This is a genomic window from Iodobacter fluviatilis (assembly GCF_900451195.1).
GTDB lineage: Bacteria > Pseudomonadota > Gammaproteobacteria > Burkholderiales > Chitinibacteraceae > Iodobacter > Iodobacter fluviatilis.
The window spans coordinates 1,381,444-1,439,114 of the sequence record NZ_UGHR01000001.1 but is presented as its reverse complement, the minus strand read 5'-3'; the positions used below and the strand labels follow the sequence as shown (position 1 = coordinate 1,439,114).

Annotated in this window: 49 protein-coding genes, 1 tRNA gene and 5 pseudogenes (1 of these 55 running past the window's edge); 7 read left to right on the top strand and 48 right to left on the bottom strand. The window is 44.7% G+C overall.

The window, feature by feature from the left end; genetic code table 11:
- On the bottom strand, positions 1-580 hold the 5' portion of the coding sequence (locus DYD62_RS06595) for an HAD-IA family hydrolase (protein ID WP_115228224.1). 74 nt of this gene lie to the left of the window's left edge; 580 of the gene's 654 nt are visible here — the first part of the coding sequence; it begins with the start codon at positions 578-580; its stop codon lies off the left edge, out of view.
- A gap of 107 nt (positions 581-687) precedes the next feature.
- Here DYD62_RS06595 and DYD62_RS06590 point away from each other — a divergent pair, with 107 nt between their 5' ends.
- The 3 genes from DYD62_RS06590 (at position 688) to DYD62_RS06580 (ending at position 3,447) form a co-directional block, all read left to right on the top strand.
- Positions 688-1,539 (top strand): helix-turn-helix transcriptional regulator, encoded by an 852-nt coding sequence (locus tag DYD62_RS06590; protein ID WP_165928677.1) that lies wholly within the window; start codon positions 688-690, stop codon positions 1,537-1,539.
- 68 nt (positions 1,540-1,607) lie between these two features.
- Complete coding sequence (locus tag DYD62_RS06585; RefSeq protein WP_115226608.1) at positions 1,608-2,519, top strand: 5'-nucleotidase; 912 nt, start codon at positions 1,608-1,610, stop codon at positions 2,517-2,519.
- A 130-nt stretch (positions 2,520-2,649) separates the two neighbouring features.
- Positions 2,650-3,447 carry a head GIN domain-containing protein gene (locus DYD62_RS06580; protein WP_165928676.1) on the top strand — a complete coding sequence of 266 codons (798 nt, stop codon included), beginning with the start codon at positions 2,650-2,652 and terminating at the stop codon, positions 3,445-3,447.
- Positions 3,448-3,494: 47 nt separating this feature from the next.
- Here DYD62_RS06580 and DYD62_RS06575 read toward each other — a convergent pair whose 3' ends face one another.
- Entirely contained in the window at positions 3,495-5,378 is a 1,884-nt protein-coding gene (locus tag DYD62_RS06575; protein WP_115226606.1) for a methyl-accepting chemotaxis protein, read from the bottom strand.
- A gap of 295 nt (positions 5,379-5,673) precedes the next feature.
- Between DYD62_RS06575 and DYD62_RS06570 the strand changes: the two genes are divergently transcribed.
- Positions 5,674-6,531, top strand: a complete 858-nt coding sequence (locus DYD62_RS06570; RefSeq protein ID WP_115226605.1) for an EamA family transporter — start codon at positions 5,674-5,676, stop codon at positions 6,529-6,531.
- 184 nt (positions 6,532-6,715) lie between these two features.
- Here the strand turns inward: DYD62_RS06570 and DYD62_RS06565 are convergent, their stop codons facing one another.
- The 3 genes from DYD62_RS06565 to def are packed head-to-tail and all read right to left on the bottom strand — an operon-like array spanning position 6,716 to position 8,826.
- Complete coding sequence (locus DYD62_RS06565; RefSeq protein ID WP_115226604.1) at positions 6,716-7,087, bottom strand: VOC family protein; 372 nt, start codon at positions 7,085-7,087, stop codon at positions 6,716-6,718.
- 54 nt (positions 7,088-7,141) lie between these two features.
- On the bottom strand, positions 7,142-8,272 hold the full coding sequence (locus tag DYD62_RS06560) for a hypothetical protein (protein WP_132038671.1): 1,131 nt from the start codon (positions 8,270-8,272) through the stop codon (positions 7,142-7,144).
- 29 nt (positions 8,273-8,301) lie between these two features.
- Positions 8,302-8,826 (bottom strand): peptide deformylase, encoded by a 525-nt coding sequence (def, locus tag DYD62_RS06555; RefSeq protein ID WP_115226602.1) that lies wholly within the window; start codon positions 8,824-8,826, stop codon positions 8,302-8,304.
- A 197-nt stretch (positions 8,827-9,023) separates the two neighbouring features.
- Here def and DYD62_RS23985 point away from each other — a divergent pair.
- Positions 9,024-9,352, top strand: a pseudogene (locus DYD62_RS23985) (transposase); the annotation flags it as partial.
- A gap of 61 nt (positions 9,353-9,413) precedes the next feature.
- On the top strand, positions 9,414-9,521 hold the full coding sequence (locus DYD62_RS24530; protein ID WP_233702880.1) for an integrase core domain-containing protein: 108 nt from the start codon (positions 9,414-9,416) through the stop codon (positions 9,519-9,521).
- Between the two features lie 306 nt (positions 9,522-9,827).
- Here DYD62_RS24530 and DYD62_RS06545 read toward each other — a convergent pair whose 3' ends face one another.
- From DYD62_RS06545 to DYD62_RS06495, 12 genes and pseudogenes are all read right to left on the bottom strand, one after another.
- Positions 9,828-10,997 (bottom strand): anthrax toxin-like adenylyl cyclase domain-containing protein, encoded by a 1,170-nt coding sequence (locus DYD62_RS06545; RefSeq protein ID WP_115226601.1) that lies wholly within the window; start codon positions 10,995-10,997, stop codon positions 9,828-9,830.
- 69 nt (positions 10,998-11,066) lie between these two features.
- A pseudogene (locus DYD62_RS06540) lies at positions 11,067-11,207 on the bottom strand (IS3 family transposase); the annotation flags it as partial.
- A gap of 100 nt (positions 11,208-11,307) precedes the next feature.
- Entirely contained in the window at positions 11,308-11,769 is a 462-nt protein-coding gene (locus DYD62_RS06535) for a hypothetical protein (protein ID WP_115226600.1), read from the bottom strand.
- 2 nt (positions 11,770-11,771) lie between these two features.
- Entirely contained in the window at positions 11,772-12,473 is a 702-nt protein-coding gene (locus tag DYD62_RS06530; protein ID WP_132038670.1) for a hypothetical protein, read from the bottom strand.
- Positions 12,430-12,927: an OrgA/MxiK family T3SS sorting platform protein gene (locus tag DYD62_RS24405; protein WP_373280368.1), complete on the bottom strand. Its 498-nt coding sequence runs from the start codon at positions 12,925-12,927 to the stop codon at positions 12,430-12,432. The genes DYD62_RS06530 and DYD62_RS24405 overlap by 44 nt, the downstream gene beginning before the upstream one ends.
- A 76-nt stretch (positions 12,928-13,003) precedes the next feature.
- Positions 13,004-13,726, bottom strand: a complete 723-nt coding sequence (locus tag DYD62_RS06520; RefSeq protein WP_207916563.1) for an EscJ/YscJ/HrcJ family type III secretion inner membrane ring protein — start codon at positions 13,724-13,726, stop codon at positions 13,004-13,006.
- Complete coding sequence (gene sctI / locus DYD62_RS06515; protein WP_115226596.1) at positions 13,723-14,031, bottom strand: type III secretion system inner rod subunit SctI; 309 nt, start codon at positions 14,029-14,031, stop codon at positions 13,723-13,725. Before sctI ends, DYD62_RS06520 begins: the two co-directional genes overlap by 4 nt.
- Positions 14,032-14,079: 48 nt before the next feature.
- Positions 14,080-14,361 carry a type III secretion system needle complex protein gene (locus DYD62_RS06510; protein WP_276527786.1) on the bottom strand — a complete coding sequence of 94 codons (282 nt, stop codon included), beginning with the start codon at positions 14,359-14,361 and terminating at the stop codon, positions 14,080-14,082.
- Positions 14,362-14,371: 10 nt separating this feature from the next.
- The gene (locus DYD62_RS06505; RefSeq protein ID WP_165928675.1) at positions 14,372-15,553 is read right to left on the bottom strand and encodes a PrgH/EprH family type III secretion apparatus protein; all 1,182 of its coding nucleotides are present in this window, start codon (positions 15,551-15,553) and stop codon (positions 14,372-14,374) included.
- A 102-nt stretch (positions 15,554-15,655) separates the two neighbouring features.
- Positions 15,656-16,159, bottom strand: coding sequence for a type III secretion system invasion protein IagB (gene iagB, locus DYD62_RS06500; RefSeq protein WP_115226594.1), 504 nt, complete (start codon positions 16,157-16,159; stop codon positions 15,656-15,658).
- Between the two features lies 1 nt (position 16,160).
- A complete protein-coding gene (locus DYD62_RS23420; protein WP_147288265.1) occupies positions 16,161-16,394 on the bottom strand; it encodes a hypothetical protein in 234 nt (77 codons plus the stop codon).
- Positions 16,364-17,833 carry a winged helix-turn-helix domain-containing protein gene (locus DYD62_RS06495; RefSeq protein ID WP_172476482.1) on the bottom strand — a complete coding sequence of 490 codons (1,470 nt, stop codon included), beginning with the start codon at positions 17,831-17,833 and terminating at the stop codon, positions 16,364-16,366. The genes DYD62_RS23420 and DYD62_RS06495 overlap by 31 nt, the downstream gene beginning before the upstream one ends.
- A 1,934-nt stretch (positions 17,834-19,767) precedes the next feature.
- Between DYD62_RS06495 and DYD62_RS06490 the strand changes: the two genes are divergently transcribed.
- Positions 19,768-20,154, top strand: a complete 387-nt coding sequence (locus DYD62_RS06490) for a hypothetical protein (RefSeq protein WP_115226592.1) — start codon at positions 19,768-19,770, stop codon at positions 20,152-20,154.
- Positions 20,155-20,300: 146 nt separating this feature from the next.
- On the opposite strand, the gene DYD62_RS06485 is transcribed toward DYD62_RS06490, so the two are convergent.
- From DYD62_RS06485 to DYD62_RS06335, 31 genes and pseudogenes are all read right to left on the bottom strand, one after another.
- Positions 20,301-23,711 carry an ATP-binding protein gene (locus DYD62_RS06485; protein ID WP_165928673.1) on the bottom strand — a complete coding sequence of 1,137 codons (3,411 nt, stop codon included), beginning with the start codon at positions 23,709-23,711 and terminating at the stop codon, positions 20,301-20,303.
- A 26-nt stretch (positions 23,712-23,737) separates the two neighbouring features.
- Positions 23,738-24,373: a response regulator gene (locus DYD62_RS06480; protein ID WP_165928672.1), complete on the bottom strand. Its 636-nt coding sequence runs from the start codon at positions 24,371-24,373 to the stop codon at positions 23,738-23,740.
- Positions 24,374-24,502: 129 nt separating this feature from the next.
- Positions 24,503-25,478 (bottom strand): annotated as a pseudogene (locus DYD62_RS06475) (integrase core domain-containing protein).
- A 211-nt stretch (positions 25,479-25,689) separates the two neighbouring features.
- Positions 25,690-25,965, bottom strand: coding sequence for a phosphopantetheine-binding protein (locus tag DYD62_RS06470; protein ID WP_115226589.1), 276 nt, complete (start codon positions 25,963-25,965; stop codon positions 25,690-25,692).
- Complete coding sequence (locus DYD62_RS06465) at positions 25,962-28,640, bottom strand: hypothetical protein (RefSeq protein ID WP_115226588.1); 2,679 nt, start codon at positions 28,638-28,640, stop codon at positions 25,962-25,964. The genes DYD62_RS06470 and DYD62_RS06465 overlap by 4 nt, the downstream gene beginning before the upstream one ends.
- A gap of 226 nt (positions 28,641-28,866) precedes the next feature.
- Positions 28,867-29,934, bottom strand: a complete 1,068-nt coding sequence (gene sctA, locus DYD62_RS06460) for a type III secretion system needle tip protein SctA (protein WP_165928671.1) — start codon at positions 29,932-29,934, stop codon at positions 28,867-28,869.
- Positions 29,935-29,993: 59 nt separating this feature from the next.
- Positions 29,994-31,220, bottom strand: coding sequence for an IpaC/SipC family type III secretion system effector (locus DYD62_RS06455; RefSeq protein WP_115226586.1), 1,227 nt, complete (start codon positions 31,218-31,220; stop codon positions 29,994-29,996).
- 11 nt (positions 31,221-31,231) lie between these two features.
- A complete protein-coding gene (gene sctE / locus DYD62_RS06450) occupies positions 31,232-32,977 on the bottom strand; it encodes a type III secretion system translocon subunit SseC family protein (protein ID WP_115226585.1) in 1,746 nt (581 codons plus the stop codon).
- Between the two features lie 2 nt (positions 32,978-32,979).
- Positions 32,980-33,477, bottom strand: a complete 498-nt coding sequence (sicA, locus tag DYD62_RS06445) for a type III secretion system translocator chaperone SicA (protein ID WP_115226584.1) — start codon at positions 33,475-33,477, stop codon at positions 32,980-32,982.
- Positions 33,478-33,632: 155 nt separating this feature from the next.
- Positions 33,633-34,706, bottom strand: a complete 1,074-nt coding sequence (locus DYD62_RS06440) for an EscU/YscU/HrcU family type III secretion system export apparatus switch protein (RefSeq protein ID WP_115226583.1) — start codon at positions 34,704-34,706, stop codon at positions 33,633-33,635.
- Entirely contained in the window at positions 34,707-35,471 is a 765-nt protein-coding gene (gene sctT / locus DYD62_RS06435) for a type III secretion system export apparatus subunit SctT (protein WP_115226582.1), read from the bottom strand.
- Positions 35,471-35,731 carry an EscS/YscS/HrcS family type III secretion system export apparatus protein gene (locus DYD62_RS06430; protein WP_115226581.1) on the bottom strand — a complete coding sequence of 87 codons (261 nt, stop codon included), beginning with the start codon at positions 35,729-35,731 and terminating at the stop codon, positions 35,471-35,473. The genes sctT and DYD62_RS06430 overlap by 1 nt, the downstream gene beginning before the upstream one ends.
- Before the next feature lie 27 nt (positions 35,732-35,758).
- Positions 35,759-36,418: an EscR/YscR/HrcR family type III secretion system export apparatus protein gene (locus DYD62_RS06425; protein ID WP_115226580.1), complete on the bottom strand. Its 660-nt coding sequence runs from the start codon at positions 36,416-36,418 to the stop codon at positions 35,759-35,761.
- Positions 36,408-37,304 carry a FliM/FliN family flagellar motor switch protein gene (locus tag DYD62_RS06420; protein ID WP_115226579.1) on the bottom strand — a complete coding sequence of 299 codons (897 nt, stop codon included), beginning with the start codon at positions 37,302-37,304 and terminating at the stop codon, positions 36,408-36,410. Before DYD62_RS06420 ends, DYD62_RS06425 begins: the two co-directional genes overlap by 11 nt.
- The gene (locus DYD62_RS06415; RefSeq protein ID WP_115226578.1) at positions 37,301-38,728 is read right to left on the bottom strand and encodes a SpaN/EivJ family type III secretion system needle length determinant; all 1,428 of its coding nucleotides are present in this window, start codon (positions 38,726-38,728) and stop codon (positions 37,301-37,303) included. The genes DYD62_RS06420 and DYD62_RS06415 overlap by 4 nt, the downstream gene beginning before the upstream one ends.
- A complete protein-coding gene (locus DYD62_RS06410; RefSeq protein ID WP_115226577.1) occupies positions 38,716-39,171 on the bottom strand; it encodes a SpaM family type III secretion system protein in 456 nt (151 codons plus the stop codon). The genes DYD62_RS06415 and DYD62_RS06410 overlap by 13 nt, the downstream gene beginning before the upstream one ends.
- On the bottom strand, positions 39,155-40,444 hold the full coding sequence (gene sctN / locus DYD62_RS06405) for a type III secretion system ATPase SctN (protein WP_115226576.1): 1,290 nt from the start codon (positions 40,442-40,444) through the stop codon (positions 39,155-39,157). The genes DYD62_RS06410 and sctN overlap by 17 nt, the downstream gene beginning before the upstream one ends.
- Positions 40,444-40,848 (bottom strand): InvB/SpaK family type III secretion system chaperone, encoded by a 405-nt coding sequence (locus DYD62_RS06400; RefSeq protein WP_115226575.1) that lies wholly within the window; start codon positions 40,846-40,848, stop codon positions 40,444-40,446. Before DYD62_RS06400 ends, sctN begins: the two co-directional genes overlap by 1 nt.
- A 16-nt stretch (positions 40,849-40,864) precedes the next feature.
- Positions 40,865-42,925, bottom strand: coding sequence for an EscV/YscV/HrcV family type III secretion system export apparatus protein (locus DYD62_RS06395; RefSeq protein WP_115226574.1), 2,061 nt, complete (start codon positions 42,923-42,925; stop codon positions 40,865-40,867).
- 39 nt (positions 42,926-42,964) lie between these two features.
- The gene (sctW, locus tag DYD62_RS06390) at positions 42,965-44,077 is read right to left on the bottom strand and encodes a type III secretion system gatekeeper subunit SctW (protein ID WP_115226573.1); all 1,113 of its coding nucleotides are present in this window, start codon (positions 44,075-44,077) and stop codon (positions 42,965-42,967) included.
- Positions 44,064-45,761, bottom strand: a complete 1,698-nt coding sequence (gene sctC, locus DYD62_RS06385; protein WP_115226572.1) for a type III secretion system outer membrane ring subunit SctC — start codon at positions 45,759-45,761, stop codon at positions 44,064-44,066. Before sctC ends, sctW begins: the two co-directional genes overlap by 14 nt.
- Complete coding sequence (locus DYD62_RS06380; RefSeq protein ID WP_233702879.1) at positions 45,758-46,531, bottom strand: helix-turn-helix domain-containing protein; 774 nt, start codon at positions 46,529-46,531, stop codon at positions 45,758-45,760. The genes sctC and DYD62_RS06380 overlap by 4 nt, the downstream gene beginning before the upstream one ends.
- 463 nt (positions 46,532-46,994) lie before the next feature.
- The gene (locus DYD62_RS06375; protein ID WP_115226571.1) at positions 46,995-48,344 is read right to left on the bottom strand and encodes a TcdA/TcdB catalytic glycosyltransferase domain-containing protein; all 1,350 of its coding nucleotides are present in this window, start codon (positions 48,342-48,344) and stop codon (positions 46,995-46,997) included.
- Between the two features lie 178 nt (positions 48,345-48,522).
- Positions 48,523-48,684, bottom strand: a pseudogene (locus tag DYD62_RS06370) (IS3 family transposase); the annotation flags it as partial.
- A 67-nt stretch (positions 48,685-48,751) separates the two neighbouring features.
- A complete protein-coding gene (locus DYD62_RS06365; protein ID WP_165928670.1) occupies positions 48,752-49,729 on the bottom strand; it encodes a type I pantothenate kinase in 978 nt (325 codons plus the stop codon).
- Positions 49,730-50,086: 357 nt separating this feature from the next.
- Positions 50,087-51,274 (bottom strand): hypothetical protein, encoded by a 1,188-nt coding sequence (locus DYD62_RS06360; RefSeq protein ID WP_115226569.1) that lies wholly within the window; start codon positions 51,272-51,274, stop codon positions 50,087-50,089.
- 478 nt (positions 51,275-51,752) lie between these two features.
- Positions 51,753-52,403, bottom strand: a complete 651-nt coding sequence (locus DYD62_RS06355) for a hypothetical protein (protein WP_132038668.1) — start codon at positions 52,401-52,403, stop codon at positions 51,753-51,755.
- 398 nt (positions 52,404-52,801) lie between these two features.
- On the bottom strand, positions 52,802-55,423 hold the full coding sequence (locus tag DYD62_RS06350) for a hypothetical protein (RefSeq protein ID WP_132038667.1): 2,622 nt from the start codon (positions 55,421-55,423) through the stop codon (positions 52,802-52,804).
- A 268-nt stretch (positions 55,424-55,691) separates the two neighbouring features.
- Positions 55,692-56,472, bottom strand: a pseudogene (locus tag DYD62_RS06345) (IS5 family transposase).
- A 408-nt stretch (positions 56,473-56,880) separates the two neighbouring features.
- Positions 56,881-56,956 (bottom strand) — tRNA-Thr (locus DYD62_RS06340).
- A gap of 196 nt (positions 56,957-57,152) precedes the next feature.
- Positions 57,153-57,431, bottom strand: a complete 279-nt coding sequence (locus DYD62_RS06335; protein ID WP_147288264.1) for a tyrosine-type recombinase/integrase — start codon at positions 57,429-57,431, stop codon at positions 57,153-57,155.
- Positions 57,432-57,671 lie beyond the last annotated feature (240 nt).

The window sequence follows — 57,671 nt, the reverse complement described above, 5'->3', positions numbered from 1 at the left end:
CCAGTACATCCGGATGCAATTTTTGCGCCCCGCCGATTTGCACCACAGCGCAGCCTGCTGCCAGGGCGCTGGCAACGCCTGCAGGCGCATCTTCAAAAGCAATGCAATCGCTAGGTGCAAAATTTAATCGGCTAGCCGCCAGTCGATAAGCTTGAGGATCTGGCTTACCTGCGCTCACGTCTTCCGCACACACAATATGCGGCGGCACGGACAGCTGGCAGTAACCTAGGCGATTACTGGCCAGCTCCAGACCCGCCGAAGTAGCCACCGTCCAGCAAGCCTGCGGCAAAGCAGCAAGCAACCTCGCTGCACCGGGGATTTCTGTAATGCCTTCGCAATCTCCTGACTCATACCGATCAACCCAGCGCCCTTCCTGCACCGCATCCAGATAAGGGGCCACTTTGCGGATAGTATCTTCTGAGCGCACCCCTTGCTGTATCGCCATGACCTCGCTTAAATCTACGCCATGCTTCTGGCACCATGCCGACCAGACGGCTTCTACTTTGCTGGATGAATCAACCAGCGTGCCGTCCATATCAAATAAAAATGCGCGTGCCAATAAGACCATGGTATTGCTCATGCCAATCTCCTTTGAATGCGCAAATTCTGCCCGATATTTTTTGCTTAAAGTTCCAGCGCCAGATCTATTTCTTCTACAATCAGCTCATTTCTTATCAGAGCAACAAGATGTTAATCAGAGAATGGGTGGGAAACACTCAGGGGCAAGGCTGGCAGTATCTTTACTCTAAAGCTCAGCTCTGCCCGTTTCAGTGGCACTATCATCCTGAATTCGAGCTGACCTTTACCCGGCATGCCCGTGGCACACGCTATATCGGCAGCGATGCCAGCCCGTTTACTGAGCTTGATTTAGCCCTCGTTGCCCCAAACCAGCCGCATACTTGGCATTCGGCACCAGAAGGCGATTTAAAAGAAGTACAAGTGGCTTACTTTACGCTGGATTGGTTACAAACCTTAGCCAGCCAGGGCGCACCCGAGCTGGTACCGCTTTGCCATTGGCTGGGGCAAATTCGTATGGGGGTGATTTTTGGTCAGACCATCAGCGCCACGCTGGCACCACGCTTTGTGCAACTCCATGAGCTGCGCGGCTTAGCACGGCTGGCCTGCCTGCTGGAAATTTTATCCTGCTTACAACAAGACCCAGAGCAGCGGCTATTACAAGGCGAGCCTCACAGCGGGGTGCAAGACCGGCGCTTAAATGCCGCATTGGGCTATTTGCAAACGCATTTTACCCGGCAAGTCACGCTCAAAGATTTAGCCCTTGCTGCCAACACCAGCACAGCCACCATCAAGCGCCTTTTTGCGGAGCAAATGAAAACCAGCTTTAGCGCCCTGCTGGCCCAAATACGCATCAGCCACGCCTGCCAGATTTTACTCAGCAGCGGGCAATCGATTCCTGCTTTAGCAGAAGACTGTGGCTTTCCCAGCCTTAGCCAGTTTTACCGAAAATTTACCGAGCTGAAAGGCCAGACACCCGCCCGTTACCGTAAACAATATCGCCTGCCCAAGGCTCATGCCTAACTTGCAAATAACGATCTCTGCACTTACATTGCTTCCTGACCTCATCAGCTCACCCAAAAAGAAACCCCATGCCTGCATCTCTGGACGGCCAATTAGTTATTGCTATTTCATCCCGCGCGCTCTTTGATTTTGAAGCCGAAAATCTCATTTTTGATCAGGCCGACGATCAACCATATATGGCCCTGCAACTGGATAAAATCGACGAGCCTGCAGCACCCGGCATGGCCTATTCTCTGGTCAAAAAGCTACTGGCCTTTAACAGCCCTGAACAACAGCGGGTAGAAGTAGTGATTCTTTCGCGTAATGATCCGGTCAGCGGGCTGCGGGTATTTAAATCCTGCTATACCCATGGCCTGCCCTTACTGCGTGGTGTGTTTACCCGCGGGCGGCCAGCGTGGTCTTTCTTAGAGCCTTTGCAGGCCAATCTGTTTTTATCTGCTGACGAAACCGATGTGCGCGATGCGCTGGCTGCCGATTTTGCTGCGGCACGGGTTTATCCAAAATCGGCCAGTACCGAGCAGCACCCTGATGAGATCCGCATTGCTTTTGACGGCGATGCCGTACTGTTTTCAGATGAAGCTGAGCGCGTGTACCAGCAGGATGGCTTGCACGCTTTTCAGGCGCACGAAAGCGCTAAAGTGCAGCAGCCTTTGCCACCCGGCCCGTTTAAATCCTTCCTTCAGGCCTTGCACCGCCTGCAACAGGACGCAGGCGACGCGCCAATGAAAATCCGCACAGCACTGGTTACAGCACGCAGCGCACCGGCGCATGAACGGGCGATTCGTACCCTGATGAGCTGGAATATTCAGATTGATGAAGCTTACTTTTTAGGTGGCTTAGAAAAAGGCCCATTCTTAAAAGTATTCGCGCCTGATTTATTTTTTGATGATCAAACTGGTCATTGTGATTCTGCCGCCAGCGTTGCGCCGACGGCCCATGTGGCAGCGGGTATTTCTAATGCGAGGCAAATTGCAGACTAAGCCGCTGAAACTGCAATCCATACCATGTTTTAAGCAATATATCGCATGATTGCAGCATAATATTTACGCTGAGCGCATAATTTATAACATCTAATCCACACCATTCATTCAACAAACGTAAGGAATGAAGATGAAACGCCTCAGCAGCCTGCTTTTGATCACCCTGAGCATTTTTCAATTTAATAGTGCCCATGCGTTTTCTCTGTTTAGCAAAACCCTACAGGGCTCGGGCAAGATAGAAAAACAAACCCGGGCCATTGCCACGTTTAATGCGCTGAGCAGTGAAACCACCGGCCGGGTAGAAATCATCCAGGGCAATATTGAAAGCGTGACCATTGAAAGTGACGACAATATCATTCCAGCAATTGAAACCGTGGTAGAAAATGGCACGCTTAAAATCCGCCATAAAAACATTGAATTAAACACCAAAACACTCAATATCGTTGTCCGCACCAAAAACATAAACCGGCTTAATTTAAGCGGCTCAGGCACGGTCTGGTCAAACGCTTTAATTGCTAAAAAATTAAGTATAAATGTGGGCGGCTCGGGAAAAATTCAGCTAGAAAAACTTGAAGCGCCAGATTTAAGCGTTAATATCGGCGGCTCTGGAGCAGTTGCCATTCAAGCTTTGCAAAACGATGAATCAGATGTGTCTTTAGGCGGGAGTGGTTCATTTAAAGCTGCAGGTAACAGCAATAAATTATCTGTCTCTATAGGTGGATCGGGCCATATTGATACCGCACAGCTAAAAGCCAAAGAAGTCAGCTTAAGCTTGGCAGGCTCCGGGCAAATAACTGTAGCTGCGCAAAACAGACTCAGCGCCAGCGTAGCCGGCTCAGGCAATATTCAATATTACGGCGATCCGCAAACACATCTATCCATGATGGGATCGGGTACATTAAAACGGATAGGCGCTTTTCCAATCTAAAAGAACACAAAGCGCCGCGACTTAAATCAAAGCCGCGGCGACCTGCCCTAAACTTTAAACCGATCCAATAATTGATCCTGATTGCTGACCTGATCAACCATGACCGTACATTGCCTGACCTGGCTATCTGCACCATCCGCCACCTGATGGCTGATATCACGAATATTAGTGGTGTTGCGGTTAATGACTTCTGTGGTTGAACTTTGCTCACCAGCCGCAATAGAGATTTGTAAATTCATTTTATTAATTCTGGTAATTCCCTCGCTGATTCTGCCCAGCATTTCATTTGCCGCTCCCGCCTCGGTTGCCGTCACACTGGCCGTACTGCTGCTTTGCTGCATTCTTTCTTCAGCCTGTTTCACCCCGGTACGCAGCTGATCAATCATTTCTCTGATCTCACGGGTTGATTGCTGAGTAAGCGAGGCTAATTTTCGCACCTCATCCGCAACAACCGCAAAACCACGCCCCGCTTCACCTGCGCGGGCAGCCTCAATCGCCGCGTTGAGTGCCAATAAATTAGTCTGATCAGCAATACTGGTAATCACAGATAAAATCGATTCAATATTCTGGCTTAATTTGGCTAATTCATTAATCGCCTGGCTGGTGTCATTCATTTCATCCGCAAGGCGCTGAATCGCTTCAGTTGAACGCGAAACCAGTGCCACGCCGCTCTGGGTTTCTTCATTAGCCGTCACAGCCGCCCGTGCCGCAGCCTCAGCATTACCTGCCACTTCTTCTGCCTTGGCCGACATATCCTGCATGGAAACAGCCAGCTGATCTAATTCCTGAAGCTGCACTTGCAGGCGACCGGAGGCCTGATTGGCTGCATCAGATGTAAATACCGTGCTTTCTCTGACTAAAACCGAGCTGCTTTTCACTTCACTGATCAGCGTTTGCAGTGTTTGTAAAAAGTAATTAAATTCTTTAGAAACATGGGCAATCTCATCATTGCCCACAATAGGCAGCCGATTGGTTAAATCGCCTTCACCACGATTAATTTCATGCAGCGACTGATTTAAATGATCGAGCGGTTTAAGCAATTTGCTCATTAAAATACCCAGCACCAACATACTGATCAGCACGCCTGCAATCGTGCCCAGTGCAGAGCGCCAGCTTAAGGCATTAGTTTCTGCCATTAATACATCTTCATCCAGCACCACCCCGATATACCAATCCATTCCTTTTAAATTAGTCAGTGGCGTAAATGAAACCAGTAGTTTTTTCCCTCCTCCTTTTACATTCTGAAGCGTTCTTTCTAATGCTGGGTTTGCGCCATCAAATAATTCGCTGTAGCTTTTACCATTTAAATCAGCCTTGGGGTGTGAAATAATTTTCCCCGATTTACTCAGCAAAAAAGCATAGCCCGCATGATTAAAATCCAGCGTATTTACGGCTTCAGAAACTGTTTTAAGGCTTAAATCACCGCCAAAAGCACCTTTAAACTGCCCCTTATCTGAGAGCCTTGCCACTACAGAAATCAAAATTTCCCCGGTACCTGCATCGGCATAAGGCTCGGTCAGCACCGCTCTTGAAGCAGCCTTGGCAACGGGATACCAAGGGCGTTTTCGGGCATCCCAATTGGGTGGGTTCCAAGTTAAATCATTGGTTATCCGCTTACCTTCATTGTCTTCCAGCCCACCAAAAATTAATAAGAACTGCTCTTTTAACATGGGCATGGAAAAAGTGTGATCAATTTGCTCATTGCTGAATTTACGGTCAATATCCTGAGCCATTAAATCAATCAGCTGTAATTTGCCATTTAACCAATTCTCAATTTGCCTCGCCAGTACATTGCTCGACTCACTGATCGTAGATTCAGCTTGGCTGCGCAAAGTACTTCTGATTTGATTAATTTGGGTAACTGAAAGCAAGCTTGCAGTAAGCAACAACACGATTGCTGCCGCTAATCCCACTTTATGACTGATCTTCATCGTGATGCCTCTCCTGAAAGGGTGAGTACAAATCATCAGACTCACTAGGCAATGCCTGATGTTTACTTAATGAGTGCCGTCATTAAGCAGCATTTCATTAGCGTATGTTAATTTATAAAAACTGCCAGCTATTTTTAGCTTACACACCGCAGTACGGTATATTTTGTAAGTAAAGATTGATTGGCTTAATTAACAATTACACGAATAAACGAGTGTGAAAAAGAATGTAGGGGAATAGCGCCTGCGAGATCTTAAACAGTTAAAATCAGTCGTTTTATTAAAGAGGATAAGATTCTTGCCCTATCTCGCCTTTATTACCGTTGTCTGGGCCTTATCGTTTAATCTGATTGGTGTGTTTTTAGCGGGCCATGTAGACAGCGACTTTGCCGTACTCAGCCGCGTTGCGATTGCAGGGCTGGTTTTTCTGCCCTTTACCCGCTGGGCAGGGATCAGCACAGTACGCAAATTAGGCACCATGGCTGCAGGTGCGTTGCAATTTGGCATTACCTATTTATGCCTTTATCGCTCATTCCAATTTATCAGCGTGGCAGAAGTATTGCTATTTACTATTTTTACGCCGATTTATATCACCCTGCTCGATGATTTATTGCAAAGGCATTTTAATCCACGTGCTCTGGCTGCTGCTTTAATAGCCGTATTGGGCTCTTTAGTGATTCGCTACAATCACATTGACAGCAATGCCTTAAATGGTTTTTTATTACTGCAACTGGCCAATATCACTTTTGCCGCTGGCCAAGTGGGCTATCGCTATTTAAATAAATATTATCCAGATCAGCAGCCCCAATCAGCCAGCTTTGGCTATTTCTTTTTAGGCGCACTGCTGGTTGCCCTGCCCTCATTTTTAATCTTTGGCAACGCCAGCAAGCTTCCCCAGAATATGGAGCAATTCGCCGTATTAGCCTTTCTTGGCTTAGCGGCATCCGCGCTGGGCTTTTACTGGTGGAATAAAGGGGCATGTTTAGTGGATGCAGGTACTTTAGGCGCGATGAATAATATGCATATTCCGGTGGGATTGATGATTAATTTAATATTCTGGCATCAGGCACAGGATATTCCACGCTTAATCATTGGCGGGGCAATTATGCTCATTGCACTATTGATTAATAAATCGGCATGGCGGAAGAAACATTAATACTTCAGGGGCCGCAATCTCTTTTATCCAATCCTATTAACTTAATAATCTGTAATGCAGGGGCAGCTCTCGCAGCAAATTTTTTATACGCTGCACCTTCGTGGCTAAGGCCGCTCCTGCGGAAAAAAATACATCTTCTGACTTTGTTTAAGTTGATAGGATTAATCTTTTCCCGCCTGTAAAACTACCCACCAATATTCTGGCCAATTCTCCACAGCACGCCACTGGGGTCTGTTATTGTAAAATCAAGCATTTTCCATGGCTGCGTTTCTATATCAGACAAATGAATTTGATATTTACTCACCAGATCTTGTGCAGTTAAATGCGCATGCCATGCAGCCACGTCTTTAACCAATAAATGCATCATAAAATTCTCTGCATGATCTTTTTCATAAAAATCTTGCAGTAAAAAACTGCTGGTGCCGTACTTAAAATACGCAACGCCCTCCGCATCAAAGGCCAGAGTAAAGCCCATATCCTGATAAAACTGCTTAGATATTGCATGGTCTTTAGCAGGAATAAACGCTTTAATTTCAACTACTTCCAAAGCACTCATTGATTTAGCTTCCTTTATCTAGGATAGATGAGCAGCCTCATCTGCCAACACGTTTTACCAGCCTAATATTGCGGGTATTTGCTTGTTATTGCCCAGCCATTGCCCGACAAGCTGATTCCCTTTGATATTTAAACTCAATTTTGCCTGATCTTTCTCTGCGACCTGCTCGATCAGCTCCAGCGTTGTGCCTTTTTTCATCCCACGCAAGGCAATCACTTTACGGTATTTATCGTAAAAATAGACTCCTGAAAAAGAGCCATCACCATTAGGCATTTCAAGCCGCATCGTAATCGCCGCATTGCCTATTTTTCCATGCAAAACCTGAGCAAACAGCGAATCTGCAGGTGCTGCGGCAGCCTGTCCCAGCAAAAGAAACTTGCCATAGGGAGTAAGCAAGGCCGCTAAATCCTTGTGCAAAATCGCTAGGCTAATGTCACCCACATCGTCTAAGGCACGGTTTACATGTGCGCTACAGCGCCCTGTCGTAAATACGGCTTTATTCTGCGGCAAAGACAAACGTGCGTAAGAAAGCACATCTTGCTGAGGGCGGCTTTGTTGATTTTCTTTTTCACTCTCAAGGCAGCGCTCATTAAAATCAATTCGCTCATCGATATCAGCTAAATCATCGGCCTTCGCTTTTTTACGCTTTAACTCCGCCTGCTGCCGCTTTAAGGATTTAATTTCCTCTGAGTAGCTGCGCTTGCGCTCTGCCTGCACCTCTTTGGCCACCACGGATAAACCACTTGGAGTAAACAAATCGATGGCACTCAGTGCTCTGCCCGTTGCGGCATCAAAGCTATAGCTGCGCACATAGGCTTCGCAATAAGCGCCACAGCCTTCCGCCTCGATATCCAGCGAGAGAATACGTCCATCGTTGCGCTGCACGCTAAAATCCAAAGACGCAGTACCATCCAGCTCGCCACTGCCTTCGGTAAGAGGAAAGGTTTTTCCAGCTTTAAGCGGCGCAGCAATACCCACTAGCGATAAATACAAGGCTTCGTTAATCCGGCTTGCCACATCGCCCCCACCGAGCGCATAGGGCATCCTGATCTCACCTCCCGCCCAGCCAGAAGTATAGGCAGGAGCATCTTTTGGCATTTTCCACGTCATGGTGCGAGATTCAAGCTGCAAAGGGCCAGCAAGGGCATGGGTGCAAAATAAGAAAAAAAACAGAAGACGCATCATCCAATCCTTTTAAGCATTCAGAAAATCTGTTACTTGGCCAGCTCAGGGAACATCGTGTCGGTATAGCCAAAGCGCCGCAAATCCTTAATCCGCTGAGGATACAAAATGCCGTTTAAATGATCGCATTCATGCTGCACCACCCGCGCATGAAAACCACTGACACTGCGATCAATGACCTGCCCTTCCTCATCAAAGCCTTGATAGCGTAGCCGGGTATAACGCGGCACTTCGCCGCGTAAGCCGGGCACAGATAAGCAGCCTTCCCAGCCATCCACCATTTCATCGCTCAGCGGCGTGAGCACAGGGTTGATCAGCACCGTCATGGGTACCGCTTCGGCCTCCGGATAACGATCGCTGACATCAAAACCAAAAATAACCACCTGCAAACTCACACCAATCTGCGGCGCGGCAATCCCCACGCCGCCTGTGACCTGCATGGTGTCAAACAGATCGCTAATCAGGCTGTGTAATCCCGGCGTGCCAAACGCCTCTACTGGCGCAGCTTGCTCCAGCAAAAGCGGGTCGCCCATTTTGACAACGGTACGTATAGTCATTTTTTCTTCGCTTATTTCATTTACTCAAGATGGTTTGATTCTATCCTGAGCGGGGCGGCGATCCAAAATTTTGCAAGGCGTAAATGCAAAAAGGCCCGGAAATACCCCCACAAAACCAGCTCATTTTTAAGTAGAATTTTCTCGGAGTATTTGAGGTGTTCTACATGAAAGCCGTAGATAATTGATAACGCCAGATTATGGCGATTTTAAAGCAGGCCGAAGCTGGCTCGACCGTCCCCGATCTATGCCGCGAGCACGGTATAAGTTCTGCCTCTTTTTATAAATGGCGCGCTAAGCTTGGCGGTATGAACGTCTCGATGTTGAGGCGCATAAAAGAGCTGGAGGACGAAAAAAAGCACCTTAAAAAGATGTATATCGAGCACAAGGCAGGCATCATCAAGGAAGCCATGTCAGAAATCCTCTGAAACATCTCAGCGCCTCCAAATGGCTCATCTGTGCCGTTGAAACCAAGGCAGTTTCTGTTCGTGCGGCTTGCGCCAACTTTACAATTAGCACGATTTGCTATCACTCTATTGAGCAATAATCGATTGAATTAGCTTACATTCAGCTAGGTAATCCGAAGCAAAATGCATTCAATTGAGCGCTACATTCGCAACGTGCGTGATGAATGGCTGGCCTGCGATTATTTTGAAAGCATTGCCAAAGTGCAAGAAATGACAACGCAATGGCTTTAAACTTACAATAACGAGCGCCCACATATGTGATTGGGCGGCATCGCCCCAAAACAAAAACTGGCATTACATACCTGATCTCTACTTTTAAGTGAGCTTAAAAATAAGGGGTTTACCGGAGACGTCAATCCGGGAGTACATTGACATTTTTTATAATCGGCAGCGACGGCACTCCCGTCTTGGCAATCTGGCGACCGTGGTATTCGTGCCAGAATTCAGCAAAAGAGCCGCCAATATTTGAAGTAGGTGTGTCTACTATTATCCGGACAGGCCAAAATGAGCTGGTTTTGCAGGGGATGATCGTACTTCCTATTTTAATTTATGGTTAGCGAAACATAGCCGAGCTTCCACAAAGTTAGGTCGCAGAATGCTGTTTATCTCTGGCTCCCATAATGGATTAAGTGGCACATGAAAACCTTCAGATTTAGCCAAAACAATTATTTCTGCCAATTCTTCCTTGTTTCTGGCCAGTATCATGGCTTCTGATATTCCATTCAATTTACGTGGTAAAAATAAAGTAACAGGGTAATTAGAACTAGGATCGGCAGCTGGACTAGTTGCATCCATATTATGATGAACAACCTCTCTACCCAGTAGGCAACCCATAGCCTTATTAAGCTGCGGGATAAGTTCGCGTACCCGTTGATTGATATTTCCTAAATCTTTGTCTTCCTTTTCATAAAATAAGGCAGGAGAATTTTTTTGCGCCTGCAACTCAAGGGAAAGTGGCTTTTTATAGAAATTTGCTCTTTTAACAAAAACGCGATGACTGACATCACTAATTGGCGGAATATCCTTGGATCCATATTGTTCTAATGGTGTTGCAATTAGCATCAGGTCATAGTCAGCAGTTAATGGCAATTTGCTTTTGGGATCGCAAAGTACCATTACTGGTTCATCACGGTGCGTAATAGCCAACATGCCATTATCTTTATTGGCGCATACGCTAAATTCATATTTTTTACCACTCGGGCCAGTGGCATAAAGAGTATCACCCTGCCTTTGCAACACACCTTCATTTATCAGATATGTCAGACGTTCAGCACTAATTTCCAGGGGGCCAGATACCGCATATCCATCGTTCAGACACTCTTGCACTTTTTGATTAGAAGGTCCAATTTTATCACTCCCTTCCTGTTTACTTAATAATTGATCTACCGTGATAAAACCAGCCATAGGCCCCCATGTTGAACTTTTTCCTTTAATATGAAAATTCTTGGTAGGGTAATTTTCGTCGATCAACTGCGTTGAAATTGGCTCTACAGGCCTGAAAGCAATAATACAACCACTCTCAATAGCAACTTTTTGTATAGCAATGCAATGACGAGGAACCAAACCAGAAAGGCTTATCACCTCCTCTTTATTGGTTAACAAACTGCTGAGATTTGAAGTGACGCAAGATTCGTTATTTTGGACCTGAGTAGGCTTACTTTGTGGCGGGATGACAACTTGTTGAGGACTAATTTTGTATAAAGGCATAAATTAAAAAACCAAAAAATGGATTGTAAATATACTTTTTTTAAGTCGCTTGTTTTCGTCCACCAGCTATTTCATCCGCATCATCATCGAGACGTTCATGCCGCAAAATTTAGCGCGTCACTTATAAAATGATGCGGCGCTCATCCAGCACTCGCGGCACAGATCGGGGACGGTTGATCCGGCTGCGGCTTGCTTTAAAATCGCCAAAATCTGGCGTTATCAATTGTTCACGACCTTCATGTAGATCACCTCAAAGACTGCGAGACAATTCTGCTTAAAATGAGCGGATTTTGTAGGAGCATTCCCATGCTTACCAATCAACGTCTTCGGGTGATTTTCCTTCAGAAAATATTATTTCTTTCATCCATTCGGCCATCGTCATTTGTAAATTCCATTTGCTTATTTGAACAACTTGTAAATTGTCTCCAAGAGGTTTGAGTTCTGGGTCGCCTTTTATTCTTGACATAACTTCGCCAAGTATCTTCATCTCTTGCTCTAGCGTGTTATATGGAGATGTGTGGCTAGTGTTAAATTTATCCAGATAAGCGCAAATAGCCTTGGGATCATTAGGATTAAGAAGAAGGAGCCCTTGGTAAAAAGCTTCATCAGTCTCACTCCAAACGGGGGCTGATAGTGGCGTTGGTTTTTCTTTAGTATTTACCTGCGATATATTCTGTGCGGCCTGTAACACTCTTTCCGATAAGCTATGCACATTGGGCGAGCTGAATATATTGTTATGCGAAAATAAAATATTGCTATTAGCTGGAATCATTTTTACTCCTTTGAATTCAGCATTTGTGGTTGTGTGCTGAATTGGCTGGTAAAAATATTTTGTAAGGATTGCATGCTCGCTTGTGATAGTGAGCGGCATTCTGCTGGCATTTCATGCATGCCGTGCAATAGGCTTTGTGCAGCTTCAGCAATAAATTCGTCAGGACTAAATTGAGCAATCTGATCCGCATAGCGCATCACAAAATGGGTATCAGCGTGATATTCAATTTGGATCTTGCCTCCCCATAACTCTTGTAATGAGTTTAGTAGCTGACTATGTGCCGCTCGACGGTGGAGCGGAAGCTGCAATTGCAAGGTGCCTTGTGGCAGTGGGGTGTCTATGCCTCGTAACCATTCATCCAACAAAATAAGCAATAAATCTGGATGATCTAATGAGGCACTCAGCATAGCTCTTGCTTGCTCACCTAATTTATTATGGAAGCGAAGGAGCAAGTTTTCACTTTCATCAATATGATTTGCTACAGAGCTTGCGGCAGCAATGACGCCATCTTGATAGCCATTCATCCATGCCTGCGTGCGGATTTGTTGGGTTTCAACTTCTGCTTGCTTAAGTAGTTGTTTTGCCCGCTGGCGCGCTTCTGCAAGCAGGCTCAAAGCCTTATGCTGCCTAGTTAGCTTGTCATGGGTGAGTAATACGTCTTCATAGGCAGTGATAGGCCGGAGCGTGGGGATATCTTTGGGCATATTGAAGGGCCAAGGTAAATAAAAGGGGGTCAGCAGGGCTTGGGGGCAATTCTGTTTGAATGTTATCTACTAAGGGTGGAAAAAGCAGAGCTAGCCTCTGCTGCAAAGCAAGCGGCAGCATGCCATGCCAAGCGCATAGCTCGATGTAGCTCTGCTTGAGTAAATCGTTAAGATTGATTGCTTCCCTAGCAACACTTGCTTGTGCGGGGGTTAGATCAAGCACTGCAAATTGACGAGCCCATGCTGGCAAACGCTGTAAGCCACCTTGCCGTGCGAGTCTGGCACGTTGCCGTTGGCAACTCATTAAAAATGCTGTTTGCGGCAAATGCAGCCAATTTAGAGCGATGTGTGCAACCATACTTCCGGGTATGAGTACGGCGCATTCGGTGTTGAGCTGGAGGCGATTTATTAATATTTTATTAATAATGTTGGCCTGAGCCTCACCCCCTAGCATAGCGGGCAGATGTAAACGTGCCTCGTGCATATAAGAGAGTGGCTCATGCAAAATTAGATTTAACACCCGCTGCAAATCAGGCATTGCTTGGCCTCAGTTTACGTCGTTTCCATAGCATAAATGCTGCAGAACTAACGAAAGCAAGTAGCAGAAGTAAGCTCAAAGCGAGTGTTGTTCCTGACATGCCCTGTTGCTGTGTGGCTAAGCCTGGAGATTGGTATTGTGCCGGTGCACGTCGTGAAAGCACGACCGAAATATTGTCGTATTCCACTTCACTAAAGCTGTTTTTTAAGAACCGTTTGATGTCACTAATCATGAGCGTGGCTTCAATATCTTTGCCGTAGACGGCCAGTGCAGACAGGTGAACTGGTTTTGCGGCCCTACTTTCGCTGGTGTCCAGATCATAACTAACATGCACTCGTGCAGACAGCACACCATCCATGCTGCGTAATGATTGCTCTAGCCTTTGTTCAATGGCGGAATACAGCCGTGCTTTTTCCGCGCGTGGGGACGACACCAACGAATCAGCAGGAAACATTTTTGCAATTTCCATACGCGGGCGTGAAGGCAGATCATATATTTTTAGTATGTCTACAGCGGCAGCAAAATCACTAGGGGCTACGGTGATGCTGTAGCCCGTTTTTCCTTGATCCGCTTTATTGGCTTTGATATTGGCGCGTTGTAATACAGCAATCGCTTCATTCACTTGCTCTTGATCAAGCCCTTTCAGTAAGTCTTGTTGCTGGCAACCGGCAAGCCCGAATATCAATAGGGGGATAACGATAAGCGATTTCATCATGAGCGTAGTAAAGATTCCACGGCACTCACGGCTTTCCGGGTGAGCGTACTAATCATAGACACTTCCAAATTGTAGTTGGAGGTGCGCACTTGTAAATCGAATAGCGCTGCTGGATCGCTGAGTGCTTCGGGCTGAGACAAGCGTTGCATCACTTCATTCTTATCGATTTCTGTTGCTACAGTTCTTTGGGCATAAGCTTGTAATAAACGTTCATCCAGCGAAATGACGCCGCTTTCACTGCCGCTAATGTCATTAATTAGCGTACTCAGTGCTTGGCTGTGGTTGACGGGGCTCACAATACTCATAAATAGATCCTGTTAAAGCCAGCAGGACAGGCCTGCCAGCCGTGGTAACTAGCGGAAGTTCTGGATAATGGCCGCGTCAATATCTTTGTATACTTTGACGACGTTGGACTGTGCATTTCGGTATAGATTGTATTCAGAGAGTGCTGCTTGATACGCTGCCAGATTTTCAGGTTTACCAGGGTTTTTTTGTAGTTCCTCCAGAGCCTCCTTTAGCTTGAGGTTAAGATCTGCTACACCCTGATCAAATTGCCCTGATAAGTCAGTTAATTCGCCATTCCAATTGCCAGCGGCTCTTGGCATGATTCCGTTTGAGGGGCTTATACTCATCATGATTTCCTTGTTAAATAGGTTTAGGGAAGTACCAGTGTTGGGTTGTCATCTTGACGTAGCCCTGATTGCCATACTTGAAGGATTTACCTTTTAACCAGTCATCCTTCAGCTCAATAGCAAATTGCACATAGCGCCCATCCCATTGCTGATAGTAATCAGCAACAAAAGTACGAATGCTTTGCAATTCGCTGTCTGCAAGTGCCCCTTGAATGACAAAAGTCACACTGTCGGAGTTGTTTATGCGGGTAAATGGCGCGGCTAGCCGCTCCAAGCCATCTTGTGCTTGCTGCGCAATGGATTGATCGCTTGCACTGACAATGTCCACACTGCTGGCATAGGGAAATTCTATTTTTAACTTGCTGCTAAGCGCTCGTCGAGCTTCAGGGCTAAGTGCGCTACGCTCTTGGCTTAAGACCAGTCGTGGTTTAATTGGCTTGTCTAATATTAAGCGGTGATAGTTTAGGCTGGGTTCATTGGCAGCCAGCCAAGTCCGGATGCGTCGAGCTTCATCTTGCTGGCTAACCGCTTGAGCTTGTTTAGAAAAATCACTGCGTACAATCGCTTGTCTAGCCCAAGATGTATCGCGTTCATTGTTCGAAATGACATAGAGCTGATGGTCTCTCCCACTCAGTATTCGATAGGCACTTTTCTTATCACCAAGTACATCAGACAGACTAACAATTTGCCGCTGAGTGACATCCCAGGGGTAGAAAAATAATCCTGTACCACCAAGTAGAACAACAGCCAGAACAATGAGTAGCGGACGAAATCCTCCTTGCTTCACCAAGAGTGATTTGTCTTTGGGCGACTGTGGATTAGCTTGAAGGTAGCCTGTTACGTCTTTTGACCAGCTATCTTCTACCCGGCGAATTGCAATGGCGAGCGCACCAACGTGACTGACTGTGTTGAATAGATAAGCGATTTCTTTTACTGGCTCACCCACCGCAAGCTCATGAAGGATCAGCGTATCGTTCGGTACTTCTTTCGCCTGCACTTCAAAATTAACACCCCCATTTGTCATGGGGACAAATATTGTATTTTCAGGTAATGAAGGCAGGTGTTGCTGAGTTAGCAGCTCGTCCTCGTTGCCGACAATAAACAACGTTTTCCCTACGGGCAATTCAAACTCACAGCCACGTAAGATGCCGTTCAATAGGCGGATGACGATAATTGGGGGCATTTCTTTTTCCAAGGACTCAGTAGCCATGATAAATATTTTTAAGAAAAAATTTAGCGTCTAGCGTGCAGATTGAGGATGATATAGAGGGGACAGGGATAACATCCTGATGGAAAACTAATCAATTCTCGGTTTGCTGGTTACAGGCAAAAAGCGGGGCTGGTTTAGAGCGTTTCTATTGATCGCTTTGTTGCCAGATTGCAAGCGTTGATATCGTTGCCAGACTTGTTCGGCATAACGCATTCTCAGCACTTGGCGATTTGCCCCCATGCCTGCGTTATAAGCTCCAACGGCTTCCCATGAATAGCCATAGCGTTTCATCATGTCAGACAAAATTGAGGCCCCAATGATGATGGAGAGGCAGCTATCTTGGCGTAACTGCTTTTCATCTATGCCCATTTCTTTTAGGCGAGGTAAATGCACACTGTTAATTTGCATTAAACCAATATCATTACTGCCATTGTTATTTCGATTGCTTGCCTGTGGATTTAAGCCCGATTCTTGCTGGGCTATTGCATAGAGTAACTCTGGGGAGATACCAAAACTTTGCCCTGCACGTTCCCAGCAATCAGCCCATACCGAAGGCATACAGAGCATTAATAACAGTAAAAAGGAGCGCACTTTAGGCCACCTGCAGCGTATCGCTACATGAGTAAAGCGCACTTAGTCTAGGGTCATGTCGCCATGTAGAGAGCCATGGGCAGTTTTGCGTTGCTATTACTTGCTCTAAAGCGGTTGCTGCGTTCAGCCCATGGTGTTGTAAAACAATGGGAAGAACGGCAGATTGAATTTGGCGGCTGTCTACGTTTTCTAAAATTGTAGCGACTAACTGGCCTGCACCATACGTTTGAGCCATGAGATGAACATAACCATAATTAAGACACATCCCCCCGATTCTTCACCTGATTCACGGGCGGCTTGAGCTAGTTCCAGAGCCTGTTTGTGGTCCCCTTGCCATGACAAAATAACAGCAAGTAGGTTTTGTAGAACAGGGTGCTCTTGTGCATATTGGCAGAGCTGCGTTTTGCCTAGTGCAATGGCCGAATGAGTGTCTTTCGCCAAAAAACGTAGCCATATATTGAGAATGATTGTTGCGGCGAGTGTAGGCGCGTGGCGCATGCTTAATTCACTTGCCGTAATCGCCTCATTTAAGCGCCCACTTAACAACAAATGCCAAGCGTAATAATAGTGAACTTCAGCAGCTTCAGGAGCGAGCAAAAGGGCCTGTATAAATAAGCTATCTGCAATGGAGTAGCTCGCATTTAGGCTGCTAAGTAGTGCCAATAATGCGATCGTCAGTGGATTGTAATGATCTAGTGCAAGCGCTTTATCTACTGCGATTTGGGCTTGTTGTAGCGCGTGTTTCTGATCGAACAGCCCGAGTTGTGCTTGCGCTAAATAACATTCAGCAAGGCCACACCAAGTCATTGCGTTATCAGGATAATTACTTAAGCACTGCTTAAATAAAATTAAGGCACGTTTAAGACTCGATGGAGTGTGAAGATGCAGTTCATAACGCGCATTTAAGTAGGAGATGGTGACATCTCGTGAAACCAAGGGAGCAGCCTTATAGCCGCCCCAGTTTAGATCAGGAATATGACAAGGCAGTATGGAAGCCAATCGCCGCTGTAGCTTGCCGATGTCAAGATCAGCGCCAATGTCTATCATCTCGCGGTGAACTAATTGATGGTTATTGGCTTTTACTAGCTCAATACGCAATTGGCGTTTGTCATCGCTGATGACTGAATGCCCAGCAAGATAATAATCCGGACGAAACATTTCTATAAGCGTCATGATTTCAGCGGGGCTTTGACAATCTTGAGTTATGGCGGCGGGGAAAACAGTCAACCCGTATGGTGAATAATGTGATAGCCCTTGCACTAAAGCGTCGTGTAGTTCCTGAGTATCTACATTTGTATTGATATGAAATGGGAGCAATGCAATTGTGCATTTTCTAGATAAAGATTCAGCAAGGGTAACGCTGGCAACTGGGCGACAAAAGCGATAGCCCTTGCCATAAATAGTATCAATATAGCGATTGTTTTTATCTTCAAGAAGTGCTTTGCGCAAGGTGTGGATACACCTTGTAAGTGATTCCTCGCTGACTTCTATATTGGACCAAACGTGATCTAATAATTTGTCCTTGGGTACTAATTCACCAGCAAATTCCAATAGCATTAACAGAACTGAAAGTTCTTTGGGAGGGAGGTTAATTTGCTTTTCTTTATGTTGAAGCACGCCATTCGCTTGCAAAATGAAATCGCTAAAAATATATTGTGTATTTTTACTCGTCATCGTTTTATTTCCTTCATGCATAGGCTTTGCAAACGGACTTCCTAGGTTCGGAAGGGGTTATGCAACATGTTTTTGGGCGTTGTCGCAAAGGCGTAAAGTTGAAGCGAGTATAAGAAGTGAAAGTGAGAGTAACTATAAGAAAAATCTTATATAACCACGTGAATAGGAATCCAGTTTCTCTTTAGTGGGGGTATCTATGCGGGGGATTGCATATAAATTATAGCGATCAGCAACATTTATCTATTTGGGATAAATATGACCATCTAAAACCCATAGACAGCCCTGTTGAGTACACTTGACTCAACAGAAATCTAAGATACGTCCCCCTACCCCACAGAAGTAGCCTGTTAAATATGGCCACCTTCAATTGAGATAAAATCGTCTCTGAAGGCAAGCTTGGCCAGACATGACACCACTGCATTTTTTCGTGCGGATGCCGTTAAATGAGTGCTCAAACAGCACTTGAATGTGCCGCAAGCCGTTAAGCAATCAGCGATGCCAAACAGGCTTTAGAAAAGAGGGGCAAATTGGCACAAAAAGGCAAGCTAGCGGGGCTAGATCAACATCGTGTTCAGTCAGAGGAAGCGTAGAGCCGAGGCCAGACTCATACGAAAACAGGCGGAGATAAAATAGAGTGCGCGTTTTTAAAAAAGACCGCCGCTAACTTAGCCAAAAAATCCACGCCAAGTATGCCTTTGAATGACGAAGCACTGGTGGTATTTGCCAAGCAGTTTGAGCTGGAAAATCAAGGATAAACCCAAAACGTGGTGTCCGTTATTGACGCAGCCCTCTGTTGAGCCGCGTTATCAAATGTGCTTCGCGGTGAAAGTTATGTGCGCCGTAAAGCGCTAATTGCTTGCTAAAAAAGCAAAGCTTGGAAAATCAGGCTTTGCTTCAACCCCTAAAAAAAACACTGGAAATCCGATTCGAGCAGCGTCGAAACAATTAAACGCGACGATTCGTGCAGAGACCCCCTCTATGGGTTCGTCATGAATTGGTCCTTCTGATTATGCTTTTTGTTCACTGAATCTTTTCGTAGAAAAATGCGTTATTAGTATTGTTCAGAATAGGCTCTCTTTGAATACGATATGGCATCAAAGCCAAGTTTTCTTACCAAATCTTTTTTAGATCTCTATTGTTCACAAAACTAAAATAAATATCGCCGCCCTCACGCTGTGGCGGTAATGAGGAAACAATTGGGGCGTGGCATTGTTGCTTAGGCATACGTATGAAAGCGAGAAACAGCATTTATATGGGATTGTGCGCGTAGCAGCGAATGAATTTATGTCTGATTATTTTGGATCCTTAAGGCGATTTTCTTGGAAAAACCTTGCCAAGATGTGAGGAAATACGCTGAAATTGAATAAAAGAGATAGCTAGGTAAATATACGTAAGTAAATCAACCTACAAATCATTTGCAAATAAAAAAATATTATTTTTATTAATAAAATCTTGATGATAATCAATATATCGTGTTAGATTTGTTGTCGTTCATATCTTTAAAAACAAACAAGGGAATGTAATGTAATGAAATAAATTTTTGATGACTTGCCCATTTATTATACCTGCCAGCTCATTCTGATTTCAGAGAGAATGCACAAATGTTTTTTACTCTACAACCGATGGCAACAATTGATATTGGACTGCGATGTACGCAACAATACTAATATGCAGTTTTCTGGAATGTGGGAGCTTGTCATTCACTACTAAGAGATCTACTCCTACTATTTCAGCACTTCCGAAGTAAGCTTTTAACAACGCACAAATACTATGTCTTTTGAGTTAAATAGCACAACCTGCGGAAAATAAATTCTAAAAATGGCATAAGTTTCAAATAAAAAATATGATCACTCCCATTTTTTTACTCTGGGTTGTTGAGTATATTATTTTAATTTTAACTTAATATTTTAGCTAAAAACAGTTAGGATCACCAAATGAAAAAGATTGTTTTTTTCCTGATTTTTTCTATCTATTCAATCTGCGTTCAAGCAGAAAATACCAATGTTTTTTGCGCTGCAGCGGATGGCGATTATTGGTATTGGGCTAAAGACAAAAATGAGAATGTAGTACAGGTTTCCGGAACATGGGAACGAGCGTTACCTAGTAACGGCACCTACTTCTATTATTTCAGTATTTCTGAAGAAAGCTTTAACAACATTAGAAAGCTATGCCGACAGGGTGAACATACTCAGCCTGCAGATAATAAATACTCAAAATGGCATATTTTCCAAATCACGAAACCTGACCAATCCAATTATTTTGCCCCAGGACGTTATACGGATCTGATTGATCTAAATTCAAGCTTCCAGTTGCGTGTATAAAAAATATAGCCGCTTATTTGTAAATGAGCGGCTATATTTTAGAAAGCAAACAATGTGGCAACATTGAATCGATATCTGTATACCGGATTGTGCTTCTTGCTCAATTTCAGCGCGCTTTCTTGTGGGCAGCTGGTAATTCCGGTACCTTAAATACCTTGCTTATAGTGGCTAACAATATTAGACATGATGGATAAGAATTCGGATAAAAGCGAATTCATCTGAGTAGACTCACTAAATCTAAGCTGCTGCAGCAAGGCCTCACAAGCTTTCAAAGCAGGTTTTTCATCTAGAACAAGTAAGCCACCCTTTACTTTATGCAAACACCTCTCAAAACGCTGCAAATCTTTAGTATCAGCCGCATTTTTTAAGCTAAGCTGATCAAGCTCCCAAGAAGCAAGAAAAACCTTTTCTAACTCTACATCTCTAAGTGTTTCTAGTCGCCCTCTTACCCTATCTAACATTTCGGGTGAGGATAAATGCAAAATACGTCCAAGAGTCTGACCCAATTGCGTAATTGATAATGGTTTTTGCAAAATAGCAGCAAAATCCTCACCTTCTGCTCGCCAATCATCGTAAGCATTTGCAGTATGAACAAGCAGTGGCGTTGTAATTCCAGATTGCCTCATTGCCTTTAATAAAGCTTGCCCCCCCATTATCGGCATATAAAGATCGGTAATCACTAGATCATAATTTCTCTGAAGACAATAATTGAATGCTTGCTGTCCATCACTAACACTATCAACATTCATATAGCCAAGAGCATTTAATTGATGCTCCAGTAGCAGAAGATTTGTCTCGTCATCCTCCGCAATCAAAATTCGCACCTCTTGCCTACTATTTAGGACTCGACCCTCCTGTTGAAATACAGGTAAGGCTATATCCTGCTTATATGCACATGATATAAGCGCATGCTCAAGTGCAGCGCGGCTCAGCGAGGTCACATAGATAATTCCTTCACGTATTTCTGGATGTAAAGGCCCATCAAAAGATACAACAATAATTTGCTTAAATAGTTGCAACTGCTCAGGCAAACAATCAGAAGGCAAACAAGATTCATTATGGGCAAGAAGCAATATTTTATTACTCGCTCCAAGCGGATCAAGATCAGATATATCACCCAAATTTATCACTGCGTGAATATCAATACCTGGCAATTGAAATATCACTTGTTTAAGTAACGCACTTTGCCATGTTGGCGACTTACAAACCACCAGCACTTCAGTTATAAACAATGTAGAATTTGAACGTATTACTTCTGCTATATCAGCTATTTTTTTGGAAGGTAATTGGATAGTAAAAATACTCCCTTCCCCTTCTTCACTATCCAAAGAAATAGAACCACCAGCCAAGGCAAGCAATCGCCTACAAAGTGACAACCCCAGCCCCGACCCACCAAAACGCTTTGTGATACTCTCATTAGCTTGTGCATATAAATCAAAAACAGCAGCTTGCCGATCAAGCGGAATGCCCATACCTGAGTCAGCGATACTTAATTTAAGCCAAGAGCCCTCCAATCCCCGTTCTTCAACAGTGCCGTAGAGCGTAATCGCCCCCTTTTGAGTGAATTTCACAGCATTACTTAATAAATTCATAATAATCTGCGAAATTCGGTGTCCATCTACCTCCCAAACGGCAAATAGTGACGGGTCAATCAAGCAGTGAAAATTCAGACCTTTTTTAGCAATCAAAGGAGAAAAGGTTTGTGCACAACGCTCCATCAACTCACCGAGCCTCACATGTGCCAATTCCAACTTAAGCTCCTGAGCTTCTATTTTGGATAAATCAAGAATATTATTAGTCAGTACTAATAGAGCATCAAATGCACGACGGGTAGTGGTAAGGCGGGCGCGCTGAGCTATAGATAAAACCTCACCCTCAAGCAGTTCAATATTGCCAAGGGCTCCGTGCAGTGGCGTACGAATTTCATGACTCATCGTAGCCAGAAACACTGATTTAGCTTTGTTCGCCTCATCAGCCAACAGGCTCGCTTCTTCTAACAGCTTCTCAGCCCTTTTACGCTCTGTGATGTCAGTCAATGCACAAAGGACAACATCCTGATTCTGGTAACGCACCCAAGACAAATCCGCCACAAGCTCTATAAGCCCACCATCAGAGGATCTTGCTGTTATATCTTTGCGCAGTACAATTTGCTGATTACCCCCACTCTCCTTCGCAGAAAAAAGCGCCTCATCCAGCAATACACGATAAAAATGTTCCCCCTTACCTAACTGCTGCCCCGTCAGCCCAGATGCAATCTCGTTTTGCATCAAAATGATATGTTTAAGAGGATCCAACACAGCCAAGCCCACAGGGGCCATGCCTAAGACTTTCCGATTAAATGCCTCACTTTCATACACCGCTCGCGCTTTTTTTTGCATAGAGGCCAAAACGATACTATCTAATACAATCACAAACCCCCATAAAATGCATAATAGAGCAGAGAGCACAGCCATCGAAATCCATAGCTCTTTACGCAAATACTGAACCACCATAGGCCAATCAAACACATATACAGCAACCCAATTAGGGCCAGCTATCTGTTGTGTGATCAGAAATGTCCTTTTACGGTAGGAGAGTTGTGCATGCTCATTTGCATCCTCCAATATATCTGGGGCAGCGCGTAATATTCTCGCCCAATTTGCCTCACGCTCTTTCGTTACATCAAGTCCAAACAAGGAGTAATGATCTTGGGCAACCACAAGAAAATCTGACAAATGCTTTGATTGCTGAAAGTACCGTTCGAATAGCATAAACGGCATGGTAAAAACCACCACCGCCATTCGTTTACCATTATTAAAAACCGGCTTCGCAATATGCAAGATAAGCTCACCAGTAAGTGGGTCCCGTGAGAGAGGTACCCAGATCACACTGCGTTTATGTCGCAACTCATTTTCAGAGTACTTAGACATTTCTTTCTCAACACGAGCGATTTGCCTAGCAATCTCTATCTCTACCCTCACTTTTTTTGCATTTTGAAAAACAGATTTAGGAAGAGGAGGGGTTACAGCAAAGAAACGCTTATCCACACTATATACAAAACCACTAATATGACTATTCGACTCCCCAATACTTACCCATGGGAACCTCGACATTTCTTGTGTAAGCCTCAACAACATAGAAATTGACGCTCTGTCCTGCGATTGCGTCAATGTAGACAATACAGAGAAAGGTGTTACCGTTATTTCACGGTCAGTGATCATTACATTATTTTGTTGCAGCAAAAGCTGCTGATAACGCCTTGCTGGTATAGCTACCCGCTCTTGTCGAAGATCAATCGTCTCATATGACTGAACCAGCTGCCTAAGCAGAGCCTGATAACGATCCACGTCACTTTTTAACAAATCACGTTGTATTAAAAAGAGCTGTTGCCGCTCATCCAAAAAATGCTCAAAGCTCATTCGAATACCAAAACACATCATGCCAATGCTGGCAACACTCAAAATACATGCTCCGGCATATAATAAGCGCCTTGCATAACAAACAGAGCGATCTGGTGCAGAACCATCAAGTAACGGAGTATCGAGAAATAAACGCCTAATTTTGCCAAAATTGGCCATTAGCAAATGATTAAGCCTACCCATTTTCAATACAAGCCTTTTATGGCCTTAAGTAATTCAACAACATTACTAACGCCCAATTTATCCATAGCATTTTTCTTCTGGGTACTAATCGTCTTCACGCTACGCTGTGTATGCAGCGCAATTTCAGAAACGGTCATACCCAAAGCAAATAGGCGTAACACTTCCTGTTCTCTCTCTGACAAAACCACCTCGACAAAATTCTCACAGCCCTTGCCGTTATTTAACTGATGCAATGTCAATGCATTTAAAGTAACAGGATCAATGTACGATCTGCCTATTTGGACTTGCCCAATTACAAAAGGTAAATCAGAAAACTCACCGCTCGACTTACTAATGAAACCAGCAACTTTCAAAGAAAGTATCCGTAAGGCAATAACTATATCGTCATGAGCAGTCAGCACAATAATTTTAATATGTGGATATAACTCCTGCACTTGCTTAATTAATTGCAGGCCATCTGAGTCACCTTCCTCATCAAATGAATAATCACAAAGTAAAACATCACAGGAAATTTCCTGTAACAATTGCAGTAAGCTAGAACTGGATGATGCGGAGCCAGCCAGTTGTAATTCTTTTACATTTTCTAGTATTTTAGTGATGGCAAAAACAATGAGCGGATGATCATCTGCAATAATCACCTGGCATTTTCCCTGAGATAGATCCTTTAACCGCATGAATTCCAACCCCTTTAACATGTGTATAAATTAAGTATGGCGAAGACTTCAAACGGTAATCCCCCCATTTTTAAGCTCACTTAGAAGTAAAGGTCAGGTATGTAATGCTAGTTTTTGTTTCGGGCTGATGCCGCCCAATCCCATATGCGGACGTTCGTTATTTGTAAGCCCAAAACCATTGCGTTGCAGTTTCTTGCACTTCAGCAAGGCACCAGCCATTCATCATGCACGGTGCAATTATAGCGCTCAATATATGCATTATGCTGTGGATTACTGAGCTGAATATTGGCCCATTCAATCGAATATTGCTTCATCCAATTCTTTAATAGCTGACGAATATATTCAGGGCCATTATCGAGCGCCATTCGATGATTTGGCTCAGGCTGTGTATTACGCGCTCGGCAGGTAAAGAGAAATCAACTTCAGAGCCTAATCCTTTCAGATTAAAATCATCAATCACATTAAATAAACCAATGCTGCGGCCGTCAGCTTATTGATCGAGCATAAAATCCATCGGCCATATTTCATTTTTTGCCGCTGGCACCGCTAATGGCGCTGACGTTTTGCGTTCTAAGCACTTTTTAGGCTTAATCCGCAGATTTAATTTTAAATCGCAATATATCCTGTAGACACATTTATAATTCCAGCGCCTTTTCTTTACATTTCGCAGAAGCAAAAAGCAGAAACCCAAGCTCCAGCTTCAATTGGTTTCAATGAGCGGAATCAGCTATTCCGTAATTTTTGCGTTTTCTGCATGCAGCTTATGCATAAAGTGATAGCAAGCCGCACGAATAGAAATGAATTGATTGCAACGGCCCGGTGAAGCGCTGAAATGTTTCAGAGGATTTCTGACATCGCCTCCTTAAGGAGGTTCGCCTATATTTAGGCTTCGATGTACATCTTTTAAAACGTTTATTCGCATCTTTCAGCTTTTTCATCCGCGTCATCATGGAAACGTCCATGCTGCCAAACTTAGCGCGCCAATTATAGAAAGAGACAAAACGCATGTCATGCTGCGGCACAGATCGGAGCCAATTGAGCCGGCTTCGACTTGCTTTAAAATCGCCATAATCTGGCGTCATTAATTGTTCACGGCATTCATGTAAAAGCACCACAAAGACAGCTAGGAAATTCTACTTAAAAATGAGCTGGTTTTGTGAGGGGGGTTTCCCTAGCATATTAGCCACAAAGCGTAAAACGGCCCAGTTATTGAGCACCAAAATAGTGACAAAATAACTGAGCCGTTACACAAATACATAGAATTAATTATATAAAAAGAATCAAATCGCCCCCTGTTCAGAGAGTGTCTCAGCCCCTATTTTATCCTGCACCACCTGATACAAATCACCTACTTTTTTTATCTTTAACATATCGTCAATTGTCAGTTCAATATTAAATTCGTCGTGCAAAGCCATCGCCAAATCTAATAAATCAAGGGAGTCTGCATAAAGCTGATTCACCAAATCTGCTTCAGGCGAAATATTTTGCTCATCACAGCCTAAGCAATAGGCCAATAAAGCGCGAATACTCGACTCCTGCCTGCTATTTGTACTCATTGACGGCCCCCATTTGTAGCTACAAATCGACCATCATGCAGCCCATCCTGAGTGAGAATGACGCTACTGGGTTTCCAAGAGGGTAATGCTGGTTTTTTCGCCCCCAACGCATTGATCAATTCGTTAATCAAAGCATTCGATGAATGTTCAGTTAATGCTGTATCGCGCAGCATGATTTCAGCAAAATGCTTTGCATGGCCCTTTACATTACGATGAGCTATCGCCTCTTTTAATACCGCAAGATATTCATCTTTTTTGCCTTGGGTCAGGCCTGCATCGTCAAAGTGTTTTACTTGAGAAACAGGTAATAATGTATTCCGAGCCAGAACAAATGTTTTTTCTACATCGCTCATAGGCATGGTGTTCATCGGAGTCAGTAAGCCTCTGATCGCTGCCAAAAAGAAAGCTTCAGATACTTTCGTATCTGATTTAAGGCGCAAATCTGTAATCCTAGGTTGAACCCAAGGCTTAAAGCCGAACAACACATCATCTTTTGCAGATAACTCACCTACACTTTCCGTCACGTTCTGCGCGTAACTCATCGTATCCTGAGCTTGGAAACTCACTTCATCACTGTTTGGCGATGGAAGCCATTCTTCAGTGCGCTGCCCCATACTCGCTACTGGCTTTAAATCATTGGCTCCCTTTACCGAAGTTAAAGAAACAACATCACGGCCTGCCCATTGCAACATCCTTGGCACAATAGAATCTTTTAACCACTGCCGAGGTGCCGCGATGGAGGTCAGACGTGCCATAGACAGAACCCGTGCTTTAATATCCGCCACCTGTGGGTGTTGATTTAAACCATCAAGCAAAATACCCCACTGCTGATCTGTCATCGGAGCCAAGTAATCTTCATGGGTATCCCTCACATTCACTGGCAAAAATGTATTGCGTACAGCCAAGAATGATTTAAGGAACGACTCACCCTTACGCCCAACCTCTTGGCCCGTAGTGAGTTGCAATGCTCCTCTTATATCAGTGACTAGAACATGAGCTGCCGAGGCCGAAGTCGCCTTGCTATTTTCTCCATTAAATTTTGGCTGAAAAAAAGCCGACTTGAGGTAAGACTCAGTCACCCTCTTACCCAAGGGGGTAAATGTTAAACGGTCCTCAAGCAGTGTATTGCTTTGGGCTACAAGCGGCTGCGGTTTAGCTGACAAGGCGAGCTTGCTCTGCAACAACTCGCTTCGTTGCTCATTATTTGACACCCGCGCATAAGTACGCCCCCACGTCTCATCCGACCTTATATTTCTAACACCTTGAAGAGTGCCAATACTCAAGGAAGAGCGAAACACCGGCCTATTTTCCTCGTTTCCCTCGGCGTTCGAAACACGATGAGGCTCTTCCAGCCCACCTTGCCGCTCAATCGATGGGTTCTCCGATTGGGTGGCTCGCGTATGAGCGTCTCCCCGCTTGCTATGCTCTTCTAATTGGATCTTCAACGAGCTGATAAACTTTTTAGAAACAGCTTGCCCTGCGCCAAGGGGAGCCGCCACCTCTGAATTGGGATCTGTTTGCACCGCACCACGACTACGCTGGGCATCCCAAGCATTATTAAAAACGGGATTATTTCTTATATTTACCGGAGTTGGGTTTGCAGTGCCCTCGGCTTCTTTTTTTCCGTAATAATGATGATTAGTAATGTTATAAACATCATGCGAGTCCCTTACATTCCCTTGCTTGCCTCCCTGGAAACGATGAGTTTCTGCTACTGGAGCTTGCACTGCCTCAGGCTCTACTCGCTCAGGATCATTCGCTAGAGGGGTATCTGCGGCAGGAAATTCACTTGGCATCTCAGGATTTCGCCCTGCCGGCTTTGCTGCCCCAATAATATCCCGCAATAGCAGGGGCAGCACCGCAACTAAATCCAAATCACGCCCCAACTGGCCGACAGTATTGCTACTGCCTGCCTTTGTAAGCAATTCACTCCTTGTTGCACGCAATGACTCAAATACCTGCATTGCACTCCGGTCAACCACATGCTGCACCGCTTCGCGAGTAGCTGGATCCAACTCACCTTGCAACTGCTGCTCTAAATACTGACAAATAAAAGGCATCGCCTCATCCATCATCAGTTTAGAACCCAGCTCATTGGGCGATCCACCCTGCGGCTTGATCACCTCCGCCACCAGCTTAGATAATTTCTGTTCTAAACCAGTACGGCCAGCATACGTTTTATTGACTTGTGGATACCAAGCCGAAAAACCTGACTTTTCTAGCTTCAAACCATCTTTCTGGATCAACTTGCAAAAGCTTGTTGCCAGCTTATTAAGCTCCGCTTGCTGCTGAGCCGTAACACCATCCGTCTTCTTAAGCTGGCTGTAAACCTTAGCAAAATTCATGACATCTTGCTGGGCAAGGACGTTACTCGAATTTTTATAGATAGACGTCAACTCAGCCGAATTGCCACAGGCAAACAAACACGCCAAGCTGCTATTTTCCTGCGCTTTAGCAAAATCAGTGGGGCGCAGAAATGTTTTAGCGGCGGGATCTGAAGCGGCTCCCACCGTTTGCGAGTGAGGCCTACCTACACCAGGTACAGCAGGCTGGGCTGGGCCGCTGCTTACGCTACGCAGATGTTTCGCAATATCGCTCTTAGCATTGCTCCGCAAGTTTGGCATGCTACAAGAGCGCTGCAAAATGGGACGTTGAACAGAAGTGCCTACAGGCATAAACAACTCCAAACAAAAAAGACACGCTTCGCAGCTAAGAAAGGGCAGATTAAATCGTTATATTCAAATCAATTGATAAAATCCCAGCATATTCTTGATTCTGAGCGAAGCAAGAATATGGAAACAAATAGATCAGAACATCCCAAAGCCGACTTAATATCCAGTGCAAAATGCGAAACAGCGCCTGAACCCATAGGGAGCTTAGGCGCTGCCATGAAATAAATACCTAGATTTGCAAAAAGGCTTTATCAGTTTCCAACAAGCTGCTGATCGTGCTGCTCAGCACCTTAATCAAGTTATCCGTCATAGACTGAGCATTGCTGTATTTTTGCGTCAGCGTTTGCAAGGTATTTTTCATCTTTTCATCCATAGAATCAAAACCTGCTTTCCAGATTTGAAAATCCGTACTGGTCATCTTCACAGGGTCACTGCCCTGAGCAAGATTACTAATCATTTGATCAATCGGGCCAATATCAATCGTTACAACATACTTACCAGAACCAGAAGGCGCTTCTTTCACACAAGATGGGTCAAGCCCCATTTCTTTTGCCCATTGATCTGCCTCACCCTTGCTTGCCCCTTCCACAATGCCATCACCGTTTTGCGGTGGAAAAAGCACTGAGTTTTCACCTGCTTGGCCACCGGGGAAAAAACTTTCTTTCAACGCCGTTAGCTGACGGCCTAACTCTCTCATCGAGACATTTACAGACTGTCCATCCGCCGAGCCGTTAATCAATTTTTCAAGCGCAGCCAAAATCTTACTAAACTCTGCATAAAACGCGATATAACGGTCGACAGCATTTTCGTAAACGCCCAAATAACCATCTTGAATATCGCCAATGGCATCGCTGATATTGTCGTTAATAGTCCAACTGGAAGTGGGATCGTCCTCAACAAACCTAGGCGATTGCTTTGCACCCGCAGTTTCCAGCGCAAGCTGTAAGCTCCGCTCATGTGCCAAAGGCGGCAAAATATTGGCTAACATCAACGATTGAAAGGTATGCAGGCTGAGTTGTCGTTCTGCCTTGGTATCTTCCAGCTGCTGATTCGCCCGAGGCGTCAGTGGCTTCCCTTGTAAAACATCGCGGCTGAGGGCTTGCTGCTGATGATGCAGGCTTTGACCTTGCTGCATCAGTGTTTGCAATTGCTGTTGTAGTACCTGCAGCTGGCTGCTCGGCGCAGCTTTTGCTTCGCTCAGCTCAATCGCTTCTGGAGCCGCCTTTGCAGCAGATGCGGCATACTGGGGCACAGGGATTAAATGTTGCAGCGGCGTACTGGATAAGGGTGAGGTCATTTGATTTCTCCAAGTGTTGACCCCCATCAAGCCGATGGGGGGGAGCGAGAAATAAAGTTTTATACTTTATTGTTCAACATCTGATTCATGGTCGACATGGTCTGTGCGGCCATATCCGTGACCTGTCTCAATAGATCTTGGAATAAAGTATTTAGCTCACGCTTACGAGTTCCTGATTCTTCATTCAAGGATCCCGCCACCTTCTGCCCTTGCTGGGATAAGTGCTCAGTAGAACGCGCATGAGCCTGCGAGAAATCCCCCACACCGCGAATCACATTAGAGAAAATCATACTCAGCCCCATCACCATATCGCCTTGATTCTTGATTGCATCAGCTTTTGCCAAATTTTTCTGCATGGCATCCTGATTCAAATCGCGCTCTGTAGTCAGCTTGTTCACCGTTTGCTCTTTCAGCGCGGCTTGCTGCTGTGCGGTAAGCTGAGGGCTACTATTTGCTAACTCAACATGATCTGTAGCGTCATTCTTATGACCTACAACCTGAGCCTCAGTCAGCGATTTTGCCTGCGGCTTCACTTTCACGCTGGTCAGCGCATCGGCCCCACCCATCACCGTACCTGAGCCGGTTTTTAACGAAGAACTCATACTTCTTAATTCACCCTCCGCCGCTCTCACCTTGCCACCATTATGTTTAAGCGTATCTTTCGCCATACTCGTGCCTTGGCTTTTCCGAGAAGCACCACCAACCGTAGTGGCTATACTCACCACACTCCCTCCGATGGCATAAGACATTGCATCCGACCCTCCCTTTATGATCGAATCGGAAACATTGTGCGCTTGCTTCTCCTCAATCGCAGACATTTTGCCTCCCAACTTTGCTTCAGCAGTGCGATTATCTTGCACAACCTCCAGCAGTTTTTGCATCAGCTCACTCGATCGACTCCCCAGCCCAGAAATATCAAAAGAAGGGCTTGCTTTGGCTTCTTTCTGCCATGCTTGCACTTGTTTTTCCAGCACGACGATCGACCCGCCCAAGCTGGCAACGCCATCGGCATTATTGAGTTTTTCAGTTAATACTCGGTTAATTTCATCGAGAGGAGGTGCCTCACTCAAAGAGACCATGGGTGGCTTTAAATCAGGCACCCCAACCGAATTCACTGGGGTTAACAAGCCTTTGGCAGAAGACTGCCCACGCAGTACCAACTGAACATCTGCTGTACTGGCTGCGCCTTTAGACTTACCCGTGCCTTTTACTTCGGCTGAAAAATCCTGAGCAAACGCTTTCGACTGTGGCAACGTGGAAATGATGCTGCTATTAATTGCGACCATGATTGATATCCTTAAGCGTGACTATTGCGCAGCACTGCACGACCTGTCGCGTCATGTGCTTCTAGTGTTTGAGACATTTGAGCTAATAGCCCTTGAGTGATAGATTGAGATTGAGCAAAAACCTCCACCGCCTCTTTTAAACACTTATCCATCTTTTCCATATCAAAGCGGGCCAGAGTAAAAGAAGCCATTGCATCGGCGGCTCTTTTAATAAATACCCCTTGAGCAATCCCTCCCCCCGCCTGAGCAGCCCCGTTTGCCACTTCTCCAGCCGTTGCAACCTGAATCATCGTATTGCCATAGCTTTTAATGGCCAAGCTGTCTGATTTCATCCCCAAGCTTTTAGTTAGCCTAGAGACGCCCTGAGTCAGTGTTTTACTCGACTGCTTTGCCAGATCCTTTAGAACACTTGGGACTAACTTCTTCATGGTCTCGCCCATCATTTTGCCTATGGTGCTCGCCAGCTTGGCTGCAGCATTTTTCCCTACTACTGCAACCGCAGCGATGACAACAACCATCGCTAACGCCGCGGCAATCGCACCAACAATCGAGCCCACCATCTGAGCAGTTTCTTTATCAACACCAAACTTTTCTAAAGCATTACTTATCGCCTTACCAATCAGCTCCATTAATGGTTTAAGTATTTTTTCCATAATGGGCTTCATGGCTTCCTCCATAAAAGAAACGCCAGTCGCAGCTTTCACCACCGTATCAGCCACCATCAAAGCAACACCTACCGCTGCCAGAGCCAGACTTGCCCCGCCGGTAAATGCAGCCCCTACCACAGACACAATCGTTAACAGAGCGCCCAGAATTTTGCCCACACAGCCCATTACTTTATTGAGCTCTTCTGCTTTTTTGACTTCTTTCTCGTACTCTGCCGCGTTCTTTTCCATTTCTTTAATACGACCTGACTGCATCGCCTCAAAAATGGCTAAATCATTGTTAAGGCTAGCTTCGGCATTGTTACCAACCAATTCTACAAACATCGCCATCAGTAAGGTCATACGAGCAACCCCAGTGAGGTGCCCCTCTTGAGCCTGCCGGGCAGCGGGTGTATTCCCACACTGCGCTCTGACCTCATCGGCTATTTTATCCGCGGCCTTGGTCTTTTCTGAGGCCGTTTTAGTTGCCTGGACGTACACTTCTTTTACGCTATCTGCCCTACTCTTTGCCTGATTGGCATTGAGTACCGCCTCATCACGCGCAGCCTTTGTGGCCTCATACTCTGGATCATCTGGGCTCATCCCAGCTAATGCACTTTCAGCCTCTGCTGCAGCCTTTTGTGCATTGTTTGCGGCCTCTAGCGCAACCTCGTAATCACCCTCTGCAGCCTTTGCTGCTTCAAGTGCTCCTTCCATTTCGCTGATCGCGTTATCAAATTTTTCCTGCAGCGCTTTATTCGCATTCGTTTGTGATTCACGAAGGGCTTTAAATAAGGCCAAACGCCCATCTAAAACACTCAACGCAGTATCTCCGAGCAGCTCCATCAACTGCCCAAGCAACAGCGTCAACTTATCCATGCTCACTGCATCTTCTGCTACAGCTTGCTTAGGGGGGGTTAACACGGGGGTATTTAAATCCCCTTTCACCGCAGTACGTTCCCCCAGCTGCCCAGCACGCACAGCAAAGAGCGCCTGCGCCGCTTTCTGCGCTGTATTAACATAATCCTCACTGGCTCTAGCCTTCTCAAATACGGCTCCCGCCAAGGGGTGTTGTTGATAGGCACTGCGGCCAATTACGCCTGACTCACTCATACTTACTCCTTGTCTTGCTCTTGAGTCGCCTCGAGATCCGTTTTTCCAAGCGTGTCTAAATACACCTGAGCCTTCGCTTTCATCCCTTCGTCGCTGCTTTGTTCACACACCAGCTCAAAGCACTGCTTAGCCTTGGCCGCTTTGCGCATAAAAAGCTGACACTGCCCAGCAAAAAAGACTGCTCGGTAGTCATCCTTACTCAGTGCAAACGCAACGGAATACAGATCAAAGGCTCTTTCAAACTGCTTTTTCAACTGACAAACGGCTGCCAGACCCATGATGTAATCAGGGTTGTAGAAATCGTAGATGCATAGAAAATGAAAGAACGTTTCTGCCTCATCTAAGCGGCCTTTATTATAAAAATCGTAAGCATGCGCATACAAACCCTGCATCATATCGTCGGAAATTCCGTGGATATCTTTTAGCGTTCCTCCGCTACTTACCGTCTCCCAGATCATTTCTGCAATACGTTCTTCACTAGCACTGTCGTCAATGCGCATTTAGCTCACTCCTTTAATCATCAGCCCTACTGAACTGATGAGCTATTAAACATGAATAAATTGTTTGCTACATTCAAGAATCGCTCACGCACATGGGCGCTTTGATCTGTTTAATTAAGAGTCTTCTTTAAGCAAAGCAGACTCTCGAATACGAATTATTTTGGAGCGTCTAAAGGGGAATCCAAAGGTAATGCATTTTTGTCAGCATTCTCTACTTGATCGAGCCAAGATAAGAGACGCAATACTTCTTCAATTTCCCCCTCTTGAATAAAAGAGTAGCGGCGATGCGTCTTTAAAATACGACGTGCTAATGAGATATTGCGAATCACAGGTACACCTACTTTCTTGGCATATGCTCGAACAGCCAATGCACGCTGATTGGTTTCAATAAGCGAAATAAAGGGGATACCAATAATTTCCGGCTTATAAAAAATACCAATAGCAATATGGGTTGGATTCGCGACAATAAACCGTGAATTACTCACATCTGATTTAATTTGCTCAGAAAGAATTTCCTGATGGACTTCACGCCGTTTGGATTTAATCTCCGGATTACCATCCTGCTCTTTATGCTCGCTCTTAACCTGCTGCTTATCCATTTTCATATCTTTCATATGAAGAAAAAATTCAGCTAGCGCATCCAGCACTAAAATAAGCACGATGCATCCCATGCAGGTAAGTACTAAGGAAAGTAGCAATTCCCGCCAGATAACAGCCATATCCAGCGGACCACCACTGAGTTGAGCAAATAACAGACCCCGCTTGTTATGCCATACCACGTAAATCGATACAGCAAAGCTAAGTAGATACAATAAAGACTTAATAAGGTCTTTAACTGTTCTCAGGCTGAATAGTTTTTTAAAGCCATTAACAGGATTAAGTGCATCAAGATTAAGCTTGAGCGCTTCGGTCGCCAGCACAAAACCACTGAATAATAATGAAGGCAGTGCGGTAGCCACCACACACAATAGAAGAATAGGCAGCATGAGCTTTACACCTATCCATAAAATCCCTGCGCTATAGCTTTGTATATCCTGCTGAAAACCGCCTGCAATCAACTGCGAATAGACCGACATCAGCTCAACTAAGGATGCTGCGGACACGATATAAAGAACACCTGCCATCGTCAGCAAAGCGACAATCAAATCACGGCTTTTGAAAGTCTGACCTTTTTTTGCAGCATCTTTCAGGTGTTTTGACGTGGGTTTTTCTGTTTTTTCAGAAGACATTTAGCGGAACCACACAGAAAGCGCTTCAGGCTGCAAACTAAGCTCGCCAACCATGCTAGGCAATACCGGTGAGAAATATAAAAGCAAAATCAGCAAAGCAATTGCACTTTTAATGGTCAAAGAAATTGAAAATGCATTCATTTGAGGCGCAAAACGCGACAATAGTCCCAAAGCAATCTCTGAGAGTAATAAGGCAGCCACAACTGGGCTGGCTAATACCAGTGCTTTAGCCATTACCTTGGTCAGTATTGACAATGTGGGGGTCAATGCTAGGGCGCCATTTCCTAAGGGATCACACAGCTGATAACTTTTGGTAATCACCTCTAGCAGCAGGGACATGCCCCCGCCTTGCAGATAGACCACCGCAGCAAATAAATTAAATAAATTGGCTAATTCAGACGTGTCAACGCCATTGGCGGGATCCATACTGCTGCTAATTGTTGCGCCACGTTGGTTATCGATAATGCTGCCTAAAGCATGAAAAACCCAAAAAGGCCAAGTCAGTAAACATCCAAGTAAAACGCCCACCATGACTTCTTTGGCAATCATGCCCAAATACCAGAGGGAATTAAACTCAGGCAAGCCCCCCAATGGATAAGGCCACAAGCTCATGGCGACAAGCATTGAAACCGAAATACGCATCACGCCTGTCAACACATTGCTATTAAAAAATGGGAGCATAAAAAAGATAGGGGCCACTCGAGCAAAACCTAGCGCTGCAGCGGCCAGCCAATCATGAACATTAAAAAAGAGACCGTATTGCACTAGTGTTGATCCAACGCCATCCTGAAAACTTCCCGACCGAAATCGAGCAAGGTTTCGCCATACCATCCTGATAGCAGAAACAGGCACAGAATTACGCTTAATAATTTAAAACCAAAGGGTAAGGTTTGTTCCTGTAACTGAGTCACGGTTTGAAACAAACCAATTAACAGGCCCACAACGGTTGCAACAATAATCGGCCAAGCCGAAAGTAATAACACCAAGTACAGCGCCCGGTTTCCTGCAAATACCAGATCATTCATTTTCTTTCCCCTGTTAGGCCAGATTGTCTACGTTGCAAGGTCTAAGTATTGCAACACAAGCCCTTTGGAGAGCAGAGTCCAGCCATCAAGCGCAACAAACAACACCAGTTTAATTGGCACAGAAATGGTCACCGGGCTCATCATCATCATCCCCAGCGCAAGTAATATGCAGGAGATCACCATATCGACGACCACAAAGGGGAGATACAGATAAAAACCAATTTTAAAAGCGCTCTTGATCTCACTCAGCGCATAAGCAGGTAATAAGGCCAAAATGGAGGGCTTATCATCGATGGCAACCACTTCGCCATCCCGCGTTGCACGGTCTGCCTGTGCTTTTTCAAAGAAACGAGTCAGCTCTGGATCTGCATATTTTTTTAAATAACCGCGATAGCTATCCAACCCGTTTTCTGCAAAATAGCTAACCGACTCAACACTGCTAAAGTTGATATTGTCGTCACGATAAACTTCATATGCATCTTTCATTACTGGCGTCATAACAAACATAGATAAAAGTAGAGCAATGCCATTCAACGTCATATTTGATGGCACTTGTTGCAGCCCCAAGGCATTGCGTACCATCACAAATACGATAGAGAACTTAATAAAACACGTCCCAGAGGCAATCAGAAACGGCAGCAGCGTAGAAAACGCGAGCAGCGCAATCATCGAGATGTCATTCGACATGCAAAACCTCTTGCTGTATCTCTAACAGCTCCACTCCCAAACGACCATCCACCAGAACTAACTCGCCACGCGCAATCAATACGCCATTGGTCTTCACTTCAATCTGCTTCTCCGCATCTGGAAGTAAGGGCAGTAATTGTCCAAGATATAAATCGCCTAGCTCGGACAGACTGACCGTACTTTGCTGCAAAATAAATTCCAAACGTAGCGGCAGCTCTGCCAGTAAATCTGGGATTTCAGTAGGCGTAGCAAGATGTGCCTCGTCTTCTCTTTCAATCATGATTCCATCCTCATTTTGCCAATAGCGGCCTATCCTCACATCGCAGCTTTTAACCCAATGCGTTTCTTCAGAAATAAGCAATACATCCCCCACGCCCAAGCGTGCTTTTGCTCGCTGGCTCAGCTTGCTGCAGCCAATTTCAAATATTAATTGCACGGGCAAAGTGAGCAGCCATGCAGGATCTAACTTATCCTGACCTTTCATCACTGCAGGGATATCCGTCAGCCATACTCGCCCTTGCGGCGTCTTCAAACACAGCATGGCTGAGGCTGGTATCTGGGATTTTTGACCAAGTTGTAAACTATCGTAAGCTAACTCAGTAGCGGCGAATTCCAAGGGACGAGGGGTCGCCATAAAAAGAGCCTGCAACTGCCCATCATCACCTGTTGAGCCCAATATCTCAGCCAAAGCAGGTGAAACACATGATAGCCATTCGTGCAGACTCAGCAGGCCTTGCCAACGTCCTCCATCAACAGAGAAAACATGACATGCGTCCACATCAGGCAAGCCAAAGCTCACCTCAATGCCTTGTGCTTGCCAACCTTTTTGCGCTTGCTGCCACGCTTGCTCTGTACTTGTTAGCTGGCGCAATCCCAATGCATTCACTCGTTTTCCTTATCCTGCGGGTCTTGGCTCTGTTGCTGATCTTTTTGCTGCTCAGAATCACCCAATAAGGTCCAATGCTCAGTGTTATCGATGTGTTGCAAGTGATGGTGCAAACGATCCTGCACAAAGGTATTGGAGGGTTGCAATTCAAGCTGCAGATTTCCTTCTTGCGACTGCGCCTGAATACGGACTGAGTGTCCATCTCCCCAGCGATTAAAACGATAGAGCATCTGGCCATCAGGCTGTTGATCTGCTACTGCAACATCGCTCGCTCCTTGGCTGAGAACGTCCTCACTCTTTGCACGAAGATTTGCAATATGGGCTTCCTTAGCAGGCTCCCGTGATATAAAACTTTTTTCACCCTTGGCAAAGGATGCTGCAAGCATCTGCTCTTGCTCAGATAGCAAATGATCTTCGTCCGTATCTGGAGTAGTGACTTTCGCACTCTTCAATGGCGCTCCCTGCTCGGTAGTCATTACCCTCTCTGGGTCAACGGCTGCTAATGGGGGTGAAATTACTTTACTGGCTGTGCTCTCTGTTGAAGCGCGAAACTCCCCATCTGAAACTTCTGATGAAGATGCACTATGGGCTTCCTCAGCAGGTGCCCGTGATACAAAACTTCCTTCATCCTTGACAAAGGATGCTGCAAGCATCTGCTCTTGCTTAGATAGCAAATGATCTTTGCCCATATCTGGAGTAGCGACTTTCGCACTCCTCAATGGCGCTCCCTGCTCGGCAGCCATTGCCCCCTCTGGGGCAACGGCTGCTAATGAGTGTGAAATTACTTCGCTAGCTGTGCTCACTGTTGAAGCGCGAAATACTCCATCTGAAACTTCTGATGAAGATGCACAAATTTTGTTGCCCTCGCCCTGCAAGGAATCAGAGACAGGGCGCACACGCGGCTTACCCGTCTTGAGCGGCTGATCATTTAAAGCCTGCATACTTGCAAGGTCAGCCACTGCCTGAAAGGGAAGCGATGGGGCTAAAATATCGGATGGGCGTGCCGCTGCTTTATTAGCCTCACCCACCAAGGAATCAGCACTAAAGCGCTCACGAGACTTGCCCGTCTTTAACTGCTGGCCATTTAATACCGACATACCATCTGCTATAGCCTGTGATCCAGACTCTCTTACTAAACTGCGTAATGGATGATCTACTCTTGCACTAGAAGCGCCGTTTTTCTGCCCATGCACTTCACCTTGCGCCTGTAGCTTATTCACCGTTTTGGTCCCCAGATGCAGTGCCAAGGGTTTTTCATCGACTAAAATGGGAGGAGGGGGTACTACAGCTTCACCTGCTACCTCTAAGCCTTTTTTCTTCTTCTGTTTACCAAGCTGAGTAGCAAACTCACTTAATAAACTACTTGGTTCCGAAACAACAACGGCCCCAGTTTTTATCCCTGCTGTCGCTACTATTTGCCCCATGTCACTCGCTCCTGCGCCTCAGAATCTTCCTGGCGTAATTGATACAAACGCCATGCTTGTTGCTGTATTTTTCCCCAGCGTTCGTACTTATCCTGCTTGCGTAGCCAGTACTGACGCTGCAATAAAACAGCCTCTTTTTCTGTTTGCAGAAGCTGCTGCTGTTCGCGCACTCTGCCTTCTTGAAAATCAAGCAGATGTAATTGCCGCCGTAACACCGCCAAACGACGTTGCATCGCAAATAACTCACCACGATTCATAACGCAGCCCTGTGGCCGCTTCGAATGCAATAGCTGTTTTATTGCACTACGCTGTGCATCTAAGCCATCTAGCTCCGCAGACAATACCTGCCACTGCTGAATCAATTGAGCGAGCCGCGTATCACAACGCTGCTGGCTCACCACACAACGCCGTAATAAGCCCGTTAACTTATGCAGCAATCTCATGCATCGCTCGCAAGGTCATTTCAAATGAACTCCCTTCATCTAAGGGCTGGCGTAACCAGCTTTGTATCGCAGAGCGTTTATTGATTGCACGATCGTTTTCTGCATTCTCTCCAGCTTTGTATTCACCCAAATCAAGAAACACCTGCAAATCTTCCAACCTTGCTAATACGCCCCTTAGCTCGCTCGCTAGGCGCTGATGCTCTGGACTACTTACCCGCCCAGCCACTCGGCTGACACTGCGTAAAACATCAATCGCCGGATAATGATTTTGTGCTGCTAACTTACGGCTAAGATAAATATGACCATCCAAAATAGAACGAATTTCATCCGCAATAGGATCAGGCTCATCGTCACTTTCTAATAGCACCGTATAAAAAGCCGTCATACAGCCTTTCTGAGTTTGACCTGGGCGCTCCAGCAATCTGGGTAAGGAATCAAATACCGATGCGGGATAGCCACGGCGTGCCGGTGCTTGCCCGGCAGCCAAGGCCACATCACGTAAAGCCCGTGCATATCGGGTGATTGAATCAAGGAAAAGCACTACATTTTTGCCCTGATCGCGGAAATACTCCGCAACCGTTGTCGCCAATAGCGCTGCATTACAACGATCCAGAGAAGAAAAATCCGAGGTGGCGTAAACCAAGACGCACTGATGATGGCGGCCTGATCGGCGTAACTCCTCGGTAAACTCGGTCACCTCGCGCCCCCGCTCACCAATTAAGCCAATCACAAATACATCGGCATCTGCCTGCTCGATGAGCATATTCATCAGCATTGTTTTTCCACAGCCTGCTGATGCAAAAATACCTACCCGTTGCCCATCGCCACAGGTAAGCAAGCCATCAATGGCCCTTACACCTGAAACAAAAGGCTGTTGTATCCCTACCCGCTCTGCATAGCTTGGCGGAGTCGCCTCAATAGAGCGCCACTCCCTTCTGCCATTGGATGCTTCAACAAAACGCTCGACCATCTTGCCCGAGGGGTCTAGCACAGAACCTAGTAAGAAATCGCCCACCTCAACTTGTAAGCCTGCCCCTGTAGGCTGCAATACCAGCTCACGGGACAAACCTTGAGCATTGCCAATTAAACTCAGAATTGTGCGTTCTTGATTAAAACCAAGCACTTGAGCACGAGCGACACATGAAGAATCCTGCCAGCTCCGGTATATCTCACAGATTTCCCCTACAACCACCCCAGGCAAAACTGCTTCGACAATCGGGCCAGACAAACGCAATGGATTGGCTTGACGGCGCAAGAGTCGTAAAGGCTTCATTACTGCACAGCCTCAACAAAGCGTTCCAGCAGCTCAAGATAACCATCAAGTGCCTCAGAGAAACTTTGCCCATCGCGTAAAGAATTTGCTTGCAGTAAGCCTCTTAACTCTAAATAGCCATCATTCACCGCCAGCTGCAATTGCTCTCCACGCACAAAACTGCAGCCCTGCATCAACACATTCAATAAACGTGTTGAACATTGATCAAAGACATTGTCGTTATGCTCAATCAACTGCGACCACAACCAAACTTCCCCATCTTTGTTAGTAATATAAATACTAGGTAAACGATGAAGATCGAGCGCGATTGTTGAATGACTATCTAAGTCACCCTGCAACATTTGTTCACACCCATTTTCTTTTAATGCATCACGAACTAGGGTGGAGATATCAACAGCAAACATAGTATTTACCTTCTATTTAAATAGACTTAATGACGTTAACCGATACGCTGTCGGATATCTCACCAAACGACACCACTTCAAGATCACGAAAGCGAGTTTCAATGAGTTTCTTAATAAAACGCCGCACATCTACCGATGCCAGCAACACCAGATCTTTATGTGCAATGCTTAATCCATCCAAAGCAACAGCAAAAGCATCCATTAACTCTTCAGAATCAGCAGGCTCCAAGTTTAGGAACGAGCCATTCGAGGTCTGACGAATCCCTTTACGAACCACATCTTCTATCTCCGCAGAAACCACGATGGCTCTCAACTCATTTCCCACCGAAAACTTGTGGCAAATATAACGAGCAAGCGAACCACGCACATGTTCAACGAGTACAATCACATCCTTCTCACGCGGAGCCCAGTGCGCGAGGGATTCCATAATCAACTTCATATTGCGAATAGAAATACGTTCAGATAACAAACGCTGCAATACCTCCGCAATTCGCTGAACTGTGGCATGGCGTAATACCTCTTTTAATAAGTCAGGGTATTTCCCTTCTAATAAATCCAGCATTTGCTTGGTTTCCTGCACACCAAAATACTCATTCACATGATGAGCAAGTAAGGTTGCAAAGCATTGGTATAACTCATCAATAGCCGGACGCAGCTGGTAGCCCAACTTTTGTAAAGTTTCTTTACTCTCCGCATCAACCCAGACGCTTTCTCCTACCGGCACGATATGAATACCAAGCTGCTCAATTTCTTCGGAATAATTGACCACGCGTAGCAAGTCAAACTGCACAAAGAACTCTTCAGCACGAATCTCATTAATCAGTAAAACAGCTCGGTTATCTTCAAGCTCATCGGATGAGCGCATCAGCAGTGCAGGTAAACTGACGCCAAAGTCCAAGAAAAATTGGCTACGTAAGCGCTCAGCAAGCTGCCCTTTATTCAATAAGGCATACCGCGCTTTAGGCACCAATAAAACCAAGGGCACCGTTTCAGCAGCAATCTGATCTAGGTTATCAATCAGGCAAAGCTCACTCCCCCCTAGTGCATTACTCTCACCAGAAACTGCAGCAGCACCTTCCTTTCTAGGGGCAGAAGCAGCGGGTTTGCTTCCTAACTTAGCTTCTCTTTGCTTGTGATAAAACAATCCCCCCAACAAGACAGCCAAAATAAAGAACACCATAAAAGGGAAACCCGGCAGCATCCCTACAGCCAGCGCCAGCATCGCCGTCACAATCAACACAAAGGGCTTACCTAAGAGCTGACTCATGATATTGCGGCCCATATTGTCACCCTCACCACTTACGCGAGTAACAATAAAACCAGCACTAATGGCGATCAGTAGCGCTGGGAGCTGAGCCACTAGGCCATCACCAATCGTTAGAATGGTGTATGTAGATAATGCGGTAGAGAAGTCCATCCCATGCTGGCTCATCCCTACCGCAATACCGCCAATAAAGTTGACGAAAATAATGATGATGCCAGCGATCGCGTCGCCTTTAATAAACTTCATGGCTCCATCAAATGAGCCATAAAGCTGGCTTTCACGCTCTAATACACTGCGCCGTTCACGCGCGCCATCCGCATCAATCACCCCTGCCCGTAAATCACCATCGATGCTCATTTGTTTACCGGGCATCCCATCAAGCGAGAAGCGAGCAGCCACTTCGGCCACCCGTTCAGAGCCCTTGGTAATAACAATGAACTGCACCACGGTCACGATAGCAAAAATAACAAAACCGACCGGCAAGCTATCTCCAATAACAAACTGGCCAAAGGTCGCGACAATTTCACCAGCATCGGCCTCAAGTAAAATCAAGCGACTGGTACTAATCGACAAAGCAAGCCGAAATAAAGTGGTAATCAGCAAAACGGCGGGGAAAGTGGAGAAATGCAAAATACGCTCGATATAAAACGAGCCCATAAACACCAACATCGCGATCACAATATTCAAGCCGATCAAGAAATCGACTAAATAAGTTGGTAAGGGGATCACCAGCATGGCGATGATCATCACCATCAAAAGCAGAATCAACAGCTCTGGGCGCGAACGTATACCGTACAACAAATTATTCAGCACTTTATCTATCCATTGAGATCAGTAAACGAGAAACTGCCATCATGTAGACCGCCTACGCTCAACCTGCTCGAGACGATGAGCCACTGTGGCCAGCCTTTCAAATTCGTTAAGTAATGGAGTTACATCGTCCGGATCAGCAAACAATACGACTGGCAACGATTTACAAGCCTGATACAGTACTTGCAATAAAGAAGAGCGCTGGGCATGGCGATGAAGCAAAACGCTTTCCCCCACAACATCTAGCAGTAGTTCATCAATCCGAAGCGGATCTTGAAATAAGGACAACATAAAGAGTAACCAAGCTGGCTCACTATCATTAATGCTGCATACAACTGGACTACCCAGTAGCCGCTTAATAAACAACACATCACTGGAACGCAGCAATTTCAGCTGGCCTAGTTTGCCCAACAAATTGTTAAACTCTTCCCGTGAGCAACTAGGATCTTGCGCATGCATATCCGTGACCAAAGCCCCTTCCATGAAATCCAATACCAAAGCCCTGCGCTGATACCCATAACTACTGATCCAATTTTGGTAGACATCAACTTCCCCACCCTCATTTTCTAGAAACTGACGATAACTTGCGCGCAACAGAGCAGGGCTTAAATCCAGTGCTTTCCCAAACAAACGAGCCTTCAAAGCACAATTAATGCCGCTTTTTAGCTTTTTGGGTTCAGCCTGCTCTTCTACATGCTTCAGTAATGCTTGCAGGCGTTTGCGAACGACCTCTTCCATTTGCTTGCGACGTAAGATTTCACGCAAAACCAAGGCCAAATCACTATCATCAGGAAACAACTGCTGAGCTTGCCGAAACAGCTCCTCAGGTGACACTCCATCCATCTGAGCCACTTGCATAATCTGCACCACCTTGGGCAGCACATCCTCGTCCAGAACTCGCTCAAAACTTTCAGAAAGTCCTTTCTTTGCTTCAAGCTCACGGCGGCTTCGAAACTGAGTGGCTAAAGCCGCCATTTCATCCGAAGAATCAACAAACTTTTGCACTTGGTCGGCAGGGGTGTTGTCCACCTCCTGTTGACTGTCACTCTGCGGAGTAACTTGTTTTTTACCCGCCTCTTGCTTCTCATTCAGCTTGGCCTGATGCCTTGCTAAACGCGGCCCAGAGAGTGAAATAGAATGACTATTGATCTCCATTACTACGGTCCATGTATTTGCGTACCGCCTGTTGCGCTGAATTTGAATCAGCTTGACTGATTACGCCTGCAGCCAGATCACTGGCATCGCGCTCAGCGGGCTCCTCAATCTGACGAGGTTGAATTAAAAATACACGCACTAAGTTCGAGCTGTTTCGCTGTTGATAACGGAACAAATCCCCCACAAAAGGAAGCTCACCTAATAGAGGAATTTTTCCGAAATCGTCCGTACTTGCATCACGTGTATAACCGCCAATCAGTAAGCTTTTATCTTTAGGCACACGGGCCACCGTACTAATCCGAGTGCGGCCAACAGTGGGCAAGACCGTTTTGGTCTCGGAATCTCCTTGTGGAACCTCACTGCCATCTTCAATATTCAGTGACATCTCAATTTGGCCATCCGCAGAAAAACGAGGAAGCACATTCACAAGGGTGCCGTAAGTCACATGCTGTAACTCAACGCTGCGCTCGCCAATTAACTGTGTATAAAAGGTTCGGCTATTATCAAAAAGCGCAGGTACATTTTCCTGAGTCAACACCACGGGGCGAGAAACTACATTGGCTTTTTTATCCTGACTCAAAGCCAAAATAGAGGCCATAAAACGTGTCCCATCCAAGGTACTAAAAGAGCCTGGATTATTAAAAGAAACACCTAGCTGATTGCCAACCCCTAAACTCCCCTGCCAATTCACGCCCAACTGATCCAAATCATCTTTTTGCAGATCAATAATCCATAAAGACAATTCAACATGCCGCTTAGCCACATCCAGCTCGGCCACTAAATTTTCAATAAAACGCACCTGTTCGGCAGTGCCTTTTACCAAGAGACTATTTGTATCAGGATTTGCAATCACGCGAATATTGCCCGCTGATGGCGCATGTTTCAGCGCATCTGGCAGGCTCATTGGAGACTTATAAGGCACTGGCTCTTCAAGCTTATTAACCGTAGGAAAATCAGGCATGGATGGTGCAACGGCGCCCACAGGCTTAGCTGCAAGGATATCGACGCTGCTTTTCTCATCTTGCAACAGGCTTATAATGACCGAGGCCATGCCAGGAATCGTAATTTTCTGGTCACGTAATTCATAACTTCGATCACCAACAAAAGTGTTATTCAGTCGGACCACACCAATCTTCAGCCGCCCCCCGTCAATTTCACTCCGCTGACTATCCATAAACTTTGCTGCGCTCAATACCAAATCGACATAAACCGGCGGACCCGACACATAAAATGTCCCGCTTCGCTCATCACCCCGCAGTGGATATCGTCGATCATAAAGCCCACTTTTACGTAGAAAAGCATTAAAAGAGCTTAAAGAAAGATTGCGCAGTGCAACCACGGAGTTGCGGGTTTCACTCGCATCATAAACATAGATAGTTTGCCCATCGTGATACCAAATCAGGCCCAACTGCTGTGTCATTTGCTCAAGCAAGGCCTGAGGATTCACCAAATCAAACTCACCACTCACCTGCTTACGTACAGCCAATTTACTTAAAATAATTGGCTTCTTTAAGCGAGAAGAAATAGCATCGAAAAAGGTTCTTAAACCATCTTGCTTTGCCACATACCCATGTTGCTCAACTCCCCGCTCTACCGGCAAAGCCGTTGCACTAACAGCCTGCTGCCCCAAAGCTAACAACAAAGCACCACACACTAATTGACTGCATAACTGACTCTGCTTCATTTGATGGCATCATTCATAATATTGGACAACTCACGTGGAGAAACACCAAGCAGCACTCGGATCTCATTGGAAAAATGCGAAGACGATGCATAACCGTTGCTTAAAGCTATTTCGGTTAAACTTTTTCGGCTTTGTGCCGCTTCTAGCAATGAACGCGCCATTCGCCAATCTCGCAGCTCAGTTTTGGCCGCATGCCCTAACGCGCTACGACACAAGCGTCGAAAGTGTGAGCACGACACCCCATAACGCTCGCCCAAATCTTGCACCTTTCCCCCTGCTAACGACTCCGCCAACAAAAAACGGATCAGCCAATAGCACTCGGTACGCCGTAACAAAGTAACCAGCTGCAAAGAGCTTTCATGCCCAAGTAAGGATTGTCCAAGTAACCATCCTTCAACAGCACGCCTCCCCTCAAAGGGCGAAGCATCCGTCAGCGGTATATAGGCCCACCGCAATACATCCGCGACTGGTGGCTCTATATTCTGAGACTCATCAATAAAAGCCTGTAATTTGGCCAGCACAAGCAAACGCACCTCTTGACAACGTGCAGCGCCCTCTATTACCTCTAAACTCAGGCGATCTAAAACCAATACGCCACGCCAAGCAGCAGGTAAAACAATGGGCATGATCTGCCCGTCACCAGATAACCTTAACGAGCAGCCAGCGTCACCACACTCCATCCACCAAAGCGCTTGAGCCTGAACCTGAGTACTAAAACCCACCTCCAAAGTAAAAGCGCTATTCAACATCTCGTTTTCGCTCATCGCCATCACTGCACATACGGCAGGCCTCAGAGAAGATGGACGGAGTATCGCCGGACCTCCCAATGGAATCCTGATGAAAATCTGATGCTGGCTTGAATATCTAAGCAAAAAAAACGCCGCATTCGCAGGCGGCGTTATCAAAAAAATTGAAAAGTCAGTTATGGCAAGCTACTTGATGATTTGTACTGCCTAATCCTCTTTGAAATTATTATCTACCCCTCTGTATACTGGTTCTTTCATTTTAAATCCCTACTTGTTTATAGCTCACACTGATGAATAGACATTTAAATTAAAAGGAAACCATGTAAACACTTATCTATCTAATTTTTTCATTCCAATACGCAATAATTCAATATTTAATACATGCTCTCTGAAAAATATTTCAAGGGAGATAATTTAATAAACCATCCCCACGTTAATAGAAACATTTAAACCAAACCAATTAGATTATTACTTATATAATTACTTATTAAGCCATATCTTTAGTTGCACTATTTTGCTGCTCTTCAGTTTCAAAATTCACATAACCCATAGGAAATTTTAAATGACTCTCCATGGCTGACCAAAACGCATCATTTTGTGGTTGATCTTTGTCCCAAATTCGTTCTGCCAATGATAGAGCATCATAAGCTTTTGACTGACCAGCAGCTTTCGCAATGAAACCACCAATATGCTCACGCAAGGCATTGGGCCCTGTTCGTTCAATAGTACTTTTATTTGGACGTTCAAAATATCGAGCGCCGGCAAACTCACTGCCATTTAAACTTTCGTACTCTTGACCTATATGATCAATAAAGCTAGATAGCATCTTACTTTTAGGAAGAGTAGCCAATAAAGCATTTGCAAAGTAAGGAGTGTCGTTACCAGAAGCCTCAGCTTTTCCTTCAGCCAACCCTACTAAAAGTAAATCTGGATGAGATTTTAGATCCTCACCAAATGCTTGTATGCATTCAAGATCAATGTCTGCGTAGACTCCCCCCTCCTGATGCAAAATTTCATAGCGAGCAATGTCTGAAGCCGCAGGGTAAGCTCCATTGCGCCCGATAATTTCATGCTGATAAGCGTTTTTATTTTTAAATTCATAAATATCATTGATGCAATTTAAATCACGAATAAAAATATTTTTATGATTTTTAAATAAATTTTTAATTTCATCTAAAGTACCGATATCACGCTCTTTATTTTCTATCCCATCCCAAGCTTTAACTGTTTGATTTAAAATTAAAGCATCCGCCTTTAGAAAATTTTCATCATTCTCTTTCATCAAGGCTTGAATAGTTTGAATAACTTGCATGGAATTTTCAACCGTAACTATTCCGATGTGCTTTAAATCAGGATGACTACTTATCTCCTTATTTATCTCTATAAGAGCCTGTTGTTGAGTATTTTCTTTGGTATTTTCTCCTTGATTAACGGTCTTCTTTAACTGATTGACAAGCCCTCTAAGTAATTTTTCAGTTTTAAATAATTCCGTTTTAAATGAATCAGAATTAAATGACTTTCCGTTAAATGACTTAGCATCTTTGAATATATCTCTAACTTCTCCCATTACTTTTTTATTTTCTTCATAAGCAGAAAAATGCAGCGAGTCCACCCACAAATTAACTTCTGCCTTAGGGTTCATATTCGCCCAACCTAGCAAAGACTGTTTCTGTTCATTCCCTAAAGGTGACCCAATCCAGACCATGTGAATTTTTTGTGGTACGGCAGTGAAATTTTCTTTAGGGTATTGTTGAGCAAAGCTCACTTCCTTTGCCGCAGAGCTACCTACAATAGGCTGAACTGACACGTCAGATGAGCTTAAACCATTGATTTTCATAAACTACTTCCTAGATAAGATGATAAATCTTACCTAACAAAAATACTTTCACCTTGCAAAAAATGATCATCAGCTTACCAATTAAGTGAATAGGGTAATCCACTCACAAAGCCAGCTCATTTTAAGTAGATTTTCCCAAAGTCTTTAAGAAGCTCACATGAGGGCGTATTCAAATTCACCTTCGTTTTGATATCTTTAGCAATTTAACACGCGTCATGATCGAGGCGTTCATGCCACAAAACTTAGCACGCCACTTATAAAAAAAAGCAAAACTCATGCAGTACTCACGGCACAGGCTAGGCACCGTAGATCCCGCTTCGGCCGGTTTTAAAATCGCCATAATCTGGCCTTATTAATTACCCACCAATTTCATGTAGAAGCTCCTCAAAAATTGCGAGAAAATCGACTTAAAAAAGAGCTGATTTTTGTGGGGGGATTACCAAATTGCTAACTCGTTTTAAGGGTAAAGACACAGCAACATCTTTCTGATAGAAATTCCCCTCACTCATACCCGATGAATCCAAATGAATATCTGGCTTTACTATCTGATCCAATCTATCAATGGCATTCTGAAAGGCTTGGTATTGACCAAAATCTTCCTTCTTCCTTTCCTCGGCAGGTATCGCTCCATCATGACCCCGCCCCGCCCTGCGCTTAACCGTTTCATTAAAATCACAATCCAACTGCACAAAAATATGGTTTTCCTCCCTACCCTGCATCAAATGTGGAGTGCAAATACCTTCAATCAAATATGTATCGCAAACGGGTACTTTGATTAGTCGGCTTGGCCCGTTAATATCTCGCTCTCCGCGTAAATACCCCCCCACCATCACACCTTCACGATACTCAGCAGGGACTGAATAATTAAACGAGCATCCAGTTGATATTGCTTGCAGCAAATTATCTGCGGTATCTCGATTAAACGAATCTTCATGTCCATGAACAATCGGCCAAGCTGAAACCGGAAGTCCTTGATTTTGTGGAAGCATGCTCAACTCAGAAAATGATTTCAAAAAATGATCTGTCTTAACTGACTGAAAAATCAGCCCCTCTTGTTGCAAACTACTAGTCAAAGCCGATTTACCAGATGCAGATGGCCCAGCAATGAAAATAATCACCGGCTTTCCTTGTTGTCTTTTCTGCTGAATGTTCTCTAGGATTTGCCGAACAACCTCCTTAATCGAGACAATACGCCCCTCCCCTTTTTCTTTAATTGGGGAGGCGGCCTCAGTGAACACCTCATTTCCCACTCGCCGCAAACATGCTGAAATTGGACTTGCAATAGCTTGAACGGGGATCTCAGCAGATACAGGGTGAGAAATATTGGAGCAAAAGCCCCCTGTAGGTAAAACCATAAAAAATCCCTCAAATAACAGTTTTATCACTTCATGTGATCAATAAAAACTTCACCCCCCCCCTTATCTAACAAATTACCACTTCATTTCTTATTCTCAAATAACAGATACCCCCGAAGATATTAATGCGATAAAACAAAACTCATCTTAAATAAACTAAGATGTTTCCTATTTAAATTATCTCAGCACAGAAAAAAAGATTTTTTTAGCACCAATCAGTTTGCAACTCTATAAATAATTCTACTTCAATATGCATTTTTCAAAATTAACTAGCTAAAAAAATTTTAATATCCTCTATATTAAGCGAAATATCAATTAATAGCTTTAGCAATAAAACTAAATATCCTTCAAATAAAGAGAGGCACCTTTTAAGTTAATTTAAATTCTTTAATTAACTAATTCATGATCCAATAATGATTTTGCACGAATATAAGCCCCCATTTCTCCTGCTTCTGACATTCTGGCCTTTATTTCTTCCTGTAAATTCATATTCGGTGAAGCAACAGATAAAACTTCATTAACAGAATGGTAGCCACCACCAACAAGTAGGGCTACTGCTGCAATTGCTAAGTCATTTTTCTCATTTTCAGATAAATCAGGGCAAAGAACATTTGCAGCCACCATGATGCAACAGGTGGAGCCTGATATAGCACCAATAAGTGGATTATCTTCATCAAACTGACTATTAACAAATGGAGATAGCTCTATTCCTCCTCTGCTCGCAGATTTGTCCTGAAGGCGAGTTCTAAACAAAGGACGATCATGAGCAAGATCCGGCATAAGCAGAAAATCCTTCATTTCCGCAGTAAAACTATTTAACTGTTTTTCATCAGTAATTCCTAAATCGTTACGTGGAGTATATTTAATATTTCCTGTACGCCCACGCACATCAAAGAACTCATCTATTTTGTATTTTTTTAGAGATGAAGAAATAGTAGATGATAAATCATTATTGCCTGCATTCAAAAAACCATAAAAATCTGGTTTTTTCAGGACAAAATCTATTAAAAATGCCCCAAAAGCTTTTACTAATAATATTTTCTTAGTAAATGTGACTGAGTCATCACATTCATTTTTAAAAATAGATGCTATTTCATTTCTCTCTATGCGCGCAAATTGACCTATCTTACTAACATCATCGCCCATTCGTGTTTTGAAATCTTGTTCACCAGCAGATAACCCCATACCTAATGGATAAAAACTATCAATCTTCTTCAATACTTTATTTACAGTATCACTAAATACCCTAGGATTTTTCAAAATCAATGCAGCAGCCCAAGATTCTTTCAATGTTTTACTATTATTATTAAAATTCTCATCATGCTTAATTTTTGAAATAAACTCCATTTCATGAGGTCTACTCCTTAATGTATTACCTGTGCACGTATTACTCTTTTTAAAAAATGACTGCGGCACAGCCAAATCAATGGAATTAAATATCTTGTATGCAGAATTACTTATATTAGCAATACGACTCACAGCAATACTTTTATTTATCGTTTTACTAATACCACCAGTTTCTGAATATTTAGAATATTGGCTATTTATTGCAAAATTATCGTTATCAACTTTCATCTTAACCTTCCAATACAGTTTAACCACTTCATAAAAATATTAATATTTACAATGCATTAACTAAAGCAGAAATATATAAATTAATAATATTCCTCCTTCATTTATTTTAAGCAAGCACAACACTATAAGTTTTGCTTCCACCTAAATGGGCTTATTTAATTTTCCTAATCATGCCTCTTACTCAACGAAGAGCAGGATTGCTTTAATAAGCGTGATAAAAAAGTAAGAAACAAACTTATTTGAAAGTGATTACATGCAAAAGCTTCATGCCCGCTTCATCGCATAGCTGCTTGCACCTAGGTACCTGTACGACAGTGCCAGATGACCATTTAAAATAACCGTATGAGCGACCTGCCAATGGCAAAAGACGCTATATCGGCATAAGGTCAAAGAACTTCCGATTGGGGCTAATTATCGAATTCACGAGCGACTTCAGCCAGTTAAACAATCAGCCCACCCCACGAGACAGCGAAAATAGTTAGTCGGATAGGGTAGAGGACCGCTGACGTTTAGATAAGATTTCTTGTAATTCGCTCATCATAGATACTTCTTTGTCATCTCTTTTAACAATATTCTTACGAGTAGATTTATTGACATCAAGTAATGTTTGAATCTGATCTTTCCCTGCCGGAATAATTGTGGCCCACTGTCTAGTCTCGCCAGCAACAGGTTTTGTTACTGGGGGCATCGGAGGAGGTGGAGGTGGCGCTTGCAGAAATGGCGCACTCTGATTAATCGAATTGCTTGCTGCCAAGGTAGTCGTAGCTTGGGTGGTTTCGGCAGTGGCAGACGGTACTTTTTGCAACGCATGGACAGTAACAGGCATTTTTTTAGGCGTTTTTTTCCCTGCTGTGTTTTCTAATGCATCTTTGAATGCTTTGTTGTCCATTAGCCTTTGTATATTCTCACCCACGGGAGGTTTGCTGGTTTTTTTTGTAGCTGATAGCGTGTCTTTTAGCTGCTCAGAGATGGTTTTTTCTGGTACAGATAATTCTTTAGGTGAGGAGCGCAATGTAACGAGTGAACCCGTGAGGCGCTGTGCTTTTTGTTCGGGAAGGGCGGTAGCTTTCGGTTCCCACATCGCCCTTATTGATTGATAAGGGGCATTTGATGGTGCTGAAATTGTCATAATAAGGCTCAATTATGGGTAAAAAGGATTCATCATTTCTTATGATGGATCAGCACGCTTTCAGAATTCGCTCCTTTACTTTTGTTTGTAATTGAGCTGCACTAAACAGGATAAAAATAGACTAATCACATCTTATCGGCTTTCGCGAAATTATAATCAATACCCAGCAAACGCTCGGCCTGTGGGCTATGCGCACTCTGCAAAAAAGTTGACTGGGCCATTGATAAATTAACTTTTGTTTTTAAAACAAATATTTCGGGAATTCCACAGCGTTCTTGCGTGCGGTTATTGTTTTATTGTTTGCAGTGTTTGGCTCCAACAAAAATGACTCGGTTTAGATTCATTGTGTTTCGTTGATGGAATTGAACAATTGGGATTAATTAGGTTAATTTAATAAACTAATATTTCAGCTGCTGTTCTTGAATAACAGATGACGAACCTTTTTGCAGCTGCCATAGCGGATATTGGCGCTCTAAAAAAGCATCCAAGGCATCTTTAGCCAAGTTAAAGGAATGTACATCTGTTTGTTTAAATTGTGTCATCGCGGAGAAAAATTGATTTGTTAGTGTTAATTCACCCTCTTGTTCTTGCTGCCGCAGAAAATATGCAGCTTCAGCATGCACAGGGCTATTTGGATCAGCTAGCTGGCTAAAGAGTTTTTGTAATGGTTCATGCTGCGCTGTGCATAAAGTCTTCCAGCGTTCATCCAACTCTTCTACTTGGCGCAAATGAAAATAGTGCATCATTGGCCCGCTCAAAGTTTTACTTCCCCAGCGCTCCAGCAAAACAGTAGAACCGCTCTCCCCTAGCGTCAGGCCTAGTTCTGCACTTACCCCTGGCTGTACGGGTACGCTTCCTGACAAGGCCATCGCTACATCCCAAGACTGGCTCACACGCAAGAATTGCAAACGATAAGCTGCAGCCTCTGCAGGAAACTCCTTGAGCATTTGATAACGCGGTTTATAAAAACGTAACAACAACGTCGTTCCCGCGCTCAATTCTGGCCCTAGCCCAGCAGTCATACTTTCAAGATCAGCAGCGCCCAGCCCTTGGGCCTGTAATGCAGGCAGTAAATCCGCTAATAGCCCATCTAAGGGCAAAGCTTTTCCCAAACTACCACTCACAGTAATACGCAAGTCTTTGTATTCACCATCTCGCACTGGATTGTGATGAATTCGCTCACGTTCGGTTAATGAGGCTTCTACTTTCACCCCCAAAGCCCCCATACCCCCCCCAATATCAAGCACATAACTGCGATCACGAATTTCTAAATTAAGCTTGTCGCAAAAACTAGAGAGCTGTAGCAAACGAGCTGAATTATGCTTAACGGGTGGTTTATGAAGCCGAGCGACAAGACGATTAACATCATCCATTGGCTGTTGCTTTTTTAGCAGAGCGCTACCCAGCACAGCATGACACAGTGCCATATTGGCAAATACCTCTTCTCTCCCCTTTCCTTGCCAACTACTTGCAATAGAATCCTCAATCACATTCACTTTTAAATGAGGTTTACTCATATCCCGCTGCTGAATTACGGCACAGTAATGATCAAATTCGGCCTCCAAAACATGAAGCGTTTGATGCAGTGTCTTAACGGGCAAGTTATTTACTTCATCAATATCACTTATATTTTCTGCAGACGCATCAGCTAACGCTAATAACCGGGATAGGGGTTTACGGTTTCTATCCTCACCTAACATACTTAGACACTTTTCATTTAGTGAATTTAGGCGCTGGTGAGCAATCGTCTCATCCACAGCCACCTTGCCATCCCCATCTTTAAGCTTGTCCCAAAATGGCGTTTGCGATTCCGCCTGAATCATAATCTTTTCTATATTTATTTGAGCGCCAGCCCCTGCACGAACCGCATCCATATCAGCTCGCACCCCCGCGCTCCCCTTTACGCTATAAACATTGCCTGTTCCTGCTTGTTGCTGCGAGGGGCCAGGTAGGCCTTCTGAATAAGTCGGAGTCCCTACCATACCCAACAGCACTGAAAGTCTTTGTTGCTGATTCACTACTTGCAGCTGCAGCTGCTTATAAGCCTGCAGCTCATTACCATGCACTTTACCAATCAGCTTTAATAAAGCACCAATAATGGTGCGAGATCCTTGTTTCAACGTTTCACGGCGCGATGCATGCTGCAATTGATCTGCATTCATATGAACAAACGCTTTAGCACTACTATATTCACGAAAGTGAAGCACCTGTGTTTTGCCTTTAAGGCTCGCGCCTACCGTTGCAACACCACTCAATCCAAGCTTGGCCCCTGCACTGGCAGCCAACGAAAAGGACTTATTCTGAAAAACGAAACCCTCATCATCGTTGTCCATCCCTTTAGCCCACAAAAAGTCTAAGCCAACCTTCGCTTTCGCCCCTCCACCCAGCCCAAATCCGGCCCCCACCGACACGCCTCCCCGCCGATCACGACTCGTGCCTGGTTGATCAAAAGCTTTAAACTGATGCAACAATTGCTGCTCAGCTACCTCTCTTGCCTGCTCAGCCCAAGCAGCACACCCTAATACACCCAAGCGCTGGCTTAATTCCGGCAAAAAACCTTTTACAGGCAATAAGCGAGCCAATCGCTCCATTTGCAGCGATAACATTGCACACTCTTTAATATCAAGCACCTGCTCGCTTTTAGAATGTAGCTCTTTAATAAGTGATATGAGCTCAATCTGCGGTTTGGTTTGTAAGGTTTGACTCGTTGACCCACGCAAAAATAAAAAACTACGCTTGATATTTGGAGGCAAGGGATAAGATTGCTGCATCAGGGTGCGCTCCATACCCTTTAAAGCTTGCAACAATACATCTCGTTGAATACGAGCTTTATCATTAATCAGCATTGCTGGTTCAGCTCTAATGACCTGAGGAATAGACACGGCATGAACCGCACTTAACTCAACAGGCAATGTGGCCGAATTTTGACGCACAATAGGAGCAGCTTCATTCTTGCATTGCTTTATAGTAAGAGAATGATTTATTGCGGGCTCTTGTGTACTCCTATTTATTTCCCTCATTACGACCTCCGATATCCGACAAAACACCAGAATAAATCCAAGCATGCCAACCTGAAATACAAAGCCATGATAAAGAAAACATATTTAAGTGTTATCCAATAGGAATGACCAAAATTCATAAACAACAATATGAAAAACAAGTAGCTTTATTGATTAAACACAATAAATAATATAATTACTTACAAAAAACGATCATATTCAAAAACGGTTCATTAACTACAAAGGAGATCGCCCTTTACCTATTAATATTTTCTTTGCTTTCTATCTATTACCTCTGATAAGCGTTGTTACACGCGGCACGCACTTGCAGCTCCGCCATATGGCGATCAAACACCGCGCCATCACCCGCTCACCCCATAATTTGAAGCAGCACATTTTGGTTTCTGCCAAGCTGAGGCGATCATAGCCTGACCATTTTGACCAGATCGCCCAACCCTAGGAGCGCCTTCAAGACAGCATTTCTGCCCCTCGCTTCTGTCGTATTTTCATTCCTAAATTGCGCATTTTTCCGCGTTGGGATGACCGCCGCCGCACCGCGTTATGGCACTCCTTCGCGTCATAAGCGCCATAGACCGCAGCAATTGTCTCGGCTTCGAGGATCTGATTTAACAACTCTGGCAGGATGGGCGCATCGCCCATTTTATGATTGGTGACTCAAGGGTTTCTGCATCGATGCCTAGGTGAACTTTGCACTATTGCCGACTATATTCTGCCCCCCCCCTTCACCCAGTATTTTGATTCCGGTGCGATCCAGCAATCAATGCAAACCACCTAGGCTGTGTCGCGCTAAATGATGACTTTGAATGTTTTTTGTCGACGTGAAATCGTGGTGGAATCGAGGACTTTCCAATCTATATTGGCGAACCGCAATAAGCTTTCTACATGCCAGTTGCCTAGCGCAATGCGAGACCCAATAGGCATTTGATGGTGAGGTAAAACTAAATTGCCACGTCACTGAGAGAAGGGGGCCGAACTCACTTACCCCTTGCTTCGACAACCAATTTGAACTTTGGATCAAACCCAATCATCTGTGCGCCACGCGATTTCAAAGCTGCGTGATAGCTTGGTCAGTTGGTGGTTTTGTACATGATAGGGACTGGTTTGCTCATGCAAGCAACAAAGCAGTCTATTGACAGTGCTTCGCCATATTTTTGACAAACACGGCATCCCGCTTGAATGCGTCTGAGATATTACTGGTGAAGAAACATTTAATAACGGGGGGCTTCTTACACTTATGAAATTAAAAAGCTCACAAGAGCAGCCCCCCCCCAAACTGCATCGTCCTATCCCGCCTTGCTAACGCAGGTCTAAACAGAAGCGGTAGATTTCGCTCAAATACGGCAATTGTAAATGCGCCACGAAACATCCGACACAAGGGAAGGAAAAAAGTGTTGGGATGATGTTGGGGTGAAACGAAAAAAGGGTTCCAGCTAAAATGCTGGAACCCTTATATTCTTTGGTGCCGACGGCAGGAATCGAACTCGCGACCCCCTGATTACAAGTCAGGTGCTCTACCAACTGAGCTACATCGGCGTTATTTCACAATAACTAGTTATTTCAGAATTCTTCTACCCAAAAAAACATGAACATTGCACAGTCGCGTCGGTCGGCGAATAGCTCGACGTCAACTACACAAGCTCCCTGTAAGCAGCAAAATACGACGTGGATACTATACCATTTAAAAAACGAACGCAAATCTGTTTGCACTTAATCCGTAATATTTCTGACATCAAACCATTATGGCGCTTGCTTTATTCAATGCCATAGCCATTGTTGCGTGATCAGCTTCAACATACCCCGCCGTCACCTCAATGCTTGAATGACCCAAAATTTCTTGAGCAATCCGAATGTTTGAAACATTATTCACCAACACAGTGGCCAGTGTATGCCTATACCGATGAGAGCTAATTGGGGCGTCAATTGAGGCAGAAATCTTACGAAAAAAACTTTTAACCGCTGCCCGCGTCATCTTTTTTCTAAGAATATTTTTACTGTTATGGTCATGCACGATTTGCCCCCCAAATTAGCAAACGTTCGCGCATGGGCAATTTTTTTCTGCATACGATTGCTTTTTGCAATCAATAACCAATAAAACAATCTAGAATTTTTCGCCTGTAAGTTAATTACTAAATACATTTATTTTATATTTAGCAAAATAACTTCTGTTTGCTTTTAATTATGATCATATTTTTATAAAGGAACGCCAGAATGCCTTTTCATCCCCGCATTACCTCAGCATCCAAATCGA

Coding starts and splice junctions, on each gene's coding strand:
- DYD62_RS06590 (WP_165928677.1), top strand. CDS start 688: ATGTTAATCAGAGAATGGGTGGGAAACACTCAGGGGCAAGGCTGGCAG.
- DYD62_RS06585 (WP_115226608.1), top strand. CDS start 1,608: ATGCCTGCATCTCTGGACGGCCAATTAGTTATTGCTATTTCATCCCGC.
- DYD62_RS06580 (WP_165928676.1), top strand. CDS start 2,650: ATGAAACGCCTCAGCAGCCTGCTTTTGATCACCCTGAGCATTTTTCAA.
- DYD62_RS06575 (WP_115226606.1), bottom strand. CDS start 5,378: ATGAAGATCAGTCATAAAGTGGGATTAGCGGCAGCAATCGTGTTGTTG.
- DYD62_RS06565 (WP_115226604.1), bottom strand. CDS start 7,087: ATGAGTGCTTTGGAAGTAGTTGAAATTAAAGCGTTTATTCCTGCTAAA.
- DYD62_RS06560 (WP_132038671.1), bottom strand. CDS start 8,272: ATGATGCGTCTTCTGTTTTTTTTCTTATTTTGCACCCATGCCCTTGCT.
- def (WP_115226602.1), bottom strand. CDS start 8,826: ATGACTATACGTACCGTTGTCAAAATGGGCGACCCGCTTTTGCTGGAG.
- DYD62_RS24530 (WP_233702880.1), top strand. CDS start 9,414: ATGCATTCAATTGAGCGCTACATTCGCAACGTGCGTGATGAATGGCTG.
- DYD62_RS06545 (WP_115226601.1), bottom strand. CDS start 10,997: ATGCCTTTATACAAAATTAGTCCTCAACAAGTTGTCATCCCGCCACAA.
- DYD62_RS06535 (WP_115226600.1), bottom strand. CDS start 11,769: ATGATTCCAGCTAATAGCAATATTTTATTTTCGCATAACAATATATTC.
- DYD62_RS06530 (WP_132038670.1), bottom strand. CDS start 12,473: ATGCCCAAAGATATCCCCACGCTCCGGCCTATCACTGCCTATGAAGAC.
- DYD62_RS24405 (WP_373280368.1), bottom strand. CDS start 12,927: ATGCTAGGGGGTGAGGCTCAGGCCAACATTATTAATAAAATATTAATA.
- DYD62_RS06520 (WP_207916563.1), bottom strand. CDS start 13,726: ATGATGAAATCGCTTATCGTTATCCCCCTATTGATATTCGGGCTTGCC.
- sctI (WP_115226596.1), bottom strand. CDS start 14,031: ATGAGTATTGTGAGCCCCGTCAACCACAGCCAAGCACTGAGTACGCTA.
- DYD62_RS06510 (WP_276527786.1), bottom strand. CDS start 14,361: ATGATGAGTATAAGCCCCTCAAACGGAATCATGCCAAGAGCCGCTGGC.
- DYD62_RS23420 (WP_147288265.1), bottom strand. CDS start 16,394: ATGGCTCAAACGTATGGTGCAGGCCAGTTAGTCGCTACAATTTTAGAA.
- DYD62_RS06495 (WP_172476482.1), bottom strand. CDS start 17,833: ATGACGAGTAAAAATACACAATATATTTTTAGCGATTTCATTTTGCAA.
- DYD62_RS06490 (WP_115226592.1), top strand. CDS start 19,768: ATGAAAAAGATTGTTTTTTTCCTGATTTTTTCTATCTATTCAATCTGC.
- DYD62_RS06485 (WP_165928673.1), bottom strand. CDS start 23,711: ATGGCCAATTTTGGCAAAATTAGGCGTTTATTTCTCGATACTCCGTTA.
- DYD62_RS06470 (WP_115226589.1), bottom strand. CDS start 25,965: ATGAGTACAAATAGCAGGCAGGAGTCGAGTATTCGCGCTTTATTGGCC.
- DYD62_RS06465 (WP_115226588.1), bottom strand. CDS start 28,640: ATGCCTGTAGGCACTTCTGTTCAACGTCCCATTTTGCAGCGCTCTTGT.
- sctA (WP_165928671.1), bottom strand. CDS start 29,934: ATGACCTCACCCTTATCCAGTACGCCGCTGCAACATTTAATCCCTGTG.
- DYD62_RS06455 (WP_115226586.1), bottom strand. CDS start 31,220: ATGGTCGCAATTAATAGCAGCATCATTTCCACGTTGCCACAGTCGAAA.
- sctE (WP_115226585.1), bottom strand. CDS start 32,977: ATGAGTGAGTCAGGCGTAATTGGCCGCAGTGCCTATCAACAACACCCC.
- sicA (WP_115226584.1), bottom strand. CDS start 33,477: ATGCGCATTGACGACAGTGCTAGTGAAGAACGTATTGCAGAAATGATC.
- DYD62_RS06440 (WP_115226583.1), bottom strand. CDS start 34,706: ATGTCTTCTGAAAAAACAGAAAAACCCACGTCAAAACACCTGAAAGAT.
- DYD62_RS06430 (WP_115226581.1), bottom strand. CDS start 35,731: ATGAATGATCTGGTATTTGCAGGAAACCGGGCGCTGTACTTGGTGTTA.
- DYD62_RS06425 (WP_115226580.1), bottom strand. CDS start 36,418: ATGTCGAATGACATCTCGATGATTGCGCTGCTCGCGTTTTCTACGCTG.
- DYD62_RS06415 (WP_115226578.1), bottom strand. CDS start 38,728: ATGGGGCAAATAGTAGCGACAGCAGGGATAAAAACTGGGGCCGTTGTT.
- DYD62_RS06410 (WP_115226577.1), bottom strand. CDS start 39,171: ATGAGATTGCTGCATAAGTTAACGGGCTTATTACGGCGTTGTGTGGTG.
- sctN (WP_115226576.1), bottom strand. CDS start 40,444: ATGAAGCCTTTACGACTCTTGCGCCGTCAAGCCAATCCATTGCGTTTG.
- DYD62_RS06400 (WP_115226575.1), bottom strand. CDS start 40,848: ATGTTTGCTGTTGATATCTCCACCCTAGTTCGTGATGCATTAAAAGAA.
- sctW (WP_115226573.1), bottom strand. CDS start 44,077: ATGGAGATCAATAGTCATTCTATTTCACTCTCTGGGCCGCGTTTAGCA.
- sctC (WP_115226572.1), bottom strand. CDS start 45,761: ATGAAGCAGAGTCAGTTATGCAGTCAATTAGTGTGTGGTGCTTTGTTG.
- DYD62_RS06380 (WP_233702879.1), bottom strand. CDS start 46,531: ATGGCGATGAGCGAAAACGAGATGTTGAATAGCGCTTTTACTTTGGAG.
- DYD62_RS06375 (WP_115226571.1), bottom strand. CDS start 48,344: ATGAAAATCAATGGTTTAAGCTCATCTGACGTGTCAGTTCAGCCTATT.
- DYD62_RS06360 (WP_115226569.1), bottom strand. CDS start 51,274: ATGAAAGTTGATAACGATAATTTTGCAATAAATAGCCAATATTCTAAA.
- DYD62_RS06355 (WP_132038668.1), bottom strand. CDS start 52,403: ATGACAATTTCAGCACCATCAAATGCCCCTTATCAATCAATAAGGGCG.
- DYD62_RS06350 (WP_132038667.1), bottom strand. CDS start 55,423: ATGAGGGAAATAAATAGGAGTACACAAGAGCCCGCAATAAATCATTCT.